Source organism: Sphingobacterium sp. 2149 (assembly GCF_031455655.1).
GTDB lineage: Bacteria > Bacteroidota > Bacteroidia > Sphingobacteriales > Sphingobacteriaceae > Sphingobacterium.
The window spans coordinates 108,844-166,514 of sequence record NZ_JAVDTD010000003.1; the positions used below are offsets into that span (position 1 = coordinate 108,844).

57 protein-coding genes, 4 tRNA genes and 1 riboswitch (1 of these 62 running past the window's edge) are annotated in these 57,671 nt (G+C 39.4%); of the genes, 37 read left to right on the top strand and 24 right to left on the bottom strand.

Going from position 1 to position 57,671, the window contains the following annotated elements:
* Positions 1-5: 5 nt before the first annotated feature.
* Positions 6-1,478 (bottom strand): proline--tRNA ligase, encoded by a 1,473-nt coding sequence (proS, locus tag J2X77_RS05330; protein WP_209574721.1) that lies wholly within the window; start codon positions 1,476-1,478, stop codon positions 6-8.
* Between the two features lie 177 nt (positions 1,479-1,655).
* Between proS and J2X77_RS05335 the strand changes: the two genes are divergently transcribed.
* The 6 genes from J2X77_RS05335 to purH all read left to right on the top strand — a co-directional run bounded on the left by J2X77_RS05335 (position 1,656) and on the right by purH (position 8,621).
* Positions 1,656-2,834, top strand: a complete 1,179-nt coding sequence (locus J2X77_RS05335; protein ID WP_209574723.1) for a hypothetical protein — start codon at positions 1,656-1,658, stop codon at positions 2,832-2,834.
* Positions 2,835-2,906: 72 nt separating this feature from the next.
* Entirely contained in the window at positions 2,907-4,499 is a 1,593-nt protein-coding gene (locus tag J2X77_RS05340; protein ID WP_209574725.1) for a hypothetical protein, read from the top strand.
* Between the two features lie 121 nt (positions 4,500-4,620).
* On the top strand, positions 4,621-5,376 hold the full coding sequence (locus J2X77_RS05345; protein ID WP_209574727.1) for a hypothetical protein: 756 nt from the start codon (positions 4,621-4,623) through the stop codon (positions 5,374-5,376).
* 11 nt (positions 5,377-5,387) lie between these two features.
* Positions 5,388-6,311, top strand: a complete 924-nt coding sequence (locus J2X77_RS05350) for a LysM peptidoglycan-binding domain-containing protein (RefSeq protein WP_209574728.1) — start codon at positions 5,388-5,390, stop codon at positions 6,309-6,311.
* Positions 6,293-6,982, top strand: coding sequence for a uridine kinase (locus tag J2X77_RS05355; protein ID WP_409050302.1), 690 nt, complete (start codon positions 6,293-6,295; stop codon positions 6,980-6,982). Before J2X77_RS05350 ends, J2X77_RS05355 begins: the two co-directional genes overlap by 19 nt.
* A gap of 112 nt (positions 6,983-7,094) precedes the next feature.
* A complete protein-coding gene (gene purH / locus J2X77_RS05360) occupies positions 7,095-8,621 on the top strand; it encodes a bifunctional phosphoribosylaminoimidazolecarboxamide formyltransferase/IMP cyclohydrolase (RefSeq protein ID WP_209574733.1) in 1,527 nt (508 codons plus the stop codon).
* Positions 8,622-8,673: 52 nt separating this feature from the next.
* Here purH and J2X77_RS05365 read toward each other — a convergent pair whose 3' ends face one another.
* On the bottom strand, positions 8,674-9,045 hold the full coding sequence (locus J2X77_RS05365; RefSeq protein WP_209574734.1) for a YkvA family protein: 372 nt from the start codon (positions 9,043-9,045) through the stop codon (positions 8,674-8,676).
* Between the two features lie 316 nt (positions 9,046-9,361).
* Between J2X77_RS05365 and J2X77_RS05370 the strand changes: the two genes are divergently transcribed.
* A complete protein-coding gene (locus J2X77_RS05370; protein WP_209574736.1) occupies positions 9,362-10,075 on the top strand; it encodes a DUF4397 domain-containing protein in 714 nt (237 codons plus the stop codon).
* A 92-nt stretch (positions 10,076-10,167) separates the two neighbouring features.
* Here the strand turns inward: J2X77_RS05370 and J2X77_RS05375 are convergent, their stop codons facing one another.
* Positions 10,168-10,473: a septum formation initiator family protein gene (locus J2X77_RS05375; protein WP_209574738.1), complete on the bottom strand. Its 306-nt coding sequence runs from the start codon at positions 10,471-10,473 to the stop codon at positions 10,168-10,170.
* A 231-nt stretch (positions 10,474-10,704) separates the two neighbouring features.
* Between J2X77_RS05375 and lpxB the strand changes: the two genes are divergently transcribed.
* Positions 10,705-11,820 carry a lipid-A-disaccharide synthase gene (lpxB, locus tag J2X77_RS05380; protein WP_209574740.1) on the top strand — a complete coding sequence of 372 codons (1,116 nt, stop codon included), beginning with the start codon at positions 10,705-10,707 and terminating at the stop codon, positions 11,818-11,820.
* A gap of 56 nt (positions 11,821-11,876) precedes the next feature.
* Positions 11,877-12,512 (top strand): hypothetical protein, encoded by a 636-nt coding sequence (locus J2X77_RS05385; RefSeq protein ID WP_209574742.1) that lies wholly within the window; start codon positions 11,877-11,879, stop codon positions 12,510-12,512.
* Positions 12,513-12,585: 73 nt separating this feature from the next.
* On the opposite strand, the gene J2X77_RS05390 is transcribed toward J2X77_RS05385, so the two are convergent.
* The 3 genes from J2X77_RS05390 to J2X77_RS05400 are packed head-to-tail and all read right to left on the bottom strand — an operon-like array spanning position 12,586 to position 15,682.
* Positions 12,586-13,668: a DUF3810 domain-containing protein gene (locus J2X77_RS05390; RefSeq protein ID WP_209574744.1), complete on the bottom strand. Its 1,083-nt coding sequence runs from the start codon at positions 13,666-13,668 to the stop codon at positions 12,586-12,588.
* Between the two features lie 19 nt (positions 13,669-13,687).
* On the bottom strand, positions 13,688-14,746 hold the full coding sequence (locus J2X77_RS05395; RefSeq protein WP_209574746.1) for a nucleoid-associated protein: 1,059 nt from the start codon (positions 14,744-14,746) through the stop codon (positions 13,688-13,690).
* 9 nt (positions 14,747-14,755) lie between these two features.
* A complete protein-coding gene (locus tag J2X77_RS05400) occupies positions 14,756-15,682 on the bottom strand; it encodes a histone deacetylase (protein WP_293885056.1) in 927 nt (308 codons plus the stop codon).
* A 178-nt stretch (positions 15,683-15,860) separates the two neighbouring features.
* Here J2X77_RS05400 and J2X77_RS05405 point away from each other — a divergent pair, with 178 nt between their 5' ends.
* Genes J2X77_RS05405 through J2X77_RS05415 form a run of 3 tightly spaced genes read left to right on the top strand, consistent with a single transcriptional unit; the run spans position 15,861 to position 18,588 of the window.
* Complete coding sequence (locus J2X77_RS05405; protein WP_209574748.1) at positions 15,861-16,502, top strand: YceH family protein; 642 nt, start codon at positions 15,861-15,863, stop codon at positions 16,500-16,502.
* 6 nt (positions 16,503-16,508) lie between these two features.
* Positions 16,509-17,699, top strand: coding sequence for an MFS transporter (locus J2X77_RS05410; RefSeq protein WP_209574751.1), 1,191 nt, complete (start codon positions 16,509-16,511; stop codon positions 17,697-17,699).
* A gap of 1 nt (position 17,700) precedes the next feature.
* Positions 17,701-18,588, top strand: a complete 888-nt coding sequence (locus J2X77_RS05415) for a DUF72 domain-containing protein (RefSeq protein WP_209574753.1) — start codon at positions 17,701-17,703, stop codon at positions 18,586-18,588.
* Between the two features lie 120 nt (positions 18,589-18,708).
* Here J2X77_RS05415 and eno read toward each other — a convergent pair whose 3' ends face one another.
* From eno to J2X77_RS23690, 3 genes are all read right to left on the bottom strand, one after another.
* Entirely contained in the window at positions 18,709-20,004 is a 1,296-nt protein-coding gene (gene eno, locus J2X77_RS05420) for a phosphopyruvate hydratase (protein WP_209574756.1), read from the bottom strand.
* Between the two features lie 210 nt (positions 20,005-20,214).
* Positions 20,215-21,315 carry a glutamine-hydrolyzing carbamoyl-phosphate synthase small subunit gene (gene carA / locus J2X77_RS05425; RefSeq protein ID WP_209574758.1) on the bottom strand — a complete coding sequence of 367 codons (1,101 nt, stop codon included), beginning with the start codon at positions 21,313-21,315 and terminating at the stop codon, positions 20,215-20,217.
* Positions 21,316-21,546: 231 nt separating this feature from the next.
* Complete coding sequence (locus J2X77_RS23690; RefSeq protein ID WP_409050303.1) at positions 21,547-21,732, bottom strand: DUF2752 domain-containing protein; 186 nt, start codon at positions 21,730-21,732, stop codon at positions 21,547-21,549.
* Between J2X77_RS23690 and J2X77_RS05430 the strand changes: the two genes are divergently transcribed.
* A complete protein-coding gene (locus J2X77_RS05430) occupies positions 21,682-21,828 on the top strand; it encodes a hypothetical protein (protein ID WP_293885053.1) in 147 nt (48 codons plus the stop codon). The genes J2X77_RS23690 and J2X77_RS05430 overlap by 51 nt on opposite strands.
* 23 nt (positions 21,829-21,851) lie before the next feature.
* On the opposite strand, the gene J2X77_RS05435 is transcribed toward J2X77_RS05430, so the two are convergent.
* The 7 genes from J2X77_RS05435 to J2X77_RS05465 form a co-directional block, all read right to left on the bottom strand.
* Positions 21,852-22,205, bottom strand: a complete 354-nt coding sequence (locus tag J2X77_RS05435; RefSeq protein ID WP_209575131.1) for a TM2 domain-containing protein — start codon at positions 22,203-22,205, stop codon at positions 21,852-21,854.
* Positions 22,206-22,381: 176 nt separating this feature from the next.
* A complete protein-coding gene (obgE, locus tag J2X77_RS05440; protein WP_209574762.1) occupies positions 22,382-23,380 on the bottom strand; it encodes a GTPase ObgE in 999 nt (332 codons plus the stop codon).
* Positions 23,381-23,416: 36 nt separating this feature from the next.
* Positions 23,417-23,986: an adenylate kinase gene (locus J2X77_RS05445; RefSeq protein ID WP_209574764.1), complete on the bottom strand. Its 570-nt coding sequence runs from the start codon at positions 23,984-23,986 to the stop codon at positions 23,417-23,419.
* Between the two features lie 74 nt (positions 23,987-24,060).
* Positions 24,061-24,134: transfer RNA gene (locus J2X77_RS05450), tRNA-Arg, on the bottom strand.
* A 170-nt stretch (positions 24,135-24,304) separates the two neighbouring features.
* A tRNA-Arg gene (locus J2X77_RS05455) sits at positions 24,305-24,378 on the bottom strand.
* Between the two features lie 29 nt (positions 24,379-24,407).
* Positions 24,408-24,481: transfer RNA gene (locus tag J2X77_RS05460), tRNA-Arg, on the bottom strand.
* A gap of 29 nt (positions 24,482-24,510) precedes the next feature.
* A tRNA-Arg gene (locus tag J2X77_RS05465) sits at positions 24,511-24,584 on the bottom strand.
* Between the two features lie 186 nt (positions 24,585-24,770).
* On the opposite strand from J2X77_RS05465, the gene J2X77_RS05470 reads away from it, so the two are divergent.
* Positions 24,771-25,613, top strand: a complete 843-nt coding sequence (locus J2X77_RS05470; RefSeq protein ID WP_209574766.1) for an alpha/beta fold hydrolase — start codon at positions 24,771-24,773, stop codon at positions 25,611-25,613.
* Positions 25,614-25,703: 90 nt separating this feature from the next.
* Here J2X77_RS05470 and J2X77_RS05475 read toward each other — a convergent pair whose 3' ends face one another.
* Positions 25,704-26,039, bottom strand: a complete 336-nt coding sequence (locus tag J2X77_RS05475; RefSeq protein ID WP_209574768.1) for a DUF3276 family protein — start codon at positions 26,037-26,039, stop codon at positions 25,704-25,706.
* A gap of 266 nt (positions 26,040-26,305) precedes the next feature.
* Here J2X77_RS05475 and J2X77_RS05480 point away from each other — a divergent pair, with 266 nt between their 5' ends.
* The 12 genes from J2X77_RS05480 (at position 26,306) to J2X77_RS05535 (ending at position 37,948) form a co-directional block, all read left to right on the top strand.
* The gene (locus J2X77_RS05480) at positions 26,306-27,187 is read left to right on the top strand and encodes a LiaF transmembrane domain-containing protein (protein WP_293885052.1); all 882 of its coding nucleotides are present in this window, start codon (positions 26,306-26,308) and stop codon (positions 27,185-27,187) included.
* Positions 27,188-27,190: 3 nt separating this feature from the next.
* Positions 27,191-28,237 (top strand): sensor histidine kinase, encoded by a 1,047-nt coding sequence (locus J2X77_RS05485; RefSeq protein ID WP_209574770.1) that lies wholly within the window; start codon positions 27,191-27,193, stop codon positions 28,235-28,237.
* Positions 28,230-28,970 (top strand): LytTR family DNA-binding domain-containing protein, encoded by a 741-nt coding sequence (locus J2X77_RS05490; RefSeq protein WP_209574772.1) that lies wholly within the window; start codon positions 28,230-28,232, stop codon positions 28,968-28,970. The genes J2X77_RS05485 and J2X77_RS05490 overlap by 8 nt, the downstream gene beginning before the upstream one ends.
* A 31-nt stretch (positions 28,971-29,001) precedes the next feature.
* Positions 29,002-30,432, top strand: a complete 1,431-nt coding sequence (locus J2X77_RS05495; RefSeq protein WP_209574774.1) for a serine hydrolase — start codon at positions 29,002-29,004, stop codon at positions 30,430-30,432.
* A gap of 106 nt (positions 30,433-30,538) precedes the next feature.
* Entirely contained in the window at positions 30,539-31,513 is a 975-nt protein-coding gene (locus J2X77_RS05500; RefSeq protein ID WP_310079556.1) for a D-glycerate dehydrogenase, read from the top strand.
* 11 nt (positions 31,514-31,524) lie between these two features.
* Complete coding sequence (locus J2X77_RS05505; RefSeq protein ID WP_209574778.1) at positions 31,525-31,683, top strand: hypothetical protein; 159 nt, start codon at positions 31,525-31,527, stop codon at positions 31,681-31,683.
* Between the two features lie 563 nt (positions 31,684-32,246).
* Positions 32,247-33,113, top strand: a complete 867-nt coding sequence (locus J2X77_RS05510; RefSeq protein ID WP_209574780.1) for an AraC family transcriptional regulator — start codon at positions 32,247-32,249, stop codon at positions 33,111-33,113.
* 2 nt (positions 33,114-33,115) lie between these two features.
* On the top strand, positions 33,116-33,541 hold the full coding sequence (locus J2X77_RS05515; RefSeq protein WP_209574781.1) for a DUF983 domain-containing protein: 426 nt from the start codon (positions 33,116-33,118) through the stop codon (positions 33,539-33,541).
* A gap of 35 nt (positions 33,542-33,576) precedes the next feature.
* A complete protein-coding gene (locus J2X77_RS05520) occupies positions 33,577-34,746 on the top strand; it encodes a cysteine desulfurase family protein (RefSeq protein WP_209575135.1) in 1,170 nt (389 codons plus the stop codon).
* Between the two features lie 81 nt (positions 34,747-34,827).
* Entirely contained in the window at positions 34,828-35,154 is a 327-nt protein-coding gene (locus J2X77_RS05525) for an iron-sulfur cluster assembly accessory protein (protein ID WP_209574783.1), read from the top strand.
* Positions 35,155-35,449: 295 nt separating this feature from the next.
* Positions 35,450-36,457 carry an aspartate--ammonia ligase gene (gene asnA / locus J2X77_RS05530; protein WP_209574785.1) on the top strand — a complete coding sequence of 336 codons (1,008 nt, stop codon included), beginning with the start codon at positions 35,450-35,452 and terminating at the stop codon, positions 36,455-36,457.
* Positions 36,458-36,694: 237 nt separating this feature from the next.
* Positions 36,695-37,948: a DEAD/DEAH box helicase gene (locus J2X77_RS05535; protein ID WP_310079560.1), complete on the top strand. Its 1,254-nt coding sequence runs from the start codon at positions 36,695-36,697 to the stop codon at positions 37,946-37,948.
* Between the two features lie 727 nt (positions 37,949-38,675).
* On the opposite strand, the gene J2X77_RS05540 is transcribed toward J2X77_RS05535, so the two are convergent.
* The 4 genes from J2X77_RS05540 to J2X77_RS05555 all read right to left on the bottom strand — a co-directional run bounded on the left by J2X77_RS05540 (position 38,676) and on the right by J2X77_RS05555 (position 43,163).
* A complete protein-coding gene (locus J2X77_RS05540) occupies positions 38,676-39,404 on the bottom strand; it encodes a menaquinone biosynthetic enzyme MqnA/MqnD family protein (protein WP_209574789.1) in 729 nt (242 codons plus the stop codon).
* Positions 39,397-40,023 (bottom strand): histidine phosphatase family protein, encoded by a 627-nt coding sequence (locus J2X77_RS05545; RefSeq protein ID WP_209574791.1) that lies wholly within the window; start codon positions 40,021-40,023, stop codon positions 39,397-39,399. Before J2X77_RS05545 ends, J2X77_RS05540 begins: the two co-directional genes overlap by 8 nt.
* Before the next feature lie 13 nt (positions 40,024-40,036).
* On the bottom strand, positions 40,037-41,236 hold the full coding sequence (gene mqnE, locus J2X77_RS05550) for an aminofutalosine synthase MqnE (protein WP_209574792.1): 1,200 nt from the start codon (positions 41,234-41,236) through the stop codon (positions 40,037-40,039).
* Positions 41,237-41,339: 103 nt separating this feature from the next.
* Positions 41,340-43,163, bottom strand: coding sequence for an ABC transporter ATP-binding protein (locus tag J2X77_RS05555; protein WP_209574794.1), 1,824 nt, complete (start codon positions 43,161-43,163; stop codon positions 41,340-41,342).
* 267 nt (positions 43,164-43,430) lie between these two features.
* Here J2X77_RS05555 and J2X77_RS05560 point away from each other — a divergent pair, with 267 nt between their 5' ends.
* Positions 43,431-44,591 carry a pyridoxal phosphate-dependent aminotransferase gene (locus tag J2X77_RS05560; RefSeq protein ID WP_209574796.1) on the top strand — a complete coding sequence of 387 codons (1,161 nt, stop codon included), beginning with the start codon at positions 43,431-43,433 and terminating at the stop codon, positions 44,589-44,591.
* Positions 44,592-44,614: 23 nt separating this feature from the next.
* On the top strand, positions 44,615-45,454 hold the full coding sequence (locus J2X77_RS05565) for a prephenate dehydrogenase (protein ID WP_209574797.1): 840 nt from the start codon (positions 44,615-44,617) through the stop codon (positions 45,452-45,454).
* A 58-nt stretch (positions 45,455-45,512) separates the two neighbouring features.
* On the opposite strand, the gene J2X77_RS05570 is transcribed toward J2X77_RS05565, so the two are convergent.
* The 3 genes from J2X77_RS05570 to J2X77_RS05580 all read right to left on the bottom strand — a co-directional run bounded on the left by J2X77_RS05570 (position 45,513) and on the right by J2X77_RS05580 (position 49,879).
* Positions 45,513-46,658, bottom strand: coding sequence for a tetratricopeptide repeat protein (locus J2X77_RS05570; protein WP_293885045.1), 1,146 nt, complete (start codon positions 46,656-46,658; stop codon positions 45,513-45,515).
* 121 nt (positions 46,659-46,779) lie between these two features.
* The gene (locus J2X77_RS05575) at positions 46,780-47,166 is read right to left on the bottom strand and encodes a hypothetical protein (RefSeq protein ID WP_209574801.1); all 387 of its coding nucleotides are present in this window, start codon (positions 47,164-47,166) and stop codon (positions 46,780-46,782) included.
* A gap of 100 nt (positions 47,167-47,266) precedes the next feature.
* Positions 47,267-49,879 carry a TonB-dependent receptor gene (locus J2X77_RS05580; RefSeq protein WP_209574803.1) on the bottom strand — a complete coding sequence of 871 codons (2,613 nt, stop codon included), beginning with the start codon at positions 49,877-49,879 and terminating at the stop codon, positions 47,267-47,269.
* 355 nt (positions 49,880-50,234) lie between these two features.
* Here J2X77_RS05580 and J2X77_RS05585 point away from each other — a divergent pair, with 355 nt between their 5' ends.
* The 9 genes from J2X77_RS05585 to J2X77_RS05625 all read left to right on the top strand — a co-directional run.
* Positions 50,235-50,864, top strand: coding sequence for a Crp/Fnr family transcriptional regulator (locus J2X77_RS05585; RefSeq protein WP_209574805.1), 630 nt, complete (start codon positions 50,235-50,237; stop codon positions 50,862-50,864).
* Between the two features lie 65 nt (positions 50,865-50,929).
* The gene (locus tag J2X77_RS05590) at positions 50,930-51,772 is read left to right on the top strand and encodes an NAD(P)-dependent oxidoreductase (RefSeq protein WP_209574806.1); all 843 of its coding nucleotides are present in this window, start codon (positions 50,930-50,932) and stop codon (positions 51,770-51,772) included.
* Positions 51,773-51,869: 97 nt separating this feature from the next.
* The gene (locus J2X77_RS05595) at positions 51,870-52,613 is read left to right on the top strand and encodes a dienelactone hydrolase family protein (protein WP_209574808.1); all 744 of its coding nucleotides are present in this window, start codon (positions 51,870-51,872) and stop codon (positions 52,611-52,613) included.
* A gap of 277 nt (positions 52,614-52,890) precedes the next feature.
* On the top strand, positions 52,891-53,727 hold the full coding sequence (locus J2X77_RS05600; protein WP_293885043.1) for a VanW family protein: 837 nt from the start codon (positions 52,891-52,893) through the stop codon (positions 53,725-53,727).
* A 65-nt stretch (positions 53,728-53,792) separates the two neighbouring features.
* Positions 53,793-53,885: riboswitch (TPP riboswitch) on the top strand.
* Between the two features lie 81 nt (positions 53,886-53,966).
* Positions 53,967-54,770: a hydroxyethylthiazole kinase gene (thiM, locus tag J2X77_RS05605; protein ID WP_209574810.1), complete on the top strand. Its 804-nt coding sequence runs from the start codon at positions 53,967-53,969 to the stop codon at positions 54,768-54,770.
* Positions 54,760-55,392 (top strand): thiamine phosphate synthase, encoded by a 633-nt coding sequence (gene thiE / locus J2X77_RS05610; protein ID WP_209574812.1) that lies wholly within the window; start codon positions 54,760-54,762, stop codon positions 55,390-55,392. The genes thiM and thiE overlap by 11 nt, the downstream gene beginning before the upstream one ends.
* Positions 55,389-56,228, top strand: coding sequence for a bifunctional hydroxymethylpyrimidine kinase/phosphomethylpyrimidine kinase (thiD, locus tag J2X77_RS05615; RefSeq protein WP_209574814.1), 840 nt, complete (start codon positions 55,389-55,391; stop codon positions 56,226-56,228). The genes thiE and thiD overlap by 4 nt, the downstream gene beginning before the upstream one ends.
* Positions 56,215-56,871, top strand: coding sequence for a thiaminase II (gene tenA, locus J2X77_RS05620; RefSeq protein ID WP_209574816.1), 657 nt, complete (start codon positions 56,215-56,217; stop codon positions 56,869-56,871). Before thiD ends, tenA begins: the two co-directional genes overlap by 14 nt.
* Before the next feature lie 239 nt (positions 56,872-57,110).
* Positions 57,111-57,671, top strand: partial view of a GIN domain-containing protein gene (locus tag J2X77_RS05625; protein WP_209574817.1) — the 5' portion only. The gene runs 183 nt beyond the window's last position; 561 of the gene's 744 nt are visible here — the first part of the coding sequence; its start codon is at positions 57,111-57,113; the stop codon falls past the right edge of the window.

Genomic DNA, 57,671 nt, shown 5'->3' on the forward strand with positions numbered 1-57,671 from the left:
AACGATTAATAAGCTTTAGCAAAAAGCACACGCCTACTGGAAGGTTTGCCGGTAAATATACAGACCCCTTGCTCTTCCTTTGCATCCAAAGGAATACAACGAATTGTTGCTTTAGTTTCTTCTTTTACACGCTTCTCCGTTTCTGTTGTCCCATCCCAGTGACAGGAGATAAATCCACCTTTACCTTCCAGTACTTCTTTAAATTCTTCATAAGAATTTACTTCCGTATAATGAGACGTTCTGAAATTCAACGCTTTTTGATAGATATTTTCTTGTATTGTATCCAATAACGTACTAATCGCACCGGCTAGGCCCTCTTGAGCAACAGTTTCTTTCGTTTGCGTATCACGACGCGCCAATTCTACTGTACCATTTTGCATATCTCTTGCACCGACAGCGACGCGAACAGGTACTCCCTTTAATTCCCATTCAGCAAATTTAAAACCCGGACGCTGTGTATCGCGATCATCATATTTTACCGAAATATCTTTCACCCTCAGTTCAGTTGTTAACTGATTCACAAATACATCAATTTGCGCCTTTTCTTCCTCAGTCTTAAAAATCGGAACAATCACAACCTGAATCGGGGCCAATTTCGGTGGCAATACCAACCCTTGATCGTCGGAATGAGCCATAATCAATGCGCCCATGAGTCGGGTAGAAACCCCCCACGAAGTTGCCCATACATGTTCTAACTTGCCTTCTTTAGACGTAAATTTCACATCAAATGCCTTGGCAAAGTTTTGGCCAAGAAAATGGGATGTCCCTGCTTGCAATGCTTTACCATCTTGCATCAATGCCTCAATACAATAGGTATCCAATGCCCCCGCAAAACGCTCGTTTTCTGTTTTCCTTCCACGGACAACGGGCACAGCTAAAATCTTTTCTGCAAATTCGGCATACACATCAAGCATACGTTCTGTTTCCGCAATAGCTTCCTCTTTTGTGGCATGTGCAGTATGCCCCTCCTGCCATAAAAACTCAGCTGTACGTAAAAAAAGACGTGTTCGCATTTCCCAACGCACCACGTTTGCCCATTGATTGACCAAAATAGGGAGATCACGATAAGATTCAATCCATCCGCGATAAGTATTCCATATAATCGTTTCTGAAGTTGGACGCACGATCAACTCTTCCTCCAATTTCGCCTCTTCGTCCACGACGATCTTACCTGTACCATCGTTTTTTAACCTATAATGGGTAACCACGGCGCACTCTGTAGCAAAACCTTCCACATGCGCTGCTTCTTTAGAAAAAAACGATTTGGGAATGAATAAAGGGAAATAAGCGTTGCTATGACCAGTCTCTTTAAATCTTTTGTCTAAGATTGCCTGCATTCTTTCCCAGATAGCATATCCGTATGGTTTGATCACCATACATCCTCGTACAGCTGAATTTTCAGCCAGATCAGCTTTGATTACAAGCTCATTATACCATTGCGAATAATCTTCTGCACGACTTGTTATTCCTTTACTCATATGTGATTGATAAATTATTGTAACATTATTACCTTAAATCCCGTCTGTAATTCCAATGCGAAAAGCGTTCAAAAAAAATATTTGTATTTTTGATTCCTTCGATTAAACCACCTCGAGAAATTTGCGTCTAAGATAGTAAATAAGGCTGTATAATCGAAAATAACGATTTAGGATATTATGAAAAAAAATAGATTATTTATCGGAGCACTTGCCATAACAGGAGCGTTCATTTTAGGTTCCTGCGGTACAAGTAGGCAAATTTATGGCGACGATGTCTACGGCAATAATGGGCAAGCGAGACAAAAGGTTTACCAAAGCCCAGATTATTATTACACAGACGCAGATCAATCCGAACAAAACGGACAGTCGCAAGACGGATACTACGAGGATGAATATTCTGATCAGGATTACAATAGTGATTCTTATGAAGATCTTGAATATGCCAATCGTATCAACCGTTTTTATTACGCTAGTCCAGGTATGACCTACTTCGACCCATTTTTTGATCCATGGTATGGTTATGGATTTGGAGGATGGTACGGATACGGTCCATCATTCGGAATGGGATGGGGATGGAACTCTGGATGGGGTTCTTCTTGGTCAATTGGTCTCGGATGGGGATCTAGCTGGGGATGGGGATCGCCATGGTATGGTGGTTACAGACCTTGGGGTGGCTGGTACGGCGGAGGCTACTGGGGATCTGGTTGGTACGGAAATGGTTACTGGGGTGGTGGTTACTGGGGCAACTCAAGACCACGTTATGCTTCAAGTAGATCAGTTTATAGGGACAACTATAACACGCGTAGTTCATCCTCAAGATCCCACACTTCGGGAGGATATGACCGCAATAGCGTAGCTAGAAATTCTGGCGGATACGATCGTACTGGGGTAGCTCGTGATTCTAGAGGCCGTATTACGTCTGTTTCCAACAGGTCAAGAACTTCTGACGGTTCCGTAACACGCAGTTCTTCTTATGATAGATCAGGAAACCGAACAAGAACATCTGATGGTGTATCAAACAGAGCTTACTCAGATGGTACACGCTCAAGAACATCGGATAGAGTGAATGGTTCTTATCAAAATAGTACCAGAAGCACAAATGGTTACTATAATAATGGTTCGAGAACACGAAACAGTTCTGGTGAAGTATCACGGCCAATGAGCCGGTCTGTGGAAACACGCTCAAGCAACCCGAGTTCAACATCACGACCTTCATATACACCACCGACTAGAAGTTATGATAGTGGTTCTTCTCGCTCTAGTGGAGGCTTTTCTGGAGGCGGAAGCTCAAGATCTTCGGGTGGAGGTTTCTCTGGAGGAGGTAGCTCAAGATCAAGCGGAGGACGTACTCGCTAATTAAAGGCATTTTGAATAGTAGCATACACTTCGTTGTGTGCTACTACTTTATTATTGATGATATTTCAGCATATGACAATCAAAAGATTACTTTTTGGAACTGCATTCATTTTAGGTGCAGCAGGGACTACTCAAGCGCAATATACGAAAGATGTACTTCTATTCTCCCAAGGGGACAATGGGGGAACAGCTCGTTTTAAAGCCATGGGAAACGCATCTACCGCATTAGGTGGAGATATAAGTTCGATTACCGGTAACCCAGCGGGTTTGGGGTACTTTAATCAATCTGACGTATCAGTAACAGGCAGATACCTTAACAACAAAAATAAAATCGACTATTTTGGTCAAAATTCAAACAGCAGTAAGAATAATTTCAATCTAGATAATGCGGGTATTGTTTTTCACCTGCCAACCTATCGAAATGGTGGAAATTTAGATAGGGGCTGGTTAAATTTTAATGTGGGTATTGCCTATAACCGCAACAATATCTACAATAATTTATTACAGTATAATGGTGTAAACAACACAAGCTCAATTACGGATGCCTATTCTGACCGGCTATCGTCACCTGGCGGTATGAATGGCTGGGGACAGGAAGTGTATGGTAATTCATTATTATTTGATGTAGATCCTAAAAAGGCAGGATCATATATACCGATCACGGTTGGCGGGACTTACGATGGAAAGAATGGCTTTAATCAAGTCAATTCCATCTTAGAAAAAGGCAGTAAGTCCGAATCTGTTCTGTCGTTTGGTGCAAATTATAGCAACAAACTATATTTGGGAGCTGCTCTAGGATTTACAGCGTTTAGTTATGACAACTCAAGTTGGTTTACTGAATATGGTCAAACAATGACAGCCGACCAATTAAAAGCTATCAACAAAGATTCAGAATTTTTAAAACCAACCAATGCACAGAAGTATGCCATGTTGGATAAAGATTATGAACTGTATGATGATTATGCCCAAGCAACGGATGGTACTGGTGTAGATTTTAAACTTGGGGTCATATACAAGTTCACACCTACTTTCAGCATGGGATTTACGGCGAAATCTCCAACATTTATGAGCATCAGGGATGAATCATATAGTAATTCAGAATTTCGTTATTTCAGACCTAATGAAGATAAGTCATTTAAAGAGTACCGAACCAGCGATGACGCAGGACATAGTTACCTGGAGTACAATATGAATACACCTTATAAATTAGCTGTGGGTGCAAGCCAAATTTTTTCAAGAGGATTGATAACCGCAGATGTGGAGTGGGTGGATTATGCTGCTATGCGTTTTAGAGATGTAGGTAACTACAGCAAAACGTTAGAAAAGAACATGAATCAAAACATCAAAGATACATATCAAGGCGCATTTAATGCCAGAATCGGTGGTGAAGTTTTGTTTGATAATGTCTTCAGTGGAAGAGCTGGCTTTAATTATAGTGGTAACCCTTATAAAAATGCAGATTATACAAATTATACGGCCTCGCTGGGTATCGGCGCAAAACTAGGCCGTGGCATGTATATTGATTTGACGGGAGCTTACAATGCCATCAATTACAAAGAAAGCCCTTATACTATCGACGAAAACTATTGGAATGCTGCAAGCCCCGCTGCAGATATAAAAAACCAACGAACAAATGTTATACTAACAATTGGTTCAAAATTTTAAGATATATTTTTTTTCAAGAAAGTCCAGCGTTGTCTGGACTTTTTTTTGCCACGTCCATTAGCAATTATTTTTGCATTTAACTCATACTTTATCTAAGTTTGTCCCCTTGGATTTAAATCACATGGCAAATCAGGAAATTTCAAAAGCTTTCAATCTCATTTTTACATACCCAATTTGGCGCATAGAAATTGATGCAAAAAATAAATTGATCGCCATAGAAACAAGAAATCCAGAAGATACCTTCCCTTATTTCAACGTCATCACTTTTGAAGGAACTTACGTCCTGCAAGACTTCAAGGCAATCACCAGAGAATGGGTACTTGGTGGAATCCAATGCAAAAAATTAATACTAAAGAAGATTTCCAATAATTCACCGATCGATGCAGGTATACAGGTAATCGATTGCTACAACCCACAGCATCAAGAAACCTGGTTTAATTACGTTTTCATCAGTCTGGTTGATCAAGGATTGCTCATTAGGCCCAAAACGGTAGCGCAGGGCCAACAATTGTTTTTGAATATTCAATCGATGTCAATCGAAAGCAAAAATTTGATTACCATTAAACCTTATACCAGTGAGCTCGTCTATCCAATTATCTATAATGGTGAAATACCCCTATTTTTGAAGGACTTCCCTATTGATGGTGATATCTGGATAAATAGAGTAAATGACTACTTTATTTGGGCTTTCTATGAAAAACAAAAAAATAATCACTATCAAATCAGGTTAGTTCAATCAACAAGAGAAATGTTGACAGAGTCTATCCTTGCGGTTTCGGGACTGGAATTAAAGCTCTTCAACATTTATTTTCTTATTCACGGACAAATATTCCTTTTGACAGATAATAAACGGGAGTTTGTTTCGTATTTAGTATAATTGCAAAATATATGAAAGTTTTATTCGAATTAAAGACATATAAAAAGATAGCTATGCTATCCATCGCAGTAGTAGCTATTCAACAAGTTGAAGCGAAAAATTCAACATCTTTATCTACTTATTCTATTCCCGATTCAATCGGAAATGAGGTGATTAATGGTGAAGAATTCGTACTATTCAAAATTGAAAAAGGAGACAATTACTATCAACTAAGTAAGAAGTATAAAACAACGGTAGGACAATTGACTCAAATAAATGGTAATGGTACGCTAAACCTTGGTCAGATCGTTAAGATTCCGACCGGTCGAAAAGCGAAACCTGTCATTACTAACGACCGTAGCAATCCGGTAGCGCTAAATCCGCGTAATCCGCAGCAGCAAGAAGGTTTTACGGAATACATTGTTGGTGAAAAAGAAACACTTTACGCGATATCCAAAAGGTTTAGTATTTCTGTTGAAGATATCAAAAAAGCGAACAATTTAAAAAATAATATCATTAGCGGTGGAATGAAACTCATGATCCCCAATCAGCCGCTCCCACCGGAAAGACCAAAATTAGTAGAGCCTAAAGGAATCGAAATTGTAAGACCCGACTCCACAGACGATGATAACAAAGAAGAAAATCAAATTTCAACAAACCGTTATGGAATCCGTGAGAAATCAGAACGTGGTATTGGTGTGTGGATTGATGGACTTTCATCTCAAGGCACCAGTAACCTCGCATTACACAAGTCGGCTCCAGTAGGTACCATTCTAAAAATTACTAACCCGATGACGAAAAGCGTTACATACGCAAAAGTAGTGGGCAAATTTAATGATAATGCCGAGAACCAAAATGCAATTGTCGTGTTGTCAAAATCAGCTGCCGCAAGTATAGGAGCATTAGATAAACGCTTCCAAGTGGAAATTGCGTATGGATTACCGCTAGAAAATTAACACAATCAAATAGCTTTTATAGCACAATACAAATGAATAACAAACCGTATGTCATAGGAATTGCCGGTAGTAGTGGCTCTGGGAAGACTTTTTTCTTAAATAGTTTTTTAAAACATTTCAAGCCCAGTGAGGTCACCTTAATTTCCCAAGATGATTATTACATCCCTGCCAATACCAAAACTCAGGAGGAAAATAGGCTCTATAACTTCGATATTCCAACATCAATCGACAGACAAGCTTTTTACAAAGATATCAAAGCACTTTTTAACGGTGAAACAATACATAAGGAAGAATATACCTTTAACAATCCTGCCCTAACACCAAAAATTCTAGAGATTAAACCGGCTCCGATTTTAATTATCGAAGGCTTATTCATTTTCTATTATACAGAAATTAATGATTTAATTAATCATAAGATATTTTTAAGCGCCGATCAAGATATCGCATTGAGACGACGCCTACACCGCGATTTGGTTGAAAGGGGCTACTTTGAAGACGATGTGATGTACAAATGGGTGAACCATGTACTCCCATCTTATAACGAGTATCTATTACCCTATCAAGATACTTGCGATCAGGTAATATTCAATAATACCGATGAGCCAGAACCAATATGGGAGATCACCAATCAAATTTCTGAAGAGCTAAAGTTAAAGCTCAATTTGGTATAAAATTACGAAGGAGAAGCTATCAAATAGATTCTCCTTTATTTTTAAAGTATTTGATTTATTGATATCAAGATTTTAAATACCTATCTTTGCGCCACGAAACAAATCCATCATAATGAACCATCCTGTAAAGATTAAAAATGCTTTGGTTTCAGTCTATTATAAAGACGGCCTAGCTCCTTTAGTTGAATTATTAAACAAATACGGTGTTACCTTCTATTCCACTGGCGGAACAGAGACATTTATCAAAGATTTAGGTATAGATGTTGTTCCAGTGGAAGACCTCACGAGCTATCCTTCTATTTTAGGTGGTCGTGTAAAAACTTTGCATCCAAAAGTGTTTGGAGGTATTTTGGCTCGCCGCCCCCTTGAGTCTGATCAACAGCAGCTTGCCCAATACGAGATACCTGAGATCGATTTGGTTATTGTGGATTTGTACCCGTTTGAAGAAACAGTTGCTTCTGGTGCATCCGAACAAGATATTATCGAAAAAATTGATATCGGTGGAATTTCTCTGATCCGTGCCGCGGCTAAGAACTTCAACGATGTTGTAATTATCTCTTCCAAAAATGATTACCAAGCATTGGAAGAAATACTCGCAAATCAAGAAGGTAATACTTCGCTAGAACAACGTAAAGAATTTGCCAAACGCGCATTCAATACATCGTCGCATTACGATACCGCAATCTTCAATTACTTCAATCAAGAAAACCCACTTCAAGTTTTTAAACAATCTGAACAAAAAGCCCAAGTACTGCGCTATGGTGAAAATCCTCACCAAAAAGGCGTTTTCTTTGGCGATTTAGATAACATGTTTGATAAATTAAGCGGCAAAGAATTATCCTATAATAATCTTGTTGACGTTGATGCGGCGGTAGATTTAATTGATGAGTTTATAGAACCTACATTTGCGATTCTAAAACATACAAATGCGTGTGGAGTTGCCTCCAGACCAACGATCAAACAAGCCTGGTTAGACGCATTGGCTTGTGATCCTGTTTCAGCGTTTGGTGGAGTTTTAATAACAAACGGTCAAGTAGATGCTGCAACAGCTGAAGAAATTAATAAATTATTCTTTGAAGTATTGATCGCACCTTCTTATTCGGAGGAAGCTATCGCTATACTTACCGCGAAAAAGAATAGAATTATTCTTGTTCGTAAAGAGGTTACATTACCTAGTCAACAGTTCAAAACATTGTTGAACGGCGTTATTCTACAAGATAAAGACAAAACAATTGAAAATGCAGAGCAAATGGTTACTGTAACGAAAGTAGAACCTACTGACGAACAACTTCAAGACCTATACTTTGCGAACAAAATCGTTAAACATACCAAGTCAAATACAATCGTGTTTGCCAAAAATGGCACTTTATTAGCGTCAGGAGTAGGTCAAACATCTCGTGTAGACGCATTAAAACAAGCTATCGAGAAAGCTGTTTCTTTCGGTTTTGATCTCAAAGGCTGTGCGATGGCATCAGATGCTTTCTTCCCTTTCCCTGATTGCGTTGAAATCGCTTCGAAAGCAGGTATTGCAACCGTATTGCAACCCGGCGGTTCAATCAAGGATCAGTTGTCGATAGATATGGCCAATGAAAAAGGAATTTCAATGGTGACAACGGGGGTTAGACACTTTAAGCACTAAGCAGTCTTCAACCATTAATAAAAAAGCTACTTTTTACAAAGTAGCTTTTTTATTAATGGTTTATTTCAAAGTTCAATCTTTCGAGCTTATAACGCTCTATCTCCTCCGACAGCTTACGGATGGCATAAGCTACAATAGCAACATCATCTATCCAGCCGCCGACAGCAATAAAATCAGGGATGGCATCTATCGGAGAAATCACATAAATGATCGTTCCGATGATGATGGATAGATTCCAGTTGTTCATCTTAAACTTACCTGTGATTGCGTCTTTACACATCGCGATCAGCAATTTAAATTCGCCAACATAGCTACCTAGGTTTTTTGCCTTGGATTCCGCCTGTGATAACTCCGCCTCCGTAATTTTACGTTGTCTAAAGCGCTCAAACATACCTGTTGCAATCTTCTTAATTCTACTGTTCATAATCCAAAATTAGGATTACTAGATTAATAATCCAAATTCCTACGTTTCAGCGGATTCACACTCAATAAGGATCACTAATCAGGACGACCAACTATTTGCACTACAGTGAAAATATGATACGACAAACATTTACTGTCAAGCTGCTATACGAACTATTTTACACTTGGAATAGCCGAAGCACGCTGGATTAAATAACAACTACACACAAATTTATTATTTTTATAGCTAGCTGTAGCAAACTATCTTTAATGTGCGTATAATAGACAACACAAGCGCAATGTGTTTTATACAACAAAAGATTTAATGTTACACAGTTATGAAAAACTATAGATTATTCAATTTTATCTCCATCGTTCTAGCGACATTCTTACTTTCAAGCTGTCTGAAAGATAATGATGACCAAAAAATTCCTATGGCGCTCTTTACCATGGTTAATGGTTACAGCGACGCTAATGCTGTCGTCTATTATGCGGATGGCGGGGCTTTACAAAACCCCAATTATCCTATGGAATTCAAAAGCTATAGGCCAATCGTTGGACTATTCACCGGAGCTCGAAAAATAGCTGTTTCCTCCGAATATAACAGTATCTTGACAGATACAACAATTACTGTAAAAGACAGTACGATATATACATCCTTTCTATTTGGAACAAAATCAAAACCGGTACAGATAATCACGACCGACAGAATCAACAAGGAAATTAAAAACACCGAATCCGGTTTACGTTTCTTTAATCTTGCGGAGGGAACAGATCAGGTCACCCTTCAGATCGGCAGTGAGACCTCCCCGTCAGAATGGACAAATAGAGCTAAAGAAACACAGAACTCAGCAAACGCGCATCAGGGATTTATTGCCCAAAAAAGTGGAACATTCACTGTCACAGCACGTGATAAAGCAGGGAAAACAATCGCGACCCGGAGCGAAATTAAATTGGCTGAAGGCTATTATTATTCTTTAATACTCATCGGTAAGGCAAATGATCAAAACAAACCATTATATATTGGTTTAGTAGCTCAAGCTGCAAATTAAAATACCCATATCTATACACTTTTTATAACGGCGGCCATCATGTACATGTGATGGCCGCTCGCTTTTTATTTCTTGAATATACTTCTCAGCTATTAAGGATTTTCTTTAGGTGCCACTTTAGAAATAACATAAATATCCTCATTATCTTTTTTCATCTTATACTTCTCACGGGCAATACGCTGTACTTCTTGCGGGTTGGAACGAATATCGTTAATTGTTTTAATGATTGCCGCATTTTCCTTAAGGTAGAAAGAGCGCTCACTCTCTAGGTTCGCTTTCTGTTTTTGATAACTATACTGTGTGGCAAAGTCATTTCTATCAAAAAATAACATCCACACCAAAAAAGCCAAAGCGGCTAACAAATACTTATTTCTTATTAAATACCACAATCGTTGCATAAGGCAAAAATACTATTTAGCTTTTATACTCAAGATTTTTTCTTCACAAGTTGGCCATCTTTGATTAAATATATGGAATATTATAGGCAAATTCATCATATCCCTAGAATAATCTTATCTTTAACAGTTCAAAAACGATCATTTCAAGGGAATATCCATTTTAAAACTACACCCGATTTTAAAATAGAAAGGTATATTCGATGGGATGATTAAAGAATAAATCATTGACATATGAAATACTATCTTATAGCAGGCGAAACTTCAGGAGACTTACACGGTGCAAACCTTATTAAAGCATTAAAAATTGAAGATCCCGATGCAACTTTTCAAATTGTTGGAGGAAATCTAATGCAGGAAGAGGCTGGAAAAAAACCATTAATTCATACATCGCAAATGGCTTTTATGGGCTTTATAGAAGTTATAAAAAATCTGCCAAAGATATCAAGGAACCTCAAACAAGTTAAAAATGATCTATTAAAAGAAAAACCAGATACTGTCATTCTGATAGATTTCCCTGGCTTCAATTTGAAAATTGCTGATTTTGCGAAAAAACATGGAATTAAAACCTGCTATTATATTTCCCCTAAAGTATGGGCCTGGAATCAAGGCCGTGTAAAGAAAATCAAACGGATTGTCGATCACATGTTTTGCATTCTGCCTTTTGAGGTGGATTTTTACAAAAAATGGCGCATGCCCGTAGATTATGTTGGAAACCCACTATTAGACGCGATTTCAACCTACCAATTCAACCCCAATTTCAGAGCAGAAAATGGTTTTTCAGAAAAACCACTCATCGCCCTCTTGCCGGGAAGCCGGGAAATGGAAATTACTAATATTCTGCCTATCATGGCCGAACTTCCGTTCTTTTTTCCTGTTCATCAATTTGTAATTGCAGGTGCTCCCAATTTTGATGAAGCGTTCTACAAGCAGTTTTTTAAAGGTATCGATATTCCCATAGTTTTCAATCAAACCTACGATATTCTCAATAACGCGGAAGTCGCAGTCGTTACGAGTGGAACTGCTACGCTCGAAACAGGTATTTTGAAAGTACCCCAGGTAGTCGTCTATAAAGCTAACCCAATATCGGTATGGATAGCTAAACTAGTTGTCAAAGTCAAATTTATCTCGCTCGTAAATCTAATCAATAACTTTCTATCAGTAAGGGAATTGATTCAAGACGACTGCACAGCGTATGATATTTCCTATGAAGTAGGTGAATTGATCAATAACAAAATGCATCGCGCAAGTGTGATGGAAAACTACGATATCCTTGCTGAAAAACTGGGTTCTCCTGGGGCTTCAGAGAAAACGGCCAAATTGATTGTAAAATATCTCGCTAAAATTTAAACTCTTTTCCCTTTCATTTGTCAAACTATCAGTAGTCACTATTAATTAAAAGGGTTATGAAATGTAAAATTATTCTAGGCTTTTTTCTTTGTTTTGCAATGACCTTAACAGGTAAAGCACAGGAAGTACAACATATTTCTAAATTAGAAATTGGTAAAAAGGCAAAAAAAAATATAGATAATAGAGATTCTACTGTCGCTATACACATCGATACCTTGATCATGAAGGATAATTCTACTTTTTCTTTCTATGGTAAGAAAAATGTTAAGCTCACCATTGGTTATGCTGAAATTGGAAACAAAGCAACTATCCATGGAACAGATGGGAAGAATAACGGAACTAATTTTGACATCAGTGCTAATTTTCAAAAATTAGGGTCCCTATATATCATTGCAAAAGGAGATGACGCTTTCAATGGAACCAAAACTTTTCCGAACGGAAATGGAGGAAAAGTTAAAGTCACTTTAACAAACGGAAGTATTAAACCTCAAACAACGGACAAGAAAGCGACAAATTATATTTATGCAGATGTAGTAGCAGGTGGACGTGCCGTCAATGCAAATTCGGACTTAAGAAATATTTACGACCGGATTAAAACCGCCCCCACCGGATTAAGAGGACTGCCTCAAGGGCAAATTTTCTCTGGGAGCCCCGGAACAGAAGGAACATTTGAACTAATTTCAACCCAATAACACTAAAGTTAAAATCATAAAAAAGCCGTATTCTTTTTTAAATACGGCTTTTTTTACATATATAATCCCTATCCTACTGCCTACACCCTCTTGTTTTAAGCTCATAGGCCAATACCAGCCGCGTCATCCGATCATATCGGGCTATTCCTTCCTGCTGATTATTGTGTTTTAGGTATTGGTTATAAAACAATCCCATTACATCGTCGACCCACCCAGTATATTGACTCCAAAATTGTCTTTCTCCTGCTAAGTCTCTCAACACCTTTACACTTAATCGCCCTTTAAAATCTTTCCATAACTCAGGATACATGCCCTGAAGCTCACGCAACATATATAGGGAGGTCTGTAGATAGGCCGAATACCGGTAAAAGTTTTGAGGATGATTCTGTAAGCGCACGAAAGCAATAAAATTTGCCTCATCTTCAAAACCGATGCCTTGCTGGTGAGCAAGTTCATGCACAGTAGTAAATGGTAAAAAAGTTGCTGGCATGGCTTTATTCACTTGAGCTTCGTGGGTAAATGGATTAAAATAGCCCGACACACCAAAAAAAGAAACCATACGGCTATTAATCGGTGATTTTGCGCCAATTTGATCTGTTGATAAAAAATCCGCAAACGTTGTATCGTTTTTGACCCATCTTGTCAACTCTTTTTGAATAAACTCTTTACGCTCTTCCCATTGCGATGGATTTACATGTTCACGCAAGGTATTTGTACTATCCAAAAAATCATTCAATACCATTAGATAATCCGCTAGTCTTAAGCTATCGACTTGTAGATGTACATTTGTACTGATTGGCTGACGGTAATAGTTGAGCCCCCAAGATAGGTAAAAGAAACAATAGAGTCCGAATAACAAATTGATCATGGACAATACTAATCGAACAAATCTTTTCCATCTTCTTTTCCATATGTTTCCAATTAATTTCGCAGCTAAATAGAGAAAAAACACAACAACTGCAACATAAAAGAGATCGCCTAGACTAAAGGGAATATAACCAAACACAAACCTCGAAACATTACTATAAAAACGATAAAATCCCTGTGCATAAAAGACCTCAATCCATTGGCTGTTTTTCTCGGTCACGGAGAAAAATAAAGTCCCAATAAATAGAGCAAAAAAAGTAAAAACCGCTATTTTATCCCGCTTTTCCATTCAATAATTTTTAAAACGATTAACTTTCGTTCTCAAAATAAACCTTATAGAAATTCATACCCTTATCCTCATCATAACCTTTTTCCAGATATTCACGTTTACCATGAACATAGATATGAAAATTCTTATCAAGCTTTAAAACAGACTTGTAAGAAGATTCCATTTTTTTTACGGCTTTGTCTGCTATTTCAAAATTTGCCTGAAACGGCGTGTCAAATTCATCCTCAAAACCAGCTTTAAAATCTTGGAATAAAGCAATTGCCCGTGGATTCCCTAACACTTCCTCCTCAAACTCTTCTTGTACAAATGTTTCCTTTTCCTTAAAATAGTTCATGGATTTATTTAACAGATCAATCTTGTCCGCTTTTTCCAATTCAAAAGTCTCATCCAATTTTTCCTCCACAAAATTCTTATAAACTTTCAGATAATTGCCGGTTTGATTAAAGTTATCATTGCGCACGCGCAGTTGAAGAAAATCATCTTTCCAGTAAACCGCTTCCTGCTGCCTATTCGTCTGGTCAAGCACCAATACCTTATATCCTTCTTCCTCTTCTACGTTGATAATAATACAGCCTTTATCCAGTTTATTAATATTAATTGCTTCTTGTTCATACTCCAACAGAAATGCACCTTGTTCTGGATATACTTTCAGATAAGTTTCCTTGTTCTCCGATTTGAATATACCGATGGCATCATGCTCTTCCCCTTCGATCTGAACGTTCTTCAACGCTACGACATACACCTCTCCTGCTTTAATTTTAGGATGATTGGAAACTTCATACAGGTGTTTTGAAATTTGTTGGGAAAAATCATGAAATGGAAGCTGATTCTTGAAATACTGTCTTACAAAATAGAAAATCTCATTCAGCTCTAATTCTTCATTGGGATGATACAGACGATATACCTCGTTCACCTTTGCAAAGGGACTCATAAAATATTGCATCAGTAGCCCAGGTAGCACTTCATCTTCCGCAAGAGAAACGGGGGCATCTGACAAAATATAAAATTCATCCTGGGCCTTATTGCCCACGCGATGAATAGATAACGCTTCAAAAGTTGCATCTTGGTGAAAAAACATATTTTTATCTTATAAATTATATAAATCTATTGCTATTTTAAAAGTCTGACAATGTGCATTGACAATATCTTTAATTTCGGGAGAATAGCCTCCTCCCATGCTTACCTGAATAGGGATGCGATTTTTATGGCATATCTCAAAGACCAGTTCGTCTCTGCGACGACAGGTGCTAATACTTAAATTTAACTTCCCTAGCTTATCTGTTTCTAAAATGTCTACCCCAGCTTGGTAGAAAACAAAGTCAGGCTCAAATTTCCTGAATATATCCGCTAAGTTATCTTCCAATAAACCAAGATATTCTGCATCCGAGATATCATCCGATAAACCTATATCTAGATGCGATCGCTGTTTGATAAAGGGATAATTTTTCTCGCCATGCATCGAAAATGTAAATACCTGCTGATGTCCTTTAAAAATATGCGCAGTACCATTACCTTGATGTACATCCAGATCAATGATCAGGATACGACTGGCATATTGCTGCTTCAGTAGGTACCCAGCTGCGGTTGCCTGATCATTTATCAAACAAAAGCCTTCACCAAAATCATAACCAGCATGATGGGTTCCTCCGGCAATATTAAATGCTACCCCATACGCCCGTGCATAGTTTGCACTTTGGATTGTCCCATCGAGAATATAGCGTTCCCTGTCAATAAGACTTTGGCTCAATGGAAAACCTATTCTACGGACCATTTTGGAATCCAGTGTAAGCTCAAATAACTGCCTTACATATACCGGATCATGCACCAGACAACAGGATTCAAAGCTCGCAAGTTCAGGACTGAAAAAATTAGACTCATCCGCTATCCCTTCATGTTTTAACTGTAGAGGAATGAGCTCATACTTCAACATCGGAAAACGATGCCCTTCTTTTAGGGGGTGTACAAATTCTGGACGAAAAGCTATCTTAAGCACCTTAAATCTTATATTACTCATGCGAATATAAGAAATCTAAATACATAACCCGTACCAATTTATTTCAACAATATCGATTGGATCTTTGGAGTTATATGAGAAAAAGGGCATCTTTGAGAAAGAACAACCGGCAAGCCAATGTTATTACACCATAACAGCATACTTGTACTCGATCATAAATTTTTATTATTGAAAATAAATGGAAACAACTAATTTGCCCCAATTGTCTGCCATGGAACAACGTGTGCTAGGCTCACTAATCGAAAAATCGAGAGTTACCCCTGAATATTACCCAATGACCATCAACAGCTTACAAGCTGCTTGTAATCAAAAAACTTCCCGTAAGCCAGTTGTACAGTATACAGAAGAGGATATTGTTGCTACGCTGGATGTATTGAAGAAAAAGGGCTTAATCGCTACTGTTATAGGTGGCGGGTCACGTGTCACGAAGTATAAACACAATTTTGCCATCCAGTTTCCACTCGTGCCTTCTGAATTATCCATTATTTGTTTATTGCTTCTTAGGGGACCAATGACCGCAGGTGAAATCAACTCAAACTCCGGAAGATTGTATGAATTTGAGTCATTGAGCGAAATCAATGCACAATTGGAAAAATTAGCCCAAGAAGGTTACATTAAATCTTTACCGAAACAGATGGGACATAAAGAAGTCCGTTATATTCATTTATTGGGAGAAATCAATCTTGAAGTTTACGAAACTAGCGGTACCGTGGGCAGCTCCCCAAATGACCAGGTCTTACTAGATCGAGTAGCTCAATTGGAGGAAGAAGTGGCAGCGTTGAAACAGAAGTTTCAGGATCTTTGGGATGAATTACATTAAATACCCATGTTGCAAACAATAGATTCAAAAAAAGAATTACCGAAAGCAACCTTGTGGCTTATGACCATCGCCACTGGTTTGGTTGTCGCCAACAATTATTACAATCAGCCCTTACTAGGATTGATTGCCAAAGACCTCCATGTTGATGAGGCTACGGTTAGCAATTCAGCTATGTTGACTCAGATCGGGTATGCATTTGGTCTCTTACTGATTGTTCCTTTAGGAGACATGTTTAAACGCAAAAAAATGATCTTGATCGACTTCGTTTTTATTATCTTTTCCTTAATAGGTATGGCTATTTCCACCTCAATTCTATCGATTTTAATATTCAGCTTTTTGATAGGTTTTACGTCCGTTATTCCTCAGGTTTTTGTTCCTATGGCTGCGGAACTTGCGCAGAAAGAAAAGCAGGCTTCGGCCATAGGAATGGTCATGTCGGGTCTGCTGATCGGTATATTACTTTCGCGGGTTTTAAGCGGATTTATCGGGTCTTATTTCGGATGGCGTGAAATGTACTGTATCGCCGCAGTGATCATGATCGTTACGGCCATAGCCATAGCCATCAGGTTACCTGAAGTGATGCCTAATTTTAAAGGTACCTATAGCGAATTGATGCGTTCGGTCTGGGACTTTGCAAAGAAACAGCCCGTACTGCAATTAGCGGCATTCCGTGGAGCCATGGGCTTTGGCGCTTTTTCTGCATTCTTCACAACACTTGTGTTCCACCTTGCGGCCCCACCTTTCTTTGATGGCCCGGCAACCGCCGGAGCATTTGGCCTCGTAGGCGCATGCGGCGCACTAGCCGCTGCTTTCGTCAATAGACTGACTGTATACATGAGCAAAGCAAAAATTATCCTGTACGCTATTCTATTAATGTTGTTTAGCTGGTTGTTATTTGCCCTCTTTGGTAATTATCATTGGGGACTGATCTTCGGCGTTATTTTGATTGACCTTGGCCTACAATCCATGCACATCCTAAACCAAAGTGATTTCTATGCACTAAACCTTGGCGCCAATAACCGACTTAACACGGTATACATGGTCAGCTATTTTATTGGCGGATCAACAGGCACCTTTTTTGCTGCACAGGCATGGCAACACTTTCAATGGCCAGGCGTTATTTTCGTAGGTACATGCTATACGCTTTTGGCCCTGTTGGCTCATGTATTATTTGATTATAAATTAAGAAAAAACTGATATGAAATTCGGCCAAGTAGAACATCCTGAGGAAATCGACTTTACCCTTCCCCCAACTCCACCAGAAACATTAAACCTATTGCAGCATTTCAAAAATGACAAGCCTTTCGAGGTATATGTAGGTTGTGCAAAATGGAATAAACAGGATTTAAAGGGTTTTTACCCGAGAGGTACAAAAGATGAACTTGCGTATTACTCCACACAATTTAACAGCATCGAACTCAATGCTACATTCTACAATTCGCCTAGCATAGATCAGGTGGAGACCTGGAAACATAAAACACCTGCTAACTTCAAGTTCTTTCCAAAGATTCCACAATCTATCAGTCATTTCAGCCGATTGTTAAACACTGCTGATAAGGTGAAACTTTTTACAGACGCTATCGTTCATTTCGATGAAAAACTGGGTATGGCCTTTCTACAGATGCATGACAATTATAACCCAAAGGATATGGCCCGTTTAAAACTATTCTTACATGACTGGCCTACAGAAGTTCCTCTGGCATTGGAAGTGCGAAATAAAGAGTGGTTTTCAAAATCCGATGTCACAAAAGAACTATATGCTCTGTTGGAAGAGACCAATGTGACTAATATTCTGGTCGATACTGCAGGCCGACGAGATATGTTGCATATGCATCTAACCACGCCTACTGCTTTTATCCGTTATGTTGGTGCCAACCACGCGTCAGATTATGATAGACTGGATCAATGGATCGATGTGTTGAAGTTGTGGCGAGAAAATGGCCTACAAAAACTGTACTTCTTTATTCACCAAAACATTGAGGTGGAATCCCCCCTACTGGCGACACATTTTATCAAAAAACTGAACACAACATTAAACTTGGATCTGACTCATCCAAATAAAAATACCCCCAATACCTTGTTTTAATAAAGACAAAGCACGAGCGTAAATGAGTTGACAATCGAGAAAATCGTTGGAAAATTCATCACTACAAAAAAGCCGAAGTAGCATATACTTCGGCTTTAATATTTAAAAACAAGCTTTTGCTTACTTTTTAGCGTATTTAAAGTTTTTACCGATAAAACGGGCATTACCACCCAATTCTTCTTCGATACGCAACAATTGATTGTATTTAGCCATACGATCAGAACGGGAAGCAGAACCTGTTTTGATCTGACCACAGTTTAACGCTACAGCTAAGTCAGCGATAGTAGCATCTTCAGTCTCTCCAGAACGGTGCGACATGACAGAAGTATATCCAGAATTTTGCGCTAAAGTCACTGCGTTGATCGTTTCAGTCAATGAACCAATTTGATTTACTTTTACCAAAATAGAGTTTGCAGTATGCGTATCTATACCTTGTTGAAGACGCTTTGTGTTTGTTACAAAAAGATCATCACCAACCAATTGAACATGGTCACCGATTTTGTCTGTCAATGTTTTCCATCCTGCCCAATCATCTTCAGCCATACCATCTTCAATAGAGATAATTGGGTATTTTGCTGTCAATTCTGCTAAATAGCTCGCTTGTTCTTCGCTCGAACGTACAGCACCTTTATCCCCTTCAAACTTGGCATAATCGTATTTACCGTCTTTGTAGAATTCAGAAGAAGCACAATCCAATGCTAAACAAATGTCTTGACCTGGTTTGTAACCAGCAATCTCAATCGCTTTGAGCACGGTTTCAATAGCATCTTCAGTACCTTCAAAAGTTGGTGCAAAACCACCTTCGTCACCTACAGCTGTTGAAAGACCTCTGTCATGCAATATTTTTTTCAACGTATGGAAAACCTCAGTACCCCAACGCAAAGCTTCAGAGAACGAAGGAGCACCAACAGGCATAATCATAAATTCCTGAAATGCGATAGGCGCGTCAGAGTGAGAACCACCATTGATAATATTCATCATCGGGATAGGCAACGTATTTGCATTTACACCACCAATATAACGGTATAATGGTTGGCGTGACTCTTGGGCTGCAGCCTTTGCCACCGCTAATGACACACCCAAAATAGCATTTGCACCCAAATTACCTTTATTTTCGCTACCGTCTAAATCAATCATGATTTTATCGATGGCATTTTGTTCGAAAACATCTACACCTTCTAAAGCTTTAGCAATTGTAGTATTTACATTCTCAACAGCTTTCAAAACACCTTTTCCCAAATATGTTGACTTGTCGCCATCGCGCAATTCAACTGCTTCGTGAACACCTGTTGAAGCACCTGAAGGTACAGCTGCACGACCAACAAAACCATTTTGTGTAGTAACATCTACTTCGATTGTAGGGTTACCGCGCGAATCCAAAATTTGACGCGCATGAACATCGATAATTAAACTCATCTCTTTATTAGACTATAATTTATTTTCATTACTTAGTGTAGATAAGACACACTCTCATCTACAGACATTTTTCACAACCAAATATAACAAAAAATGTATTTATTCCCCTATTTATTCTGAATAAAATGTGCGTATTCTGAATAATTGGTATGGTGGCTTCAATAAAAAACCCTTCAAAATATGAAGGGTTTTTATATAATATTATACGTTTTAGTTTTTGATCAGTGCTACAAAATCATCAAACAAATAACGTGAGTCATGAGGACCTGGTGATGATTCGGGGTGATATTGCACCGAGAATGCTTTTTGCCCTTTGATACGGATTCCCTCAATAGACTGATCGTTCAAATTAACATGTGTTACCTCAACGCAATCAGAATTTTCAATGTCTTCAGCTACAACCCCAAAACCATGGTTTTGCGACGTAATTTCACAACGATTAGCAATGATATTCTTCACTGGGTGATTGATCCCACGGTGCCCATTATGCAATTTACTGGTGCGGATACCATTTGCCAATGCGAGGATCTGATGACCTAAACAAATGCCGAACATTGGTTTATTCGCGTTCAAAATAGCTTTTACTGTCTCGATAGCGTAATCCATCGGAGCTGGATCACCAGGACCATTGGAAATAAAGTAGCCGTCAGGATTCCATTGTTCCATTTCTTCGAATGTCGTCTTCGCAGGAAATACCTTCGTATATACATCGCGAGCTTCAAAATTCCGCAAGATATTTTTCTTGATTCCCAAGTCCAAAACCGCTACTCGCAACGAAGCATTTTCATTACCGAAGAAATAAGGTTCTGCTGTCGTTACTTTTGAAGACAGCTCGAGTCCATCCATTGAAGGAACTTCCGCCAATTGACGCTTTAATGCTTCCACATCCAATGTTTCGGAAGAAATAATTGCATTCATTGCTCCTTTATCACGTATATGTCTTACCAAAGAACGCGTATCCACATCAGAAATACCAACTAAATTCCCCTCTTCAAAATAGCTTTGGATAGATTCATCAGCCATTTTACGACTATAGTTGATGTTGTAATTCTTACAAACTAATCCCGCAATCTGAATGTGATTTGATTCGGTATCGTCCTCATCAATACCATAGTTACCAATATGGGCATTGGTCGTTACCATGATTTGTCCAAAATAAGATGGATCTGTAAAAATCTCTTGATAACCGGTTGTCCCTGTGTTGAAACAGATTTCCCCAGTAGTCGTACCAATTTTACCAGCGGCTTTACCGTGATAAACTGTACCATCTTCTAAAACTAAAATTGCAGGCAATTTGCTGTAGTTGGTCATTATCGATGTAATATTATAAAATGTGTATCCTTACTTTTATGAATTTTAAAGCCTTCTTGATTGGATATAAAAAAAGCCCTCAAATGGGCTAAATATCAATTAACAATGCATCATCACGATTGACAAACCGTTTCCTAAGGCACCTACCAATAAAGTCTTTTCTTTAATTTTCACGGGAGACAAAGTTAAGACTTATCGCTTAAAAGTGAAAACATTTTTCATTTTTTTATTTCACCTTGATTCCAACTGCCAAAAACGAATAAAGTCTCTCAAAGTCAGCGCAGTCAACACCGGCACAATCAAGTAAATCAATGGATTTTCTAACCACGCCTCTTGCCACCGCAAGTGCAACAACGCAATAAAAGCATGCGTAAGGCCACAGCCCGGACAGTTATATCCACTTATCGCCTTCCACACACAGGGGATAAGAATGTGTATATCTGCCAAAAGGTGCAAGCCAATGGCGATCCCGAAATACCCGATGATCAGCGAGTATATCCAATGATGTTTTAGGTATTTCAGGAAAAACATAATCATTAATTGTTGATCGGACTTTTGATATAATTGCCGTCCGCATCCCTATATTTTCCGACAATAATCATAATCAAATCGATCAGATACCAAATACCACAGCCGCCCAAAGTGACCAACTGAATAACTGCCGTACCAATTTGTCCCAAATAAAACCGATGCGCACCAAATGGTCCCAAAAAGATACAAAACAACAGGGCCGGCAACCATCTATCGTCCTGAAACGTACTATTTTGTTGTTGAAAGGGCTGGTTAGCATAAAATATCGGCTGTCTTACACCGCAATACGGACAAACTTCGGCCTTGATCGTAATCAATTTACCACACTGCACGCAATACTTTTCTTCTTCTGTTTTCATTTAGATTTAGTTTGGCGACGGAATGGAAACTCTCCTCCCATCATGGATAAAATAATGGAGTTAAATTAGCAAAAAAACTTAAAAAAAATCTCTTTTTTTATTGCCTATGTAAATCAACATAAACAGTAAAGGCGCTTCGTATCTTGAAGCGCCCTTACTATTTATATTTTCGAATTTTAAGAGTTGATCGCTTTCCAGATCATATCTTTCAATGGCAATATATTCTTACCAGTCACCGAAGAAATGAAAATATAAGGAATATCTTCCGGTAGTTCCTGTTCCATCTCCTTCTCCAACTCTTCGTCGAGCATATCAGACTTGGTAATAGCCAACAGTTTCGGTTTATCGGCCAATTCAGGATTATAAGCGGTCAATTCATTTAAAAGAATGGCATACTCTTCACGGATCGTCCGGTCCGTATCAGCAGGGACCATAAACAACAACACTGAGTTCCGCTCAATATGTCGTAAAAAACGATAACCCAAGCCTTTCCCTTCAGAAGCCCCCTCAATAATTCCCGGAATATCAGCCATTACAAAGGAACGATTGTCCCGATAGCTCACCATACCCAAATTAGGTACGAGCGTCGTAAATGGATAGTTTGCGATTTCTGGCTTTGCAGCAGATACGACCGACAGTAACGTCGATTTACCCGCATTTGGGAATCCTACCAATCCAACGTCTGCAAGAACCTTCAGTTCCAGTATCATCCACTGCTCTTTACCAGGAAGGCCTGGTTGCGAAAACCGTGGTGTCTGTTGCGTAGGCGACTTAAAATGCCAGTTACCCAGACCACCTTTTCCACCCGGCACCAGTATCCTGGTTTCACCTTCCTCTGTAATATCAAATAACACCTCGCCAGTCTCCGCATCCTTTGCTATAGTACCCAGCGGAACCTCCAATATCTCATCGCGACCAGTTGCACCCGTGCGTAGCGAGCTGCCTCCAGATTCACCGTTTGATGCAATAATATGCTTACGATATTTTAAATGAAGTAACGTCCAGAGATTAGTCGTTCCTTTTAGGATAATATGCCCTCCACGACCGCCGTCACCACCATCAGGCCCGCCTGTAGCCGTGTGTTTATCACGGTGCAAATGAGCCGAACCTGCCCCACCATGTCCAGAACGACAACACACTTTCACATAATCAACAAAATTCGAACCTTGCGCCATTATAATTTATTACAGTCTAAAAAGTATTTACCTTAATTAATAATTATCGATGATATCGGTTAAGCTCTTAAAGATAGTCTCGATCTCGCCGATACCATTCACTTTAGAAAGCTTACCCTGAGCCTCATAATAAGGCAATACATGAATCGTCTTTGTGAAATATTCATCAATACGCTTCACTAATTTATCTGCGTCATCATCCGCACGTCCAGAAATCTCCCTCCGTTTGGCAATACGATCTTTCAATTCATCCTCATTTACATCCAGTGCGATTACGACTGAAATGGAGGTGTTGATACCTTCTAAAAAAGCATCCAAAGCCTCAGCCTGCGCAACAGTGCGAGGAAATCCATCGAAAATAAATCCTTTTGCATCCGGATTTTTCTTTACTTCCTCCTCCAGCATTGCTATTGTAATCGAATCTGGCACTAAATTCCCCTCAGCAATAATCTGGCTCACTTGTTGACCAAGCGGGGTTTGACCTTTAATATGTGCTCTAAAAATATCACCAGTAGAAATGTGCACCAATTGATATTTTTCAATAAGCATTGCAGATTGGGTTCCCTTACCTGCACCCGGAGGGCCAAATATTACAAGGTTTAGCATAGTTTTATTTAAGAAATTAAAACGAGTTAAAAAATAAAAGCCTAATCACAGATGATGACTAGGCTTTTCAGTCGTGCGCTCCAAGGGAGTCGAACCCCTAACCTTCTGATCCGTAGTCAGATGCTCTATCCAATTGAGCTAGGAGCGCAATAAACCAATACGTTTAGAACTCTGTCCCATTTGTTTTGGTGATGCAAATATAGTCAGAATTCGTTTTTTTTACAAATTTTTTTTCAAAAAGAAGTCTATCGCCTTCCTTTGACAGCTGGTAAGCAGCTTCCAAAATAAAAGCCAATCAAATTGACTGGCTTCATTACGTGCACTCCAAGGGAGTCGAACCCCTAACCTTCTGATCCGTAGTCAGACGCTCTATCCAATTGAGCTAGGAATGCCTTTTTTTTATCGTACAGAATCTGTATCGTGCGCTCCAAGGGAGTCGAACCCCTAACCTTCTGATCCGTAGTCAGATGCTCTATCCAATTGAGCTAGGAATGCCTTTTTTTTATCGTACAGAATCTGTATCGTGCGCTCCAAGGGAGTCGAACCCCTAACCTTCTGATCCGTAGTCAGATGCTCTATCCAATTGAGCTAGGAGCGCTAGGCAAAGAAAATAAAATAGTATTCATTTCCGTTTTGGTGATGCAAATATCGTTATATTTATCAATTTAACAAACATTTTTTCTCTTTTTTCAACTTTACACAACAACATTTCTTTTATCTCGTTGATAATATTATATTTAAAATATCAACTTTTTTTTTCAGACACGGACAAATGCTATTATTCATGAACAAAAGAGAATTAAAGCGCAGTAAAATACGCATTGGAGATATTAGTATCTCCTATTACATCAGACCGAGCATCTTAGCCCCTTCCCCCAAAACCATTATATTTATCCATGGTTTCCCGTTTAATAAAAACACCTGGAAACAACAGCTTCAAGATTTGGATGAAGACTATACGGGTATAGCAATTGATGTTCGAGGACATGGCCTCAGTACCAACGGTCATGGTTTTTTCTCCATTGATGTCTTTGCCAAAGATCTAGTAGAATTTATTCGCAAACTCGACCTCAACCACGTCATCCTGTGCGGCATTTCCATGGGAGGCTACATCGCACTGCGAACCTACGAATTGATCGGGCAACAGCTTAGAGGGCTTATTCTATGCGACACTAATTCCCTTGCTGATGACAACAAAGCCAAGCAAAAAAGATTTGATTCTATCCAGGCTTTACTAAAATATGGCAGACGGCCTTTTGCCATTGGTTTTATAGGCAATGTATTTCACGACAAAACAATCCGCGAAAATGCCGAAGCTGTTGAACTGATCAAAAGCTGTATACGGAGAAATGAAGTCGCCAGCATCTGCGCGACACAGCTCGCTCTCGCATCCCGGACAGACACAAGCCATTCACTAAAAACAATTATTATCCCAACATTGGTTATAAAAGGAAAACACGACAAGCTGATGAGTGAGGAACAGACCAATATACTCATCGAAAATATCCCCGATGTCCGCTATGTGGAATTTGACGAATCTGGTCACTTGCCCAATCTTGAGGAACCCGAAAAATTCAATATGGTATTAAATGATTTTCTGCGAAGCATTCCGCTAGTCTCATCCTAGGACGGCATACAGGGAATACTCGTCAAACAATAAAAAAGCCACTTCAGTGGCTTTTATTTCTTTTTTTCATTAAGATTTCGCTCTACGATACTAGAACGAAAAATCGTCTTTGGAACGCGCTCCCGCTTCTTCAGCGTATGCATCGTCAAAGTTAGGCTCATAACGTTTCTCGATTACCTCCTGGTTAGATTTGATGTAGTTCACCACATCCGTCAAACCTTCTGCGAACTTTTCAAAATCTTCTTTGTACAAGAAAATCTTATGCTTAATAAACTGGCCATCCTCAAAGCGCTTCTTGCTTTCTGTGATAGTAATGTAGTAATCGTTCGATCGAGTTGCTTTTACATCAAAAAAATAAGTACGCTTACCTGCTCTCACCTTTTTTGAAAAAACTTCTTCACGTTCTTTGTTTTCAAAATCTCCCATTGGTTGTTATTTAAGTTTAAAGTAATCTTAATCTTTGATAAATATATAATAATTCATTTTAATCCACCAAATAATATTAAAAAAAAACACAATAACGCGTAAAAATGGCAGCCCACTCCTTTTTATAACAGGGAGAAAAATTGAACAGCGAGATTTTTTACCGACGAAATCATTACATTTACCGAAAATATAAGTTGTATTACCTAAAGCAAATGTGTAGAATATATTGGTGACGCTATCTTTGAGTCATAAATAGTAAAAACATTATGGAAAAAGAACCCATCATACCAAACAGCAATAATAGCCGCAATATTGTAGGAGCGATTGTAATTATCGTAGGTATATTCTTATTACTGAACAACCTAAATCTAGGAAGCTGGTTTCCAGATTGGTTATTTGGTTGGCAAACGATATTAATTATTATTGGATTAGTCATTGGCATAAATTCCCAATTTCAGAAAAAATCGGCGATTATTCTATTGATCATCGGTGGAGCAAGCCTCATCTCGAGAATGATGCGTACCGACTTTGGTTCGGTAACCGTTCCTATCATTATCATTTCTCTTGGGATTTACTTTATTATGAGTAAAAGGAAACCTCCGATGGTTCCACCCACTTACCCCAATCCGCCTCAAGGATCTTACGACTGGGACAAGCGAGTAACTGTGCCGACCGAAGGGATTACAGACGTTAGCCTTGCTGACCAGGAATCAAGACCATTTAATGAGCAATACGATCCAAGCCAACAAGCCTCGCCTAATCAGCAGGCTTTTGGCGACAAAGGAAAAGATCCTTTTCAACAGTCATTTGAGGATAACCTCAATCTGAATACAATCTTTGCGGGACAAAAGAAAGTAATTTACTCTAAAAATTTTAGAGGAGGTAATTTGACCAATGTATTTGGAAGTATAGAACTGGATTTAACAAAAGCTGACATCCAACAGCCGATTGTGATCGATACGTTTCAATTGTTTGGTAGCGCACGCATTATAATCCCTCCGCATTGGACGGTGTTCAGTAACGTGGCTTCCATCTTAGGATCTGTCGATGACCGCCGATTCCAAACGATCTATAACCCCGATACGGATAAAAAAATCTATATTACAGGCACCTGTATTCTAGGTAATTTAACCATAAAAAATGCTTAATAAATGAAAAACAAGCTGTTCCTCAGTGTTAAAAGTCGTTTAATTGGCATTATATGTATATCCGTATTTATCGGATATCTCGCGTTACAATACTTATTGATGCTTCGTTCTGGCTTTGACCAACAACTCGCATTCAAAGATTCCTTTATCAATAGTGTAGTCATGATGTTCTGCTGTTATGGCATGTCATCTGCACTAAACTTCTATACCCCACAACCAAGAGAAATATGGAAAGTACTGATTATCGGATTAATCATGGGCGGAATAAGCATCGGATTAAGCCGATTCTTAATGAGTTATTTTATTCAATCTAACTTCACCCCTCTCCTGGATTTAACTTTACCGTATCGCGGCATTGTTAATTTCCTCATTTTAACATCGGTTGCCATTATCAACATCGTTTGGAATATTCAAGAAGACAATATCAATAATATCAAACGAAAACAAGAGTCCGAAAATCTGCTTCGGGAAGCCGAATTATACAATCTCAGGCAACAATTGCAACCACACTTTCTATTTAATAGCCTCAATTCCATTATAGCGCTTATTGGTGCAAATCCCGACGAAGCCCGTAATATGACATTCCAGCTCTCGGATTTTCTGAGAGGGACGTTAAGGAAGGAAAATAACCAAATCATCACACTCGAAGAAGAACTTGACCATCTACAGCTTTATCTCGATATCGAGAAAGTACGTTTTGGTCATAGACTAAATACATCCATTTCTTCGTCAGAAGAAATTTTTAACAACAGACTACCCGCAATGATCATCCAACCCCTTGTAGAGAACGCTATTAAGCATGGACTCTACAACGTGAGGGATCAGGTCGAAATAAAAATAAAATGCCAGTCAAATGAAGGTCAATTATGGATTCAAATCACCAATCCTTTCGACACTGAAGAACAATCAAAACCAAAAAAAGGCACCGGGTTTGGACTCTCGAGCATTCAACGTCGATTGTATCTCCTCTATGGAAGAAATGACCTGCTGGAAACGCAAATACTAGACAATATATTTATCAGTACCCTAAAAATACCTCAATATGATTAAAGTCGTTATTATCGATGATGAACCCTTGGCACGCTCCATTATTGCCGGTTATTTAAAAAACGAGACCGATGTAACTGTCGTTGCCGAATGTGGAGATGGTTTTGAAGGCGTTAAGGCTATTCATACCCATGAACCTGACTTAATTTTTCTGGATGTTCAGATGCCCAAATTAACAGGGTTTGAAATGCTTGAACTCATAGACAGTCCGCCAGCTGTTATCTTTACGACCGCTTTTGATGAATACGCTTTAAAAGCTTTTGAAAAAAATGCATTAGATTACCTGTTAAAACCAGTATCACCTGCGCGTTTCAAAAAAGCATTAGAAAAATTTAGGACAAACTTCTCGGCTCCAGAAAAAAAAGTACAGCCCAACTATGAGGTACTTACAGCCCAAGACGAAACAAAAATTGACCGTATTGTTGTCAAAACAGGTACACAGATCAAAATTATTCCAATTGATACAGTCAAATATCTCGAATCTTACGATGACTATGTTAAAATTCATACCAAAGACGGCATGTACCTAAAAAATAAAACCATGGCATTTTTTGAAAAAGCGTTGGATTCAAATCAATTTGTGCGTATCCATCGTTCTTTTATCATTAAAGTCGATCAATTAGCCAAACTAGAACCTTATGAAAAGGATTCTTACATTGCAGCACTAGTATCAGGCGAAAAGCTCAACATCAGTAAATCAGGCTATGCGCGATTAAAACAATTGATTGGAATTTAAACATTACGTAGATTTGTGCCCATCAATAGTTATGAAAAATTTTATTACACTCATATTGCTGGGCATCTCATCATACTCTTTTGCCCAAACAAGTTCCGAAGAACAGATCAACAGAGGAGTATATAATAAGCTGGAGTTTTTTATCAATTCGCAGATGACTGACTCAGCCTATAATTTGGCCAGCGATTCATTCAAACAACAATTTAATCTTTCTCGATTCACGCAGGTACTCGAAAATCTATACCCATTAGGAAGAGTAAAAAGCTCAACACGAAAAAGATTTGAAAAAGGGATCGCAACTTATCAGATGGACTTCGATAGCAAATCTTACGATGTCCTGTTCGCAACAGATCCGACCCTAAAATTTCATACGCTAAAGTTTACTCCTTCGACTACAACACCACAAGTCGAAAAAACGATCATGGTGCCTGCCACACAAAAATCGGTAGATAACGATGACCTGTTTATTGATTCTGTTGCGCACGCTTACCTCAAACAACAAAATACACAATCCCTTGCCATTGGTATTATAAAGAATGGACAAACCAAAACTTATTTTTATGGCGAGACGGCCAAAGGAAACCAGACTCCGCCCACAAAAACGTCTATTTATGAAATTGGCTCGTTGAGTAAAGTTTTTACCGCTATCCTTTTGTCAAATCTTGTCGAAGAAGGAACAGTCACTTTAGATCAACCTATAGCCCTATTCCTTCCTGACTCACTCAAAAAAAATGAAGAGCTTTCAAAAATAACATTTCAAATGTTGGCTAACCATACCTCCGGCTTACCGAGGCTTCCGGATAATTTTGACAAAGTAAACGGTTTCAACGAGAACGATCCTTACAAAACGTATGACAAAAAAGCACTTTACAACTATCTTTCAGGATTTAAAAACAAGAAAAATCCGGGCGAAGAGTATGAGTACAGCAATCTAGGTTATGCTGTTCTCGGGGATATCATATGCAGTCTTTATAAAAAAAGTTACGATCAGCTTGTAAGGGATATCATTTGTAAACCACTTGAAATGAACAATACTTTTCAAGTATTAGAACCTAAAAGGAAAGATACTTTTAAAGTATATAACAAAGAGGGGCAAGAAGCATTACCTTGGTCGTTTGACGTATTTGCCCCAGCTGGTGCGCTAAAATCCACGCTCGAGGATCTACTGAAATTTGCGAACGCGCAATTCAAAATGCCGCAGACTCCATTGGAAAATGCCATGGCAAATACCAGATTATTTACATTTTTTCTACCACCCGACACAGACCTCGGCCTGGCATGGCATATGAGTTTGATTGACAACCTTACGGTCTTCTGGCACAACGGCGCAACGGCCGGAAGTAGCTCGTATCTCGCCTTATCCCCAGATAAAAAAAGTGGAGTGGTCATGCTATCAAATTCAGCTATCTCTACCGATGATCAGGGTAAAGCTATTTTAAATTATCTCCTTCATAAGAATTAAAGATTAAAACATCACGAATAATAAGCCATATTGAAACAACAATATGGCTTTTTTTGTTGTCCTAATGACGATAAGTTTTTATGAGAATAAAAAAGCATTTACATACATGAAGATATTCATCACAAAAAAAATTCCACAAAAAGGCATAGATCTATTACAATCTGCAGGCCACGAGATTACAATTCACGAATCGGCCAGCCCACTTTCCGAAAACGAGCTCATCGAAGCCTGCCAACAATGCGACTACGTCCTTAACGGTGGGATGCAAAAGTTTGATGCCAATTTTTTTGAAAACTGTCCCAACCTTAAAGCCCTATCACTCATGAGCGTCGGCTATGATAATGTGGACATTTCAGCCGCAACACAGCGTCGAATCCCTGTGAGCAACACCCCGGGTATACTTTCTGGGGCAACCGCAGACGTCGCCTTTCTTTTAATGCTAGCGGTATCGAGAAAAGCCTTTTTCAACCATAAAAGAATATTGCAGGGTAAATGGGAAGGGTTCGATCCTACTGAAAACCTAGGGATTGAACTTAACAATAAAACACTGGGCATCTATGGACTGGGGAGGATTGGCTTTGAACTTGCCAGAAAAGCCAGAGCAGCATATAACATGGAAATTATCTACTATAATCGGAGCAGAAATGAGGAAGCAGAGCGAGTTTTGGGCGCCAAATATGTAAATTTCGATGAATTGCTAACGCGTAGCGATGTACTTTCCATACACGCTGCTTTGACAGCGGAGACTAAAAGCCGGTTTGACAAAAATGCATTTGCACGCATGAAAAACTCCGCTATATTAGTGAATACTGCAAGAGGTGGATTGGTCAATGAATTCGATCTGACAGCAGCATTGCAGGCTGGCGAATTATGGGGTGCAGGACTTGACGTGACAGACCCTGAACCGATGAGGCCAGATAATCCACTCTTAGCAATGGAAAATGTATGCATCCTTCCTCATATCGGGTCTGCCACCGTAGAAACCAGGGATAATATGGCCTTAATGGCTGCCAATAATTTATTGGCAGCAATCAGAGGTGAAAAAATGCCACAAGTCATCAATAAAGAAGTATACCAATAATAATTATACGAATGAAAAGAAGATTTTATCAGCTGTTGAACAACTTAAATAAGGCCATCTTACCCCGATACAGTCAGATGGATCCTCTAAAATTAAAAAAGTACCAGCAGGCGATTATTGCCTACAGGTACTTTGTTCTCCTCAATGCCTTGGGAAATGATCAGGATTGAATTTTCGGAAGGGCTTCGTTAATCAAATTGGAAGTCCTATAAATTTCCTTTCTCTTCAACTCCAGCATATTTTTCTCCTGCGTGGAATTTCCGGCATTTCGCTAATCAGCTCTTCTCGTTCAGGCACAAATAGTCAATATCGTGACACTATCGTCCGAACCAGAATAAAACAGGTGGCCTGGGACTTTTACATACGTTTCCAGTTGAGAGGAGCACGCTCAAGGTGATTTCCCCCTCCGCTTTTATATTTCTACCGTACGAAGTATCGATCGCATGCTCAAACATCCATAGGAGCATTCTGACCGCAAAATTACTCAAATGTCCCTGAGACCTCATACCAACAGCCTATTCAAAAACAGAAAACTTAGCGATAAACAATGTGCTCCAAATCCCAATCTGGTTTGCGTCATGAGCAGTAACATGTGTCAATACCAAATAAAAGCTAAGAACACGATTTTGCCAATAGGATCTTCTTGTAATCAAAATGACAAAATCATTGAAAAACACCACAGAATAACAAATAAACACCACTTTAAAAATAATATTTAACTTAATTTTGTCATATGATTAGAAAAAACACCATACCTATTCTTGATAGTTGTAGTATTGACCTGAACAATAACACAACGCTTCATATTGATGATCTTAAAACATATATCATCAAACATCAGGATATGGTGTTTCCACACAAACATAATTTTTTTCATTTTGTTCTTTTCACGCAAGGTTCGGGCGAGCATATCATTGATTTTAATCAGTATAAGATTGAGCCTTATCAGATTTATTTTATGGTTCCTGGTCAGGTCCATACCTGGAATTTTGTGGGAGATGAAGCCGGTTATGTTGTCAATTTCTCTATCGACTATTTTCAATCCTTTCTTTTACGTACGGATTACCTCGAACGCTTCAGTTTTTTACAGGGCAAAATTGAACATCTGATATTCGTTTTGGCTGACCAATATCGAAATCAAGCAACAGCTATTCTGGATCAAATCATATTTGCGAAAACCGAGCGGCTATCGGAAGATTATATCCGTACACTTTTGTTGCAGTTTATATTATTTATATCAATTGGTACAGAGAAGGAGCACCTCGAAAAAGGCAACCCTTACAATCATAAAATATTCAATAGCTTTCAGCAATTAGTTGAGCAGCAGTTTAAAGCCACAAAGCTGCCCAGCATTTATGCAGATCAGTTATTTATCACACCGAATCATCTCAATGCGATCTGTAAATCCTACATTGGTCAATCTGCTGGAGAAATTATACGGAACCGTATTGTTCTTGAAGCGAAACGACTTCTGGTCAATAGGAATTTAAATATTACCGAAATTGCAGATGAACTGCAATTTAAGGACAACTCTTATTTCACTAAATTTTTCAAAAAATCTGCTGGACTCACACCTGAAGAGTTCAGAAAACAACTATAACTATGGAAGAAGTTAAATACGAATTATCTGAATTTAAAGCTGCATGGCGAGCAAAATGTCCAAGATGCAGAATCGGCCATGTGTATCAAGGACCTGCCTACGGTATGAAAGTCCAAAAAATGAACAGCCACTGTGAATACTGCGGCCTGCGCTATGAGCGTGAACCAGGATATTTCTATGGTGCGATGTACGTAACCTATGCTTTTGCAATCGCTGAAATGGTTACCGCCTGTATGGCAACTTATATTTTAACCGGCAACGATTCTTCATTCATACTCTATGCCACAGTCGCTATTATGAGCGTTGTGTTAATGTCTCCATTCAACTACCGCTATTCCCGTATCATACTGATGTATTGGTTAACTCCGGGCTTAAGATATGACCCAAATGTCAAAAAAAAGGAAGTTGACGTTAAGGCTTCAGCATAACTTTCATTATTCATATCTTTATCCGAATGAAGGATATGATATATTTAGACAATAATGCCACGACGCGTATTTTGGATGAGGTATGGAACGAAATGACACCTTACTTCCTCCAAAACTATGCAAATGCATCAAGTGTCTATCACCAAATGGGCCGTGAGGGCAATGCAGCGGTACAGCAAGCCCGCAACAATATTGCAGCTGCCCTTAACTGTGCTCCAAAAGAAATATTCTTCAATTCTGGCGCGACGGAGAGTATCAATACCGTCATTAAAGGTATATTCGAAAAATATCAATCGAAAGGAAAGCACATTATCACCGTCGCAACAGAACACAAAGCCGTATTAAGTTGCTGTGAGCAATTGGCTAAAAAAGGAGCAAAAGTTACCTATCTTCCAGTAGACGCTCAGGGCATGATTGCCCTGCATGATCTAAGAAGTGCGATAACCGAGCAAACAATATTGGTCTGTATTATGGCGGCCAATAACGAAACAGGTGTATTGTCTGCGATCACGGATATTTCCGAAATCTGCACCGAAAAAGATGTTTTGTTTTTTTGTGATGCGACACAGGCCATCGGAAAAGTCAATATCGATTTACAGCAGTTGAATATTGATATACTCTGCTTAAGTGCCCACAAAGTTCATGGGCCAAAAGGAGTCGGCGCACTCTACATCCGGAGAAAGTCGAGACCGATTCAGATTAGCCCGCTTATTATAGGTGGAGGCCAAGAAAATGAATTTAGGGGCGGTACATACAACGTTCCTGCAATCGTAGGATTTGGAAAGGCTATCTCCCTCATTCACCCAGCACTATATAGCACAGTTGAAAGAAACCGTGACTTCTTGGAAGAATTGCTAAACGATATCCCCGAAATCATCATTCACGGGAAAAATGTACCGCGTCTACCAAATACCAGTTACATCAGCTTCAGACATATCCTAGCCAGTGAAATAATGACTGCCTGCCCCAAACTGGCACTTTCTTCTGGCTCGGCTTGTGTGACCGGATCCAGGGAACCTTCGCATGTGCTAATGGCCATGGGACAATCCAAAGAAAACGCATTATCTGCTATTCGATTTAGCTTAAGCCTATTGACCACCAAAGAGGAGATTATCCAGTGCGCGGAAATGATCAAAGAAGCTGTCAAAAAAATACGCGATCAATCGCCTATATGGCAAATGTTCAAAGATAGTCTGATCAATTAATTTATGACATTCTAAAAACTTTATTACAGCAGAAATATAGCAAGATTGTATGTATCTTTGCGCTATACAAAGGATAATACTATGATTACAGTTACTGACAAGGCAAAAACTCGTATCGAGGAAATCATGAAGGATGAGCAATATGACAGCAATTACTTTGTGCGCGTTGCTGTAGAAAGCGGAGGCTGCTCAGGTTTAAGCTATAAGCTTAACTTCGACAACGAAGAAAAAAAAGGCGATCAATTTTTTGAAGATAAAGGAGTAAGAGTCTGTTTGGATATTAAATCATTTTTGTATTTGGCTGGTACAGAGCTTGATTATTCTGACGGTTTGGAGGGAAAGGGATTTGAATTTCACAATCCCAATGCAAGTCGCACATGTGCTTGTGGCGAAAGCTTTTCCGTATAGCCAATACCGATAATGCAGTCTATACAAAAGAGCCTTGAAGATCCTTCAAGGCTCTTTTGGTAAGTAACCCAACACTTTTAGCTGTTCAAAAGATTATTAGTTTTATAATTAAATATTAGCCTGTATCCATTTTGTTAGAATTTTTTTATTTTTTCAAGTTTTTAATAGATAAATATTAAAAATCACAATCAAACACATTAACCGATGATATTTTCATACTTTTGTAGCAAATAACTGAATAAAAAAATAAAAAACTATGCGTAGCAGTCCGCGCATAGTATTTCATTTAACACATATGGAGGGAAGAAAACTTTTAAATACCGAAGTTGCTATCAGCTTCGTTAAAGATACATTTGTCCAACAATTAAAAAAAGCCTTAAATTTAATTCCAATCTCTTCACCACTGGTGGTTTTGGACGGGACCGGGTTAAATGATGACCTGAATGGAATTGAGCGTCCGGTATCATTTCCAATAAAATCATTGAATGAAAAAAGAGCTGTCGTCGTACATTCCCTTGCAAAATGGAAAAGAGTACGTTTAAAAGAGCTCGAGATGTTATCTGGCGAAGGCATCGTTACAGATATGAAAGCACTGCGTCCTGATGAAGATTACACCCCTATTCATTCCATCTATGTAGACCAATGGGATTGGGAAAAAGTAATTGATAAAAATCAACGCAATTTGGCTTCATTAAAAGAAACAGTACTAAAAATTTATGAAGCTTTGCGATTTACCGAATTACAGGTTGAAAGCAAGTATCCAACTATAAAAGCGATTCTTCCAGAATCCATTACTTTCATTTCATCTGAAGACTTGTTGCAAAAATACCCCAACCTAACTGCTAAAGAACGTGAAAATGCCATTACAAAAGAACACGGTGCCGTATTCTTACATGGCATTGGAGGCGCCCTCAGCAATGGCGTAGCTCACGATGGTCGCGCAGCGGACTACGATGATTGGAGTACAACTAATGAAGCCGGTCACAAAGGATTGAATGGAGACATTCTTGTATGGAACCCAATTTTAAATTCAGCTTTTGAACTTTCATCCATGGGAATCCGCGTTGATAAAATGGCGCTAGCACATCAAATGGAAATCAGAAACTGCACAGAAAAATCAAAACTGACTTTTCACAGCATGCTGCTGAATGACGAATTGCCTGAATCCATGGGCGGAGGTATCGGACAATCGCGCGTCTGTATGTTTATGCTCAAGAAACAGCATATAGGCGAAGTTCAAGTCAGTATATGGGAAGAGGACAAAAAAGAGTCTTTAAGAAGAGAAGGTATTGATATCTTATAAAAAGATACCTATTAGGAATCGATATAATCCTATCTCCAACCTTATTCTAGTTATACTATAAATAAGCACCAGGTAATCATCTTTTGTAGACCGGTAACCTGGTGCTTATTGTATCGATCAACTTGTATTTAAATATTCATCGCTGTTTGTTCTCCTCAGAATAGTAGTATTTCGTATTTTTGTCGAATGCAGTTAAAAGCTATTTTAGACAAATTATATATTTCATCCTTAAATGAAATGCAAGAAAGGGTGTTGGAATCGTATCAGAAGGATCACGATTTTCTTCTACTTTCGCCCACCGGATCTGGCAAAACTTTAGCCTTTTCATTACTCATCTTGCAACAATTGAAGGCGGAGGCTCGAAAAGTTCAAGTATTAATAGTAGTGCCTACACGCGAGCTTGCTTTACAGATTGAACAAGTGCTACGCAAGGTCGCTACAGGCTACAAAATCACTTGCGCATATGGTGGACATCACACACGCATCGAAAAAAATGCTTTCAAGGATGCCCCTGCAATTATCATTGGAACACCAGGGCGTATAAAACAGCATATTGAAGAGCAAAATTTTGATCCCTCCAACATCCATACTCTTGTGCTGGACGAGTTTGACAAATCATTGGAACTCGGATTTCAGCATCAAATGGATTTTATTATTCAACACATCCCCACGATCAAATCAAGAATATTAACTTCCGCAACGATGATGGACACGCTCCCACCGTTCACGCAAATAAAGCAGCCCATCCTAGTTGACTTTCTTCACAACTCAAAACATACCCCACAGATTACAATTAGAAAAGTAGTTGCTCCAGTTCAAAAGAAATTAGAGGCACTACTTAAACTCATCTGCAAGATTGGCACAAAAAAAATGATTGTCTTCTGTAATCACCGCGATGCAGTAGATCACATTAGTGAACTTCTCGACAACCGCAATATTATCCACGATACCTTTCATGGGGGACTTGAACAACAGGATCGCGAGCTGGCACTTCTAAAATTCCGAAACCATTCTAATCATGTACTGATCACAACAGACCTTGCTGCAAGGGGATTGGATATTCCAGAAGTTGATTCTATTATACATTACCAGTTGCCACACAAAGAAGACGATTTTACTCACCGCAATGGACGCACAGCCCGTATGCAAGCTAAGGGTGATGTCTATGTAATCCTCAAACCGGAAGAAATATACCCTTACATTCCAACAGAAATACCTGAGGAAGAATTTCCGGAATTCTATAATCTCCCTGAAAACTCACCATTTGCGACACTCTATATTAGTGCCGGGCGAAAGGATAAGATCAACAAGATCGATATTGTCGGATTTTTGCTCAATTTGGAAGGAATTGAAAAGGATGACATTGGTATCATAGAAGTAAAAGACAAATCAGCATACGTTGCTGTCCGAAGAAAATTTGCTTCCATTATTATCAATAAAGCGAATGGGCAAAAAATTAAGGGACGTAAAGTGAAAATTGGACGCACCTAATTACCCCAAGATAAATCCATTAGAGATGCAAGTATAAATCAAATTTTATGCTTGCATTTCTTTTTTCAGGATATGATACCTTCTCCCCCCGTATTAATTCCATCCTTATTTAACTTATATTCTCTCTTTCAAGAGATAAATTCTTGATCAATCATTGCGCGTGCCGTTGCCATGGAACAATTATCCATCATTTATGATACGGGAAGCACCTTTTAAAAGTCGAGATTCGACACGTGTGACTAATGAACCAGCACTCGACATAGCGATAGCAATTTAGCTTTAAAACAAGCGCGTTCCCAAGGAATTAAGACTTTTCTCGGCGATTAAATTAACCTTTAAACAACACCACCTTGACTATTAACAAGGGTATAACAGGGGGTTAACAGGGGGGCATCAGGGGTATACCGGTGCTACCCCCCTGTTAACTCGGTGTTAAATTAGTGTAATGTCCTTTTTAATGATGAATTTGGTGCGCACTTGGTTATAATAATTACTGGCAAGGGCAATATAATGGATAAACAATGCGAGTTATCCATATAACTATTCATGCGAATTTGATGACAGAAAAATTCGGTAATAAGATGAAGGTAGGGTTAGTTTAGGCTACAAATACAATCGTCAGATAAGCAGTATACATCAATGTAAATAGCTCGTCTGGCGATTGAATCCGAAAATCTTTAGGGTAGTAATTTTAAGCATTATTCCGCCCAGGTCAAAGACCTCACGATTAATCCAATGCTTTTAAGTAGCGAAGATACAATTGTACAGCCTCTCGCTTTTTATCTGTTAAATGGAAATCGAGATGCTGTGTTAAATATTTTGTGTAATCAAAGCCTTCAAACTCGGGTAGACCGGCAATAACATCAGTTGCATGTTCCACACCATACGCTAAAGCCTCATTAAATTGTTTCACAAAAGATACTGGAAGCTCTTTGTTGCTTACCCATAAAGCGAAAGCGAAGGGCAGTCCTGTAAAATTAAACCACTCTTTTCCCAAATCATAGACATAGGGAACTGCGTTCTTTTTACCGAAGGTGCGATCTCCAATTAACACATAAGCATCTGGCTCGGTAGATTCGTCAGTGATCAATTCTACTTCTTTTTTCCAATAGTTCTTAATCAATACACGGGCTAATCCATTTGAAGTGCGCGATTGTCTATCCAAGCGTAAGGTTTCCACCTCTTCAATTGGTTTATTAGCAAAAATAAATACGGAATCGACGGCACCTTCTGTACCTATACAAAAATCCGTATTGATATAATATTCAGGAAGACTTAATAAAGCAGCTGTCGGGATAATACCGATATCAGCTTCGTCATCAATTACTTTCTGTGCACATGCACTTGGATAATCGACACTCAAGTCGATCTGTTCCATTATTTTTGATTGACGTATACCATTCAGAAATGGATACGTATTTGTATACGATACGGCAGAAACTCTAATTTTATTCATCTATCAATGCTTCTAAGTGTGCAATATTGTAATGGTCTACAATCTCAAATTGACCATTATCATACAGCAATTTATATAAAGCAGTATTGGTGTGCGGAAAATCATCCATATAGCGGGCCTCTACGCCCGTCATGAGGCAAAGCATAATCCTTAATGCACGTCCGTGCATACATACGAGAATATTCTTTTCGTCTGTCTGAGCTAGCATATGATCCAAGGCGACCTGCTGACGGGCCATCAGCTCATTGGGAGACTCTCCGTTTTCAATACTGACATCCAATTCTCCATTGCGCCATGCTGCTACTAATTTTTCAAAACCAGCTAACAACTCCGGTGTTTGCTCTTTTCCCTCATAAACTCCCCAGCTTATTTCATCCAATCCAACGAGCTGTTCCCAAGGTAAGTTCAAATCTAGAAATCCCTGTACAGTTTGATGAGTACGCAATAAGGTTGAGGTATATATTTTATCAAAAGGCACGGTATTGTAACGATCAAAGAAAGCCTGAGCTTGCGCTACTCCCATCTTGTTCAGCGGCGAATTAACTCCTCTCCCCTGTACAATGCCTTTTAAATTTAGATCAGTCTGTCCGTGCCGTATAAAATAAAATGTCTTTTTCAAAGTATGAGTCTAGTTATGAATTAACAACGGGTAATGCGTAATAGCTTTTCTTTTGATTACCTTGATCAAATACAAAATCTTTATAATCTGTAACCACGTTATACAGCGTATCTCTTTCAATAGGATGACGGCCAACATTTTTTATGAGTTCAACAACTTCTTGTGTGGTCATTCCCGGCTTTTGTTCCTCCGCTCCTGCCATGCTGTATATCTTTGTTGTATCGTCCAATGTTCCATCGATATCATCTACGCCAAACGCCAAGGATAACTGCGCTGTATCTCTTGAGATCATTGCCCAATAGGCCTTAATATGATCAAAATTATCCATGTATATCCGAGCAACGGCATAATTTCTCAAGTCTTCTATCACGGATACTTCTGGAATATGGGACATTTGGTTCCCTTTATTTCTAAATTTCAAAGGAATAAATGTCTGAAAGCCCCCCGTCTTATCCTGCAATTGTCTTAAGCGATCCATGTGATCTACGCGGTGCCAAAACTGTTCTATATGACCATAAAGCATGGTTGCATTGGTGTGCATACCTAGCTTGTGTGCCTGCTCGTGAATATCTAACCATTGTTCAGCCGTACATTTATCATGCGCGATCTGTTCTCTGATTTCTGGATGAAAAATCTCTGCACCTCCCCCCGGCATAGAATCCAACCCGCAAGATTGTAAATACTTGAGGCCATCGTAATGGCTCAGTTTTGCCTTCTTAAAAATATAGTAATATTCAACAGGTGTAAGTCCTTTGATATGCAGTTCAGGACGGTGCTCCTTACATCTACGGAAAAAATCGGCGTAAAACTCGAGGTTTTGTTTAGGAACGACACCTCCCGTGATATGAACTTCAGTCACAGGCTCATTGTCATACTTTTTGACAATATCCATCATACCATCAACCTCCATCTCCCAGCCTTCTGCCCGCTCCTTTATGAGCCTGGAATACGAACAGAACTTACAGTCATAGACACAGACATTGGTCGGCTCGATGTGAAAATTACGATTGAAAAAAGTACGGTCACCATGACGTTTCTCACGGATATAATTCGCAAGTACACCAAGATAGCCCAATTCACCTTTTTCATACAAAAGAACCCCTTCATCAAACGTGATACGTTCCTCTCGCAAAACTTTCTCCGCTATATTTCTCAATTCGACAGCTAAGTTTTTGTCGTTAATAAAGAAATTCAATTTATCTATTGCGTTCATTAAATGTATCTCCTATCTTAAATCAAATGTACCGAAAAGGCTACAAAAGTTATAATAAAAAAATGTGACAACAACTAATTTGACAAAGCGCTTAAAAAGTGGCCTAATCCGTAAATTGTTGCATTTCGATTAATTTCCGATACAATCCTTCGCGCTGTATCAGCTCACTATGACTGCCCATCTCTACAATCTTCCCCGCTTCAATAACAACAATTTTGTCTGCATTCTGAATGGTACTTAAGCGATGCGCAATGACAACTGTTGTTCTATTATCCATTAATTTATAAAGAGAGTCCTGTACCAATTTCTCAGATTCAGTGTCTAAAGCGGAAGTCGCTTCATCGAGTAGCATGATTGGCGGATTTTTTAAGACGGCTCGCGCAATACATATGCGCTGACGTTGACCACCTGATAATTTGCCGCCCCTATCGCCGATGTTGGTCTGATAACCATGCTCCGTTTTTAAAATAAATTCATGCGCATTCGCAATCCGTGCAGCAGCTTCTACTTCCTCCTGACTCGCAGAAACATTGGCAAAAGCAATGTTGTTAAAGATCGTATCATTAAATAAAATAGATTCCTGATTGACTACACCGATCATATCCCGTAAAGAATCCTGATTTAGCGCCCTTAAATCTGTACCATCAAAGAGAATCTGCCCATCCGTAACGTCCATAAATCGCGGAATTAAATCGACTAAAGTCGATTTACCACCTCCTGAAGGACCTACCAATGCAACGATTTTCCCTTTTTCTATCGTTAAATCAATATGCTGTAAGATTTCTTTGTCTTGGCTATACGAAAAACTCACCTGATTGAATACGATACTTTTCTCAAAGCTTTTAACAAGTTTGGCATCTTTGGAATCTTTGACTTCAGTCTTTTCATCAATAAGTTCCAAAACCCGTTCACCAGCGGCAAGACCATTGTGGATACCACTAAAAGAATCCGTTAAAGCTTTTGCAGGACGCATGACCTGTGAAAAAATAGCGATGTAGGCAATAAACTCCGGTGCGGTCAAGCTTTTGTCGCCTGAAAGGACCAAATGACCTCCATACAGAAGAATAATTGCCACCATAATAACGCCAAGCAATTCAGAAACGGGTGAACTTAACTGTTGCCGTTTAGCCATAGCGCGTCCGATATTCGCATAATGTTCGTTCTCATTATGAAACCTGTTCTTAATAAACGATACCGCATTAAAAGCTTTAATTATTTTGATGCCAGACAACGCTTCATCCAAATAAGATATCATATTTCCATAAGATTCCTGAGCAGCATGGGCCTGAGTTTTGAGATTTTTAACAATCCTAGCGATAAAAAACCCAGAGATGGGAATAACCAAGAGCGAAAAGAATGTCAATTGTGCTGAAATGTTAAACAGCATGACAATATAGGCTATTAGCTGCAAAGGCTCTTTAAAAACAACTTGTAAAGTTCCTGTAACAGAATATTGCACCACCTGTACATCTGAAGCAACCTTAGACACAATATCCCCTTTTCGCTGCCCCGTAAAATAGCCAACATGCAGATCCATCACGTTATCAAAAACCGCTCTGCGCAATTTGAGTAAAGTATGAATGCGAAAGTTTTCCATGATACGTTGGCAGAAATAACGAAACAGATTGCTGATAAAAACTGAAATTACAATAACAATACACACGTATTTCAACGCACCATAGGCTCCAAGCTGGTTATTGGCAACACTTGCATAGTAATTAAACCACGCGAGAATGTCGGTATAAGTCTCGGGTTTTACCGCTTCGACGGTCGTATTACCAGCGTTAAAAAGTGTATGGAGTAATGGAGCAAGCAATGCTAAATTTAATGTACTAAAAATAACCGTGATCAGCGTGAAAATTACATATGGGATTGCAAATTTCTCAATGGGTTTAGCAAACGATAAGAGCCTAAAATATGTTTTCATTTAATTTCAACTTAGACAAACTACTCTTCAACAAAAAAGTAACTCGTCGATCTCTCCTCTTCCTTTCAGATTTTTATGGAGGAAATTGAACAAAAATAACAAATTAATCAAGAAAAGCACCTATCGTGTTAAGGGACTATAAAATTGTTGCATCCAAAGAACAAAAGCGTTCAACCTGCTCTGCTTGAAAAATCGATAAAAAAATCTCATTTTAATGGATAATTCCCTAATTTAGCCTTATTCAAACACCATATTTAGTAAAATAAAATGCAAATAGACGTTGCCAAAAGATTGCAGCACACCGAAGAATATTATTTCTCCAAAAAATTAAGGGAAATAGATGATTTAAATAAACAGGGTATGCGCGTGATCAATCTAGGAATCGGAAGTCCAGATTTGCCCCCGCATCGGGAGGTAATCGAGACATTAAGTACGAATGCCCAACTCCCAAATGCGCATGGCTATCAAAATTATAAAGGTGCTCCTGCCCTACGACAAGCCGTTGCGGATTGGTATCAACGTTATTATCATGCAACTTTTAATCCAGATACAGAGATACTTCCCTTAATTGGATCAAAAGAAGGGATTGTGCACATCTGCATGACTTATCTTCAAGAAGGAGATCAAGCTCTTATCCCCAATCCTGGATACCCCGCTTACGCTGCAGCCGTACGGCTGAGTGGTGCCGAAGCGATTACCTATAACCTAACACAAGAGAAGAATTGGCTTATTGATTTGGATGAGCTCAAAAAACAGGACTTGTCAAAGGTTAAATTGATGTGGATAAACTATCCACACATGCCTACAGGTGCATCCGCACCTGATGCATTCTATCAGAAGCTGATTCAATTTGCCAAAGAGCACAACATACTGATTTGTCATGACAATCCGTATAGCTTTATCCTGACAGATACACCAAAAAGTATCATGAGTATTGCAGGAGCGAAAGATGTAGCCATTGAATTAAATTCGCTGAGCAAGTCTTCCAATATGGCTGGATGGCGAATTGGTGTACTCATAGGCGCCGAAGAACGTATAAACCAAGTTCTCCGTTTCAAAAGCAATATGGATTCGGGCATGTTTTTACCTGTGCAACTGGCTGCCGCAAAAGCCCTGCAATTGGACGCATCTTGGTATGCTGACCTAAACAAGATTTATGCGGAAAGACGTCAACAGGTTTATGAGATTATGGATTTGTTAGCTTGTTCTTATCAAAAAGATCAAGTAGGATTGTTCGTATGGGCCCGCATTCCCGAAAAATACAAGGACGGTTACGAACTGAGTGATGCCGTTTTGGAAAAATCACGGGTATTTATTACACCGGGAGGAATTTTCGGAGATAGAGGTAATCAATACATACGTATTAGCCTTTGTGCCACTGTGGATGTACTCAAAGAATCAATCCAACGAATAAAAGATAGCTTCTAAGAACTTAATATAATTGTTTATATATGAACATAGCCATTGTCGGCGTAGGCTTAATAGGCGGTTCCGCTGCCATTCGCCTAAAAGAAACAAAATTCTGCGACAAAATAATCGGTGTAGATAAGAGTCAAAAAAACTTGGATAAAGCGATGCAAATCGGCTTTATCGACGAAACAGCCAGCCTGGAAGACGCGATTAAGAAGTGTAAAGTATTGGTGCTCACGATTCCTGTCGATGCCATTTTACATGTTGTTCCTCAAATTTTGGATCTGGTCACCGATCAAGTCGTCATTGACATGGGATCAACGAAAACAAATATTCTCCATAAAATTAAGAATCATCCTAACCGGGGGCGTTATGTAGCAGCCCATCCAATGGCCGGAACAGAATATTCGGGACCGGAAGCAGCTGTAGCCGGCTTGTTCAAAGGCAAAATGATGGTATATGTCGAAGCCTTTAAAACCGATGAGGATGCGTTCGAGATCGCCGATGCTATTACGGACCAACTGGAGATGCGAAGTTGTTTTATGAATGCCGATGAACATGATGTACATACCGCTTATGTATCCCACATCTCCCATCTCACTTCTTTTGCACTTGCCTTAACGGTATTGGAAAAAGAAAAATCTCAAGGACGTATTTTCGAACTTGCAGGCTCCGGATTTGAATCTACGGTTCGTCTGGCCAAAAGCTCACCGGATATGTGGACACCTATTTTCAAGCAGAATCGAGAAAACGTACTCGAAGTGCTCGAAGAGCATATCAAGCAACTTCAATCCTTGCATGACGCTATTGCCACAGAGGACTATGACAAATTACACAAACTCATTACCCGTTCCAATAAAATAAAAAGGATTATCAAATAAGGGTTTAGCACTAGAAAACAGTACGCATAAACAAGGCCCCTACTCAGGTCGGCCTTGTTTATTCATCTTCAAATTCATTGAACTTATCCAAGTCTGCTCTCGCTCCGACAGCGTCACCCAATTTTTCGCGAATTGCGGCACGATAAGAATACAAATCAGAATAATATGGATTCAGATCGATCGCTTTGGAATAATCTGCCAGCGCTTCCGTAAAATTCTCGAGCTTTTCATTCAGATCGGCTCGCAATGAATACACATAAAAATCTTCCGGATTGAGGCTTACAAGGCGGTCAAAATCCAGTAATGCTTCCTTAAAATTACCCAAACGCTCGAATAAAGAGGCTCTTTCTTCATACACAATCGACGAATTACCATCGATTTCTTCTGCCTGAGCATAGTCTTGCAATGCACTCTGGTAATTGCGGTAAGATTCAAAAACTTTTGCACGAAATATATAAGCAGCAGCTCGGTTCTTATCAAGGGCGATGGCCTGATTGAAATCAGACAACGCCAATTCAAAACAGGTCAATTTCAGGTACAAACTTCCCCTGAAAACAAAAAGATTACTATCGCCACCCTCAGAATTAACAATAGCACAGGAATAAAGATTGATCGCCTTTAGATAGCTATAGGAATGAACATATTCAAGCCCCAGTGAATTTATCTCGTCTTTACTTAGCTGTTGAGATTTTGATTCCAGCTCCTGAATAACCAGGTTTTCAGCCTCGAAGTAAGTTAATTCAGCCTGATTTTCCTGCCATTCCAATACACTATGATAATTAAAATCCAGTCTCTTCGCAATCTGATAGTCATAAAATGCCCCCTCATCTTCCTCGATCTGTCTGTAGATTAAACAACGGCTGGCATAGAAAAATGGTTCTTCTGGAAAGTGCTCGATAGCATTAGTGAACGTTTCAATGGCCTTGTCATAAGTGCCTATCTTAACATAATAAAGTCCCAAGTAGCTATAGGCAAGCGCGTGATTAGTCAAATCAATGGCCTCCTCAAACAAAGCAACAGGATTACCGTTTCCAAGGATACCAATATTAAACCCTTCCAATAGGCATCGAAGAGCGCGATCGCCAACTGCAGAAAGCCAATCAGACGGAAAAGGCGGACAAGATTGAGGAAAAAACGATGCAATGGGCAAAAAAGAAAACTTAGCAAGAAGGATGGGTACTGGCAGTGTAAAATCTGATTCCACAAGAGTATTGTTTTGAAGAATAACAGCTAGATTCGAAAACATATGCTTCATACTCAAAACTAAGCTAAATTTCATTACAAAAGAAATTTAACCAGCGATCAATTCCCCTATTTAGATATTCTTATCCATGAATTTCTCCCGTTAGGTACAAATATTTATATCGGATAATATCTCTTGAATTGGTAAACCGGATTAACTTTTCCTTTTTGAAAACATAATTGGAAACCTTTTCTTCCATCAAACGCAAAAATTCGACAAATTCGGCAAAAAAGTTTTGACGTTCAACAGGCGTAAATTGACTGTTTTTAACAATCCAGAAGAATTGCTCTTCATTCACATGGAAGGAAACCTCATTGTGCTTTTCTTTTCGAAAAATAAAGATTGGATCATTTTCCTGGTTAATAAATAAAGCAAAGCCAGTATTTCCACCATCCAGATTAACGACAAAAGCAGAAAAATAGACAGTACCGATCTGTAAACTTTCCAGACAAATTAATTTATGTAACATCAGGTTGACAATTAGATCACCTAAAATTATTAAGTTTTTATTTAAAAACAAAAAAAGCTCACAAAATATTGTGAGCTTTTTGTAATTAGAGTAAAATTTACTAGAAGGTAAATTTCACCGATGCGTTCCACGTTCTACCCTGTCCGATTAAAACGAAATTGGATGTATCTATACCATTCCAAGAATTGTTAACATCTGTGACCAAGTTGCTGGATGTTGCTTCAGAAATATAAAACTTATTCAACACATTATTCATGTTAACACGGAAACTTATGTCGTTCTTATCACTCACCTGAAGATGGTAAGAAAGACCTGCGTCCAAAAGATTGAAAGACGGTAATTTCAGATAACGCCCATAAGTTTGACCATCGATTACTTCTCTGCGATAATTCGATGCGTACAAACGCTCATAATATCTATAATTTGCATCTACAGATAGCCCCTTAAACACCTTATATTTAGCACCAAATCCATAGGAAGTTTGGGCAGCGTTACCAACATGTTCACCTGTCAAGTTTACCTGTGAGCGTCCCAATTCTATGCGGTTATCGTTACGCACGACCGAGTTTACTGCGCCATCGTACTTCCAATCACCGATAGATAAAAATCCTGTGAGACTCAACTTTTCTACAGGACGGGCTTCAAAATCTACTTCTACGCCTCTATGGACCTGCTTAACACCGTAATTTGTTGTATATAAATAGGCTCTCTCTACCAAAATGCCAGGGTCGTTTGTCGGGTTATATTTTTTCACATCATCTGCTGTTGCTAAACTTGAGCTTCCAGTAACACGATTTTCCCAGGTTGTGCGGTAAACATTGACGTTCACATCCAAAAATCGAGAAGCAAATTTATAGCCTGCTTCTAAACCCAGTATTTTTTCGTTTTCGGCATTTTCATTGATATCATTTGCATAATTCATGAAAATATTGTTTTGATATGGCTGACGGGAATAATACCCTGCATTACCAAAAATACTATGATGCCCCAATGTATAACTTACACCACCTTTCGTATTGTATCCAAAGTTGTTCACTTCTTTAGAATCCTCATTACCCGGTGTATATTGAAAATAATCAGAACGTTTGTTTTGCTGTTCAGAAACCGATCCTTGGAAAAATGCCGTAAAGCCATTTTTCGCATACTCCAATTGACCAAACAGACCTCCATAACGGATGTACTGATTGTAATCCCAAGCTAAACGTTCATCACGCGAATCAGGTTTACTGGAGAACGCCTTCCATGGATTTGTCGAATAGGTGTTCGTAACTAGCGGTTTGTTAGGAAAATTAACATTACCACCTAATACAACACCATTTGTATTACCCAGCGGATTGGTCAATTTACGATAGTGTGTGCCTTTGTAATCCCTTACATCAAAGCCCACATTAAAATTAAGGGATTCTGAGAGCTTACGGTTATAGTTAGAAACTATACCAAACCATTGGTGATTGTTCACATCAGCAGCCAAATATTTACCTGTATTGTATTTATCACTCCGCAAAGATTGGCCCCCACCTGCCGCTAAAGAAGCATATACAACGGTAGATAAAGATGATTTATCGTCGATCGTCCAGTCCCAGTTTAAGTTGGCTACAGGCTTATGATAAAAATTCTTCTGCGCATTCATCATCACGCCATTTGCATCCTTATAGTTGTCGTTGTAACGTCTGCCATTAGCAAGGTAGTTCGACAATTTTGAGGTATATCCTTGGTTATGCCATTGTGGAGCACCTGTTACCATAAAGTTCAGGTTGTGTTTTTCGTTGGCTTTATATCCAACGGACAAGAAATAGCTTTGTCCGGCACCTTCCGTATGGTCCATATAACCGTTACCTGACCATTGTGTTAACATAGCGGAAACAGCAAAACCATTTTTCATGAGCCCGGTATTGTAACCGACTGTTGCCTTCATAAACATATCGTTGCCGACCGTTGTGCGCACAAAACCACCTTCTTTCATTGCAGTGGATTGTGTTACGTAATTCACGGTTCCTCCGACAGAGGAAATCGCTAACTTAGAGGATCCCAACCCACGTTGGATCTGCACCAAGGACGCAATATCTGTAAGTCCCGACCAATTTGACCAATAGACACTACCGTTGTCCATACCGTTGATCGGCTGGCCGTTCAACAGAAATGCGGTATTGGACTGATCAAAACCACGGGTTGTCATAGAAGACTCACCAAACCCTTTTGCCTGGCCAGTGATATAAACGGAAGGCGTATTTGCCAATGCGGAAGTAATATCCTGCGCTCCAACCCGCTCTTCCAGATCTTGCTTGCGGATCGTTGAAACAGCAATCGGCGTCTTTCTACCTGCAGCAATATCGATGACCCCATGACCAACAACAACGACCTCATCCAAATTCGTTGACGATCCAGCTGTAAAAATTGGATTGATATTCAACGGTTCCCCCGATTTCAGCATGATGTTTTCAAAAATAACTGGCGTTTCTCCGATATAAGTGACCTCAACTTTATAAGGCCCCCCTTCTTGAAGATTTGAAATTTGAAATTTTCCTTCGGCATCGGCTGAGCCACTTATTACTTGTCCACTTGGGATGTGGATAATTTTAATAGTTGCTCCTTTAACCGTTTGTCCAGTAGCTTCTTTGACAACTCCTGAAACTGAACCAGTATTTGCTGTTTGACCTTGAACGGCACCGTAACTAGCAAAGACAAGGGCAAAAAAAAGTAAAGACTTTTTCATGGTAGATGTGATTGTTTTGTTTTTGTGCTGCAAAACTAGGAATTGATTGTCTTTTTAACTAATTTTAACATGCGTGAAGTCCGAGCGTATCTCGATACGTAAAAAAATATTTTTAGCCTTCCCTATAAAAACATGGATTCCCTGAAAAAATGGGCAACAGATAATAAAAAAGGCTAAAATAAACACAATGTATTCATCATATTTTTGAAAAAACACTAAATTTAACAGGAATAAAATTTTGTCTTATTTGAATAAGTAACCTTTTTGAGTTTCATGCGGGGATTTTGCAGTAAAGTTTTTTCTGCAAACAATCCAATAAGGTTATATTATAGATACATTCAACTAACTGAAAAATATGTTGTCAATCCAACAAGCTTATAGCGGAATTCTTGAACCGTCATTAATCACGGAAATAGCGGAAAATGCGCAGATAAAAACATTTAATGAGGGGGATCTCATTATCGATACCAATCAATATATCAAGTCCATGCCCCTGCTCTTGGATGGAGCAATAAAAATTGTTCGCGAAGACGAAGATCAGGGAGAATTGCTGCTTTATTATCTGGAGCGAGGTCAAACCTGTACGATGTCAATTGCCTGCTGTCTAGGAAATAAAAAGAGTGAAATCCGTGCACGTGCTGAGAAAAAAACTACGGTGGCCATGATTCCCAACGAACTTGTCAATCTTTGGATGGGAAAATATCCTTCTTGGCGAAATTTCATAATCTCAAGCTATTCAAGCCGCATGGAGGAAATGCTACAAGCCATTGATAGCTTAGCCTTTTCTAATATGGAAGAACGAATTATCAACTATCTCCAGGCGAAGGTAAAACTGAATGATGACCGAATACTCACCCTCACCCATCAAGATATTGCTTCCGACCTCAACACATCCCGTGTGGTTGTCTCCCGAATTTTAAAAAAGCTGGAACAGGAGGATAAAATTGTATTGCTTCGGAACGAAATCAGGGTATTAGTGGATTGAGCAAAACATTCGTATCTTTAGCTATAAGTAAATTTCGAAAGGTATTCATATCATTTTTATTTTAGATGAAGATAGAAAAATTAGGATTTATAGGACTAGGAAATATGGGTTATCCCATGGCTAAAAATCTAGAAAAAGCCGGATTCCCGCTTTCTGTTTATAACAGAAACAGCAGTAAGACACTGGGTTTTGAAGAGCATTTGATCAGAAAAGATATCGCCGAACTCGTCGATCAAAGTGATATCATATTTTCCATGCTCACGAATGATGATGCCGTCGACGATGTATATGAAAAAATCCTTCACTGCAATGTCAAGGGTAAACTATTTGTCGATATGAGTACAATCTCGCACGAAGGCTCTATTTCTACTGCATCGAAATTAAAAGAAAAAGGCGGGGCTTTTATTGATGCACCTGTAGCCGGCAGTACTAAACCAGCGGCTGAAGGTTCCCTTATTATTATGGTCGGTGGCGAATCAGAACATGTTCATCGCGCTACACCTTACCTTGAGAAAATGGGCAAATCGATCAAACATCTTGGGGAAAATGGCCAGGGGATCTCGGCCAAACTTGCCATAAACTATTTTCTTTCCACCATTTATCAAGGGCTTGCGGAGACGATCCTGTTTTCAGACAAATTGGGCATTAATCGGGGGCAAATGCTCGAAATTATCAACGATAGTGCCAGTGGCAGTGGTGCGACAAAAGTGAAAACACCTTTGCTTGTGGAAGAAAATTACGCTCCAGCGTTCGCACTGGATCTTATGCTAAAAGATATCCGGCTGGCCCAACAGGCTGGCGCCGATTATCCGCTTTTAAAAGCACTGCTTGAGACGTACGGAAAAGCGCATGAAAACGGTTTTGGACAACTCGACGTTATCGGCATTATTGAATCTATAAAGTCTTGATTCAGGTTGCCAAGAGCAAAAAGTAACCCAATCAAAAAGGATAAATATAATAGCCTAACGACGATTGCAAATACATAGACAGAAAAATTATTTACATATGAAAAAAGTAATGACCCTATTGCTGCTTACCATGGTTACCATGACTTCACAAGCGCAAGAACTAAAACAAATTTCGTATCAAGATGGTGAGCAAAAACTCAAAGGATTGATTACCGCCAATACGGCAAAAAAAGGAGCAGCTGTCCTCATTCTCCCGGCATGGAAGGGAATTGACAACGAAGCGAAACAAGCCGCATTACAACTGGAAAAAGAAGGCTACATTGCTTTCATTGCTGACATTTACGGTGAAGGGAACATTCCCTCAGACAACACGGCAGCATCGAAAATAGCCGGACATTACAAAACCGACTATAAGGCTTATCAGCATCGCATCACGCTAGCATTAGAACAACTAAAAAAAGAAGGAGCGGATCCCAACAAGATTGCTATCATTGGCTACTGTTTTGGAGGTACCGGCGCGCTCGAAGCCGCAAGAGCGCATTTACCCGTCAATGCAGTGGTCAGTATTCATGGCGGCCTATCCAAATCTGCAGACAGACCCAATGGTGCTATCAAAACAAAAGTGCTTGTTGAGCATCCTGCAGACGATAAAAGTGTATCCAAAGAAGATTACGATGGGTTGATCAAGGAATTAAACCAAGGGAAAGCAGATTGGCAAATAATCACCTATGCAAATTCTGGACATACCTTTACCAATCCAGAGTCGCCAGAGTATAATCCAGTGATGGCGAAACGCGCCTGGGCGCATACGTTATTATTTTTGAAAGAAGTGTTAAACTAGCTCGCAACACGAACAACAGCAATATCTCTCCAAATGAATGATAATTCGAAGCTGAAAATCTATCCGACTATTGTTCATTTCTTGATATTGCTGTTGTAAAGCATCATCGCAATCCCCCATCCTTTAAAATCACTAAAGATAGCAAGCCCTCAAAACCAGAGGACAAATCGTGTCGCAAATCGTGTGACAAATCGCGGGACAAACTTTTAAAAAAGGAGAAAAAAAGTGTGAACACATACATTTCTTGATTAATTTTGAAAGCAAAAAAAAGGTCGAATTGAGAAAAAGAATACTAATAAGTCAACGTCATCCAATACTATATTTTCTTGCGGTATGGGCACGAAGAATGCACCGAAAAGCCGTTTGGCTGTTGGATGATAAAAAATACGCTGCTGTTAAATCAGCTGATAAACTTCCCTTCCGCGTTAAAAAACACCAGTCTGTATTGTTAAAGAAACTGGGCGAAAACAACATGCAATTGCAGATCAATAAAGTTACCAATCTGAAAATTGCAGCATCACAGATCACGAGCATTCTGATCAGGCCACAAGAAACTTTTTCATTTTGTAAATTGGTAGGACTACCTACCGCAAAAAAAGGGTATCTGTCGGGAATGGAACTTTCTTTCGGCGAAGCGCGAGCGGGCATTGGTGGTGGAATCTGTCAAATATCAAATCTCATCCATTGGCTTGTCATTCACAGCCCGCTTACGGTCACTGAACGCTACCACCACTCTTTTGATCCTTTTCCCGACGATGGCCGTGTACTACCTTTCGGTAGTGGCGCTACCGTATTCTATAATTATCGGGACTATCAGTTCACTAACAATACCCCTTACACCTTTCAAATAAATCTGTGGTTTACCGACAAATGTTTAGAAGGTGAATTGAGAATCGATCAAGAGCTGGATTTTGCGTACCATGTATTTGAAAAAGAGCACCAATTTCTTAAAATAGACAATCAGTTCTTTCGGAAGAACGAGATCTGGCGCGAGAAGTTTTTAAAATTTCAAGGTGGAAAGATTTTAGAAACAGAACTTTTAACCAAAAATTTTGCGCGGGTTACTTATACCCCGGATGAATATACTGAAATTAGTTCCGACCGAAAGGCGTAATTCATTTTCATGATGATGATGCACGCTCTTTTAATATGAAAAGTCCACTTTTTTGTTTAAGTTTGGGATGGCTTTGGGGGTATTCTGTATAGAATTGAGATAGTCCCTTTGAACCTGATTCGGTTTATACCGGCGTAGGGAAAAGCAACAATCCACTGTACAGCATATCTTTATACTGCACAGCCCATCGCTCTTCCTTCCCTCAAAGCCACACGAATATAGCTTAACATGCAAAAAGAATGGAAGATTCTATTATCAATTTATTGGAGCAGGTGAGGATTGAAAAACCGCTCGTGCATAACATCACAAACCTCGTTGTGATGAATACTACGGCCAACGCACTTTTGGCCTTAGGAGCATCCCCTGTAATGGTACACAGCCCATTGGAAGTACGCGAAGTTGTGGACATTGCACAAGCGCTCGTCATTAATATCGGTACTTTAAGTGAACATACAGCCGAAGCGATGCTGGTCGCTACGGAACACGCCAATACCATCGGACGACCGTGGGTATTGGACCCTGTTGGTGCCGGGATATCAGCATTTCGCAATGACCTACTTTCCAACCTACTAGCGCTAAAACCAACAGTAATCCGTGGCAATGCATCGGAAATCATAACGCTGTACAATTCCAACCAACCGAATACAAAGGGAGTTGACAGCACCGCGGATAGTAAAGATGCGCTCAGGTTTGGAAAGCTATTGCAACAACATACTGGCTCCATCATCTGTATTTCTGGAAATGTAGACTATATTCTTTCGGAAAAACACACGGTTGAAGTGTATAACGGCCACCCCTTAATGACGCAAGTGACAGGACTTGGCTGTAGTGCTACTGCACTCATTGGTGCATTCCTGGCTGTTACGGATGGCCACTTTGAAGCTGCTGTCGCAGGGGTCTCCCTCTTAAGCCTGGCCGGAGAGCTCGCAGCCAAATCAGCCAGCGGCCCGGGCACACTGCAATTGAATCTTTATGATGAACTCTATCGGCTTAATGCAGAACGTCTGCAATCAAGTCTCAAGATCAAACACTATGCACATTAATCCGCTTTTCCCATATCCTTTATATTTAGTCATCTCCGAGCGGGATTGTTATCCCAAAAATTGGCTTCAGGTCGCCGAAGAGGCTATTATTGGTGGTGTTGATCTGATTCAATTGCGAGAGAAAACGGATAATCCCGCTACCTTTTTAGCAAAGGCCATGCGCTTGAAAAAGATTACCGATCACTATGGTATTCCTTTGGTAATTAATGATGCCGCAGCAATTGCCCAACAGATCGGGGCCTGGGGAGTGCATGTGGGTCAAAACGATCTCAAACCAGTCGCCATTCGAGAAAAATATGGAGACAGATTAACTATTGGATGGTCCATAGAAGCTGTGCAACAGCTGGAGAGCCAACAGATGCTAGTCGTCGACCATCTTGGTGTAAGTCCCATCTTTTCAACACCTACCAAAAGAGATACTGTTACCGAATGGGGAATTACGGGTTTAAAGCACCTTCGGAATAGGACCGAAAAGCCATTGATCGCGATCGGAAGCATGAATTTCCACACCACACAACAAGCTTGGAAAGCGGGCGCAGATTCCATCGCAGTTGTTTCGGCCATCTGTCAAAGTGCCGATCCCAGACAAGCCAGTGCACAATTAAAAGCCTTACTAAAATGACAAAAAACAAAAAATATAGGGTTCCTACTATACTCAGCATCGCAGGATTCGACGGAAGCGGCGGAGCCGGCATACAGGCAGATACCAAAACGATATCGGCATTGGGCTGCTATGCGATGAATGTTTTAACCGCCCTCCCCGTTCAGAATACGCAAGGTGTGAGACGTATTTATGAGATACCTACCTCGGCTGTACAAGATCAGCTGGATGCAATCTTTGAGGATATTTATCCAGATGCAATCAAAATAGGCATGGTGCACAATATTGAGCTTGTAGAGCTCATCAGTAACTATTTATCAACGTATAAGGGACCAATCGTATTTGATCCGGTCATGGTATCGACGAGTGGACACAAACTTATTCATGAAGACACCATCCAGGCCTGCGTAACACGTCTTTTCCCCTTAGCAACACTGATTACACCAAATTTAGATGAGACGAGTGTCTTAGTGGATGAACCTATTCATACTGTTCAAAAGATGGAAAAAGCTGGAAATAGTTTACTGGCTGCGGGTTGTCAATCTGTTCTGATTAAAGGTGGACATCTACAGAGTGAAGAGTTAACATCCCTCTTATTTCAACAGCAAAAGCCTCCAATTGAATTCAAGTCACAAAAAATTAACAGCAAAAATACACACGGTTCCGGCTGCTCGCTCTCTTCAGCAATTGCGAGCCAATTGGCACAAGGCGTTGCTCTCGATCGCGCAGTAGACATCGCATTATCCTATATACACGCGGCGATTTTGGGAAGTAAAAATCTTCGCATTGGCAAAGGAAATGGGCCATTAAATCACTTCCATAACCCCCTTAAACTTATGCAATATGAACTGGACTGATCATGCCTGGGATGCTATAACACCAATTTATTCGGATATACTTGCTATGCCATTTATCGTTGAGCTTAGTGATGGAAGTCTTCCCTTGGATAAATTTCAATTTTACATGCGGCAAGATGCATTCTATTTGGAAGAATTTGGTCGTGTCCTTGCTTTTATAGGTGCAAAGAGCGCTGACAACCAACAAGCATTGGACTATTTCGAGTTTGGGCGCAATGCACTTCTTGTTGAAAGAGCACTGCATGAAAATTACTTTCGAGAATTTGGTTTAACATCTGGAGACAACAGTAGCAAAATTGAGCCAACCTGCCATCATTATATCCATTTTCTCAAAAGCGTAGCTGCATTCGAGAGTATTGAAGTCGCCATGGCTGCAACACTCCCATGTTTCTGGATCTATAAAGCAGTAGGTGATCACATTGTGTCGACCGCAAATACGCTTGATAACCCTTACTCCAAATGGATTGAAACCTATAGCGGTGACGATTTTGCACAGGGAGTTATCAAAGCCAAAAATTATGTTGATAAAATTGCTGCAGAAACTACTGCAACAAAACGGGAGAAGATGCGACAAGTATTTATAACAGCTTCCCAATTAGAGTATCAATTCTGGTTAGCTGCGTATATAGGGCGCATATGGTAAAACTAGACTGTCCGATACCGAACAGTCTATGTTCAAAAATGAGCACTAAGGAAATCCGAAACACATAAAAATACAACTATGAATCAACACCTTAGGTATATCAATAATTTTGGCACTACTATTATACTATATGTTCAACAAAACAATCAGGTGCATGTTTATGTGAATTGGAAATGATAAATGGGAAAATAAAATGAAACTTTTATCTACAATAATTTTAAACTAATAACAAAAAGATAATGAAAAGAATCTTAACCATTGCCTTTATTTCATTTTTATATGTAGCGCAGGCACAAGAACGGGAAACACGTAAGATCGCTGCTCCAGATGGCATTTCATCGGCAACCTCGCTTCGTGTGGATTACATCCATTCTAATCGCAATGAGGTTGTTGTTGAAGCGGATAACCCCGAGCATTTATCCCTTATCGAAACGACTGTAAAAAATGGTACCCTCTATGTACAGTATAAAAGAAACAGTTCAATCAGAAATGCAAGAAACAATCGTGTAATTGTTTATTCGAGCAAGATACCGTCACGTTTCTCGGCATCTTCAAGCAGCTCGATTTATACCGATGAGATCATTAAGAGCAACAAAATTACTGTAGACGTGTCGTCTTCAGCCAGCGTATCTCTGAAGAAAATAGTAGCGGATGACATTAGTCTTGCAACAAGTTCTTCGAGTAAATTAACAACCGAAGTAAGCAGTAAAAATTTGCAAGTTTCGGCAAGTAGTTCGTCCAGGCAGAATATTTCAGGGAATGCTTCAAATTTAAATTTGAACACCAACTCATCCGCATCG

Coding starts and splice junctions, on each gene's coding strand:
- proS (WP_209574721.1), bottom strand. CDS start 1,478: ATGAGTAAAGGAATAACAAGTCGTGCAGAAGATTATTCGCAATGGTAT.
- J2X77_RS05335 (WP_209574723.1), top strand. CDS start 1,656: ATGAAAAAAAATAGATTATTTATCGGAGCACTTGCCATAACAGGAGCG.
- J2X77_RS05340 (WP_209574725.1), top strand. CDS start 2,907: ATGACAATCAAAAGATTACTTTTTGGAACTGCATTCATTTTAGGTGCA.
- J2X77_RS05345 (WP_209574727.1), top strand. CDS start 4,621: ATGGCAAATCAGGAAATTTCAAAAGCTTTCAATCTCATTTTTACATAC.
- J2X77_RS05350 (WP_209574728.1), top strand. CDS start 5,388: ATGAAAGTTTTATTCGAATTAAAGACATATAAAAAGATAGCTATGCTA.
- purH (WP_209574733.1), top strand. CDS start 7,095: ATGAACCATCCTGTAAAGATTAAAAATGCTTTGGTTTCAGTCTATTAT.
- J2X77_RS05365 (WP_209574734.1), bottom strand. CDS start 9,045: ATGAACAGTAGAATTAAGAAGATTGCAACAGGTATGTTTGAGCGCTTT.
- J2X77_RS05370 (WP_209574736.1), top strand. CDS start 9,362: ATGAAAAACTATAGATTATTCAATTTTATCTCCATCGTTCTAGCGACA.
- J2X77_RS05375 (WP_209574738.1), bottom strand. CDS start 10,473: ATGCAACGATTGTGGTATTTAATAAGAAATAAGTATTTGTTAGCCGCT.
- lpxB (WP_209574740.1), top strand. CDS start 10,705: ATGAAATACTATCTTATAGCAGGCGAAACTTCAGGAGACTTACACGGT.
- J2X77_RS05385 (WP_209574742.1), top strand. CDS start 11,877: ATGAAATGTAAAATTATTCTAGGCTTTTTTCTTTGTTTTGCAATGACC.
- J2X77_RS05390 (WP_209574744.1), bottom strand. CDS start 13,668: ATGGAAAAGCGGGATAAAATAGCGGTTTTTACTTTTTTTGCTCTATTT.
- J2X77_RS05395 (WP_209574746.1), bottom strand. CDS start 14,746: ATGTTTTTTCACCAAGATGCAACTTTTGAAGCGTTATCTATTCATCGC.
- J2X77_RS05400 (WP_293885056.1), bottom strand. CDS start 15,682: ATGAGTAATATAAGATTTAAGGTGCTTAAGATAGCTTTTCGTCCAGAA.
- J2X77_RS05405 (WP_209574748.1), top strand. CDS start 15,861: ATGGAAACAACTAATTTGCCCCAATTGTCTGCCATGGAACAACGTGTG.
- J2X77_RS05410 (WP_209574751.1), top strand. CDS start 16,509: ATGTTGCAAACAATAGATTCAAAAAAAGAATTACCGAAAGCAACCTTG.
- J2X77_RS05415 (WP_209574753.1), top strand. CDS start 17,701: ATGAAATTCGGCCAAGTAGAACATCCTGAGGAAATCGACTTTACCCTT.
- eno (WP_209574756.1), bottom strand. CDS start 20,004: ATGAGTTTAATTATCGATGTTCATGCGCGTCAAATTTTGGATTCGCGC.
- carA (WP_209574758.1), bottom strand. CDS start 21,315: ATGACCAACTACAGCAAATTGCCTGCAATTTTAGTTTTAGAAGATGGT.
- J2X77_RS05430 (WP_293885053.1), top strand. CDS start 21,682: ATGCGTAAGGCCACAGCCCGGACAGTTATATCCACTTATCGCCTTCCA.
- J2X77_RS05435 (WP_209575131.1), bottom strand. CDS start 22,205: ATGAAAACAGAAGAAGAAAAGTATTGCGTGCAGTGTGGTAAATTGATT.
- obgE (WP_209574762.1), bottom strand. CDS start 23,380: ATGGCGCAAGGTTCGAATTTTGTTGATTATGTGAAAGTGTGTTGTCGT.
- J2X77_RS05445 (WP_209574764.1), bottom strand. CDS start 23,986: ATGCTAAACCTTGTAATATTTGGCCCTCCGGGTGCAGGTAAGGGAACC.
- J2X77_RS05470 (WP_209574766.1), top strand. CDS start 24,771: ATGAACAAAAGAGAATTAAAGCGCAGTAAAATACGCATTGGAGATATT.
- J2X77_RS05475 (WP_209574768.1), bottom strand. CDS start 26,039: ATGGGAGATTTTGAAAACAAAGAACGTGAAGAAGTTTTTTCAAAAAAG.
- J2X77_RS05480 (WP_293885052.1), top strand. CDS start 26,306: ATGGAAAAAGAACCCATCATACCAAACAGCAATAATAGCCGCAATATT.
- J2X77_RS05485 (WP_209574770.1), top strand. CDS start 27,191: ATGAAAAACAAGCTGTTCCTCAGTGTTAAAAGTCGTTTAATTGGCATT.
- J2X77_RS05490 (WP_209574772.1), top strand. CDS start 28,230: ATGATTAAAGTCGTTATTATCGATGATGAACCCTTGGCACGCTCCATT.
- J2X77_RS05495 (WP_209574774.1), top strand. CDS start 29,002: ATGAAAAATTTTATTACACTCATATTGCTGGGCATCTCATCATACTCT.
- J2X77_RS05500 (WP_310079556.1), top strand. CDS start 30,539: ATGAAGATATTCATCACAAAAAAAATTCCACAAAAAGGCATAGATCTA.
- J2X77_RS05505 (WP_209574778.1), top strand. CDS start 31,525: ATGAAAAGAAGATTTTATCAGCTGTTGAACAACTTAAATAAGGCCATC.
- J2X77_RS05510 (WP_209574780.1), top strand. CDS start 32,247: ATGATTAGAAAAAACACCATACCTATTCTTGATAGTTGTAGTATTGAC.
- J2X77_RS05515 (WP_209574781.1), top strand. CDS start 33,116: ATGGAAGAAGTTAAATACGAATTATCTGAATTTAAAGCTGCATGGCGA.
- J2X77_RS05520 (WP_209575135.1), top strand. CDS start 33,577: ATGATATATTTAGACAATAATGCCACGACGCGTATTTTGGATGAGGTA.
- J2X77_RS05525 (WP_209574783.1), top strand. CDS start 34,828: ATGATTACAGTTACTGACAAGGCAAAAACTCGTATCGAGGAAATCATG.
- asnA (WP_209574785.1), top strand. CDS start 35,450: ATGGAGGGAAGAAAACTTTTAAATACCGAAGTTGCTATCAGCTTCGTT.
- J2X77_RS05535 (WP_310079560.1), top strand. CDS start 36,695: ATGCAAGAAAGGGTGTTGGAATCGTATCAGAAGGATCACGATTTTCTT.
- J2X77_RS05540 (WP_209574789.1), bottom strand. CDS start 39,404: ATGAATAAAATTAGAGTTTCTGCCGTATCGTATACAAATACGTATCCA.
- mqnE (WP_209574792.1), bottom strand. CDS start 41,236: ATGAACGCAATAGATAAATTGAATTTCTTTATTAACGACAAAAACTTA.
- J2X77_RS05555 (WP_209574794.1), bottom strand. CDS start 43,163: ATGAAAACATATTTTAGGCTCTTATCGTTTGCTAAACCCATTGAGAAA.
- J2X77_RS05560 (WP_209574796.1), top strand. CDS start 43,431: ATGCAAATAGACGTTGCCAAAAGATTGCAGCACACCGAAGAATATTAT.
- J2X77_RS05565 (WP_209574797.1), top strand. CDS start 44,615: ATGAACATAGCCATTGTCGGCGTAGGCTTAATAGGCGGTTCCGCTGCC.
- J2X77_RS05575 (WP_209574801.1), bottom strand. CDS start 47,166: ATGTTACATAAATTAATTTGTCTGGAAAGTTTACAGATCGGTACTGTC.
- J2X77_RS05580 (WP_209574803.1), bottom strand. CDS start 49,879: ATGAAAAAGTCTTTACTTTTTTTTGCCCTTGTCTTTGCTAGTTACGGT.
- J2X77_RS05585 (WP_209574805.1), top strand. CDS start 50,235: ATGTTGTCAATCCAACAAGCTTATAGCGGAATTCTTGAACCGTCATTA.
- J2X77_RS05590 (WP_209574806.1), top strand. CDS start 50,930: ATGAAGATAGAAAAATTAGGATTTATAGGACTAGGAAATATGGGTTAT.
- J2X77_RS05595 (WP_209574808.1), top strand. CDS start 51,870: ATGAAAAAAGTAATGACCCTATTGCTGCTTACCATGGTTACCATGACT.
- thiM (WP_209574810.1), top strand. CDS start 53,967: ATGGAAGATTCTATTATCAATTTATTGGAGCAGGTGAGGATTGAAAAA.
- thiE (WP_209574812.1), top strand. CDS start 54,760: ATGCACATTAATCCGCTTTTCCCATATCCTTTATATTTAGTCATCTCC.
- thiD (WP_209574814.1), top strand. CDS start 55,389: ATGACAAAAAACAAAAAATATAGGGTTCCTACTATACTCAGCATCGCA.
- tenA (WP_209574816.1), top strand. CDS start 56,215: ATGAACTGGACTGATCATGCCTGGGATGCTATAACACCAATTTATTCG.